Source organism: Gorillibacterium timonense (assembly GCF_001457415.1).
GTDB classification, from domain to species: Bacteria; Bacillota; Bacilli; order Paenibacillales; family NBRC-103111; genus Gorillibacterium; species Gorillibacterium timonense.
The window spans coordinates 1-57,671 of record NZ_LN881721.1 but is presented as its reverse complement, the minus strand read 5'-3'; the positions used below and the strand labels follow the sequence as shown (position 1 = coordinate 57,671).

Sequence of the window (57,671 nt, the reverse complement as noted above, 5' to 3'; positions counted from 1 at the left end):
TCTCCACCTTGCTCACCATGAATATGACAAACATTCTCTGCTTCATACAACATCTCTAATGTATCAGTATAGTTAAAGGTTAAGAAAAAATCGTTTTTCTTATCAATAAGCTTTACGAAGTCCGCTATTGGCAAGCTATCGGTTGGTTCAATTTCATTAATCCAATCAGCAAAATACTCTGTAATTTCTAGAATTGCTCCAACAAGATTATCTGCTAGGTCTTGATTTCTATATACTTTATGCCAAGGATTATCGTCATCATCTTCATCCCAATCAGAAAAGTAGTCATCCAATTCTAAATAACCCACTGATGTTTCAAGGTCAGACCATTTATCTCCATATGGTTCAGCATTTGAAATAACTTCGAATAATAATCCTACTACTTCAACATCATTATAACTTTCACCGCCATCAGGCATTGTTATGGATTCGGGAACATATCCACCAAATGAAGCTTTAGCATCAGGATGATTTTCTTTGAGATAGTCATGAAAATTTTCATATGATGTTTTCATTCCATGTGCAAGATCAAATCCATTACCTATTAGAAATAAACTGTTCATTTTAATCTCACGCCCCTTTACAGTTAAATATACAGACTGTATTTAACTGTGTCAATATGACTAAGTTAAATAAACTATATTTATTTTCTGCGGAAGGCGTATTGACATTAAAATGAATTATAAATTGATAGGATTGGCTCGTTCCCCTCCTGTCTGAACTTATATAATTGCGCTTTAGGTCCCGCATATCTTTGCTCTTTTTCATTGAGTACCAGCAAAATTCCCTCCCTCCCCTTAGTTGCTAAAAGTTTTTTAGAAAAATTAGTTTCATCCACCTGAAATTCAGGCACTGTATCTTTTAATAATCGATGCAATTCACGAAGGGTAAATCCCTTTTTGTTTAAAAAATGTCTAGCAATTGTCGTTGATAACAACTCTGTTTTCATACGCTCCGTAGCATATTTAATAACTTCTCTATGATCGAATGCTAATTCGAGTTTAAGTGCTTCATCTATAGTAAAAAGCTTTGCCTCTAAAGCATCTGTATTCGCTTCAAGTTCTTTAAATACTATTTCTTTGAATACATCTCTTCCATCTTGAACAGTTATAAAAATTTCAGGTCTTACTAATGAAAAATATGCAACAGAAGGAATCCATCCTCTAGGATCTCGACCTTTGTAGTAGAACGTCTTAAGTTGATTAAGTGTAAAATCCTTCTCTATTCCAGTTTCTTCTTTCAACTCCCTTTCTGCCGCTTCATCCAGTGTCTCATCCACCTTAGAAAATCCTCCCGGTAATGCCCAGTGCCCCTCATAGACCTCATCTTTTCGACGAATTAAAAGAACATAAGGTTTAAACGAGGGCATATGTGGGCGTTTTTTACACTCAAACTCAGGAAGGACCGTTAGAATACAAATATCTACCGGTAATCCATCAGGTGTATGAAAAGCCCAAATAGATTCTTCAGACCCAGGCAATAAGTGTTTCTCACCTTCTAAATACTGAACATAAACAGCGATGTTATTCTGAGCTCCAGCTATTAAATCACCAATAACACATGAAGTTTGATCTGAATTCAATTTTGTATAAAATTGTCCATTCAAGTGAACCTCATATGATAAAGCTTGCGAATCTGCTAAAGTAGTCCAATCTATACGTACAGCTTTTGTTAATAATCGTTCAAAATTCAACTTACTCAATAATATACATCTCCTCTTATTATAAAGTCATTTTGACTAAGTCATCATAACATAAATATAGCAATCTACAAAAAAGGTTGCCCATCAGTTAATGGCCAACCTTCATTTCATTCTATAAATTGAACTTTGTCAAAAGAATCTATAACCGTTCTTGCATTATGAAATAAATATTCCTTCTCTTTTCTCTTTCTATTTGCTGAATATTGAAGCTGATACACTTTAGTGGGTATATTTTCATATATTTCAGCAATGCTACTAACATAGTCATAGGTTGTAATCCAATGGCTATCAATTATGCCTCTTATTGCTTCGGAAAGTTCTCTATGATCATCAGCGTCCTCCCGCTAACTTTAAGGATACCGCTAACTCCCTTGAACGGCGCAGCTTTGACACCAAGGATTCCCTACTGCTGATCGACGATTATCATCCGACAAGTACCCCTCAAGAAGCGAAGGCTATGGCTCAACTCGCTCAGCAAATCTTGAGAGGTTACGGAGATCGGGTGGGCCGGGGACGCATGAAGCAAGACACCACGCTAAGAGCCGATTACCCGCCGCGCGGGATGGCGATTGTTACGGCTGAGGACTTGCTGGAAGGAGGTTCTAGCGTTGCCCGGTTGTTCCCTGTAGAGCTAAAACCCAGTGATGTGAATCTTCTGAAGCTAACGGAGGCTCAAGGTCAGACCCCATGCCTTCGTGAAGCAATGTCAGGGTACTTAAGCTGGCTTGCGGAAGCAATGAACAGTGGAGATTACGACGATAAGCTATCTCAGATGTTCTCCGATAAACGAAAGGAAGCTAACCTTCTACGCGTTCATGGCAGACTGATCGAAGCAGCCGTGTGGCTTCATCTCGGTCTGCAAATGGGCTTAAAGTACGCGGTCAGTGTAAGAGCGATAGATGAGCAGACAAGTCAGCATCTTCTGCATGAGGCCTGGACGGGTTTTCTCAACACCGCCAGCGAACAAGGTGAGCAGGTGACTGAGGTTAAGGCTACGACTCGCTTTGTCAACATCGTTACTGAACTAATAGCTAACGGAACCATCTACACGACGGCTGCAAAACCACTGACGGGTGAGGACATTCCGAAGAATGGAACGCATGTGGGATGGAGTGACCGAGAGTACTCTACTTCCTGCCAGATGTTCTCTACAATGCCGTTTTCCGTTTCTTGAGTGCTCAAGGAACACAGTTTCCCATTACAGCATCCATGCTCTGGCGGCAGTTAGGGGATGAAGGGTTGACCTTGACCGAAACATCGAAGGAAAACGGGAAGGAACGAAGTCACTACACGGTTAAAAAAATGGTCGGAGGATCACGCTCACGCAAGCTCTGCATCCGAGCAGAGGTCATCAGAGGTGTTGATGAAGACGCTGAAGTAAGAATGCGACCAGAACCTGTTTCGGTTCATTCTGAGCTGCCCGATGTGTTCGCCCCGGAAAACGGGGCATTGCCCCCTGAGCACAGCTAAAGCGGGGCGTGAGCCAATCCATGACGGGTAAGCAATTAGGGCATCCATGCCCCCTTTGCCCCCGTAAGAAAAAGAAATAAAATAAAAAATCAATCCCCCCCTGACAATAGGAGTAATCCCCTCTCTGCCCCAAACCTAGGGGCGGCGGGGGCAGCCTCCAGAATGTCATGCGCGGCAAGGCACCTTTGGGCCTTAATGCGGGGGATTTCACTGCACTCTGGGGGCAATGGGAGGGGCTCTCGTCACCCGTAAGAAATACATTCTCAAATATATATTATTTCCTTGGAATACTGGAGTTCATCACCATTGTCCAAGGAGAGGAAGATCAATAATGAGTAATCTCAAGCCTCAACCTGCCAAACGAGTCGAGATCATTACCCTTCGTATGGTACGGGAAAAGGCTTCCCTGCTGTACCCTAATCGGGTCATTCGTTCGCCTAAAGATGCGGCCGATCTGTTCCGTCCTTTCATCGGTGATTGTGATAGGGAGACCTTCTGCATCGTTTGTTTAAATACCAAAAATGAGCCTACGGCGCTACATCAGGTATCCTGTGGAACCTTGAGCACTGCTCTGGTGCATCCACGAGAAACGTTCAAGCTCGCTGTACTTGCTAACTCAGCATCTATTATTTGTTGTCATAACCATCCTTCGGGTAAGGCCGAACCTAGCCCGGAGGATGTGGATATGACCAAACGACTGAGAGATGCTGGTGATCTGCTAGGCATCTGGGCTATGATGTCGTCGAGGTTCCCATTCCTAAAGGAAAGGATTCCTCACTGCAAATCAACCCCGTTGAAGCTGAATTGGTGAGGAAAATATTTCATATGTATGCCGGAGGACAGGGACTGCGCAGCATTGCTAACGAACTGAACCACAACGGCTACAAAACGAAGCCTAACAAACCATTCAGCGCCGTTTCGATCAAGACGATCATCAACAATCCCGTCTACATCGGTAAGATTCGCTACAACGTGAGAGAAAACTGGAGTGAGCAACGGCGTAAGGGCATTAATCATGAGCCTATCATTGTTGATGGTGAACACGAACGTATTATCACACAGGATGTGTGGGATACCGTACAAAGCTCTACGCTAAAAAGTCCGTCACCTCGCCGCGTGTCTTCAACGGAACCTATTTGCTGACCGGAATGATGCGTTGCCCCGACTGTGGAGCAACACTTGTCGCCCATCGGATTCATGATACGCTCAAGGATGGTACCAAGGTTGTGCGGCGATACTACATTTGCAGCAACTTCCGTGCCAAAGGTAGCCGGGTTTGTACTTCAAATAGTGTGAAGGCTGACATGGCTGAACAATATGTAACCGACCGAATCGCTGCCGTGGTGGGGAAGCCTAAGATTTTGGAGGACATTGTGGCACGAATCAATAATAACCGTACCGTGAATGTCGTTCCTCTCCAAAAAGAAATAGCTTCCGTTGACAAGGAGCTTGGAACGCTGGATGCCCAAAAGAAGAAATACTTCAAGCTTTACGAAGCCGATGTTGTTGATAATGAATTTCTAATCCAACGTATGAATGAACTCAAGCAGCAGCATGAAGCACTGACCCGAAGAAGGCATGAGGCCTTAAGACAGCTTGAACGAAGCTCCGCCGACCCGGTTCCGCTGCATCAAGTAAAGCAGGTGCTGTCTCAATTCCATGAGTTGTTATCGTCAGCAGCGATTGAAACACAAAAGAACCTGCTTCAGATCATCGTGAAGCAGATTCATGTGAAGAAAGGCCAGAAAATCGAAGGCATCGAATTGGAGTTCGATGATAAGATCAATGCGTGTTTTTTAGGATATGCCCCTTCCACCCAAACGGTGGCAGGGGCTTTTGCTTTTTCTAAGCAAAAGTCCAATACTTCATACACCATCGTCATCTGATGCCAAATAGGAATAAGTCATGGGCATGGGCATCTCCATGCCCTCAAATCACAGCATATCGCCTCTGTAGCAGGCTTTTTCACAGAAAGTGACTTAGGGTAAACCCTCGCCATACTAATCCTTTTCCACGTCTTTTACGCAGTTCCCCAACAAAAAACATGCCGTTATTTGTGGTACGGTTCCCCTCGAATAATCTTCACCGCCCGGTACACCTGCTCCGTCAACACAAGCCGCATCAACTGATGCGGCAGGGTCATCCGCCCGAAGCACAGCTTCTGCTGGGCGCGACGAAGAACGGCATCCGCGATGCCGTGGCTGCCGCCAATGACAAACACCACGTGGCTGGAGCCGTAGGTGGCGAGGCGGTCGAGCTCGGCCGCGAGCTCTTCGGAGCTCCAGAGCTTGCCGTCCAGCGTGAGGGCGATGACATGGGCATCGGGCTTCACATGGGCGAGGATGCGCTCGCCCTCGCGATCCTTGACGATCTCCACTTCGGCGTCGCTCAACGTGTCGGGGGCTTTCTCATCGGACACCTCGATGATCTGGAACTTGATGTATGGCCCGAGCCGCTTCGCGTATTCGGCGATGCCTTGGACGAGGTATTTTTCCTTCAATTTGCCGACACCGATGATCTGAATAAACATGCCTCTACTCCTCCACCTTCATGCTTAACCCTACTTTGCCTCATCGTACAAAAAAATGGCGGCAGACGCCGGAGAACACGACCGCCACATCTAGTCGTCTCCCCGACACCCTGCCGCCGCTGATTTGTTACCGGCTTCCCTTCATCTTGCGGTTCACGAGCCGCACCAGATCGACCGTGAGGATCGGCAGCGATACCGTCACCGGATACGCCAGGAAACGCGGCTCCCAGTCCGGTGAGAACTTGCCCTTGTAGCGGCGCAAACCCTGGAAGCCGTACCAATGGCCGCCGTAGCGGAACACGAGCGATGCGAGCCGCTCCTCGCGCATGGCGCTTTTGCTCTGGCCGACGCTCGCGAGCGGAGCATTGCCGAGGTTGAAGCGGGCGTAGCCCTGCTCCTTGCACCCCTGCAGGAGACGGATGAACATCCAGTCCATCGTGCCGTTCGGTGTATCCTTCCGGTGCCGCATCAGGTCGATGGACATCGTCCGGCCGCCGTCGTAGACCGGGGCAAGTGAAGCGAAAGCGAGAGCCCGCCCCTCCGAGGACCGCAAAACCGCAAGTGGAGCGCGCTGGAGATACGGCTCATCGAACCAGCCGAGGGAGTAGCCCATTTCCTTTTTGCCGTCGAGCCATTCCGTGGAGACCTCCCGCAGCTCCGAGAGCAGGTCCGCGTTATGCGGCGGCTGTGCGATCTCGAACGCATACCCCTCCCGCTCGAAGCGGTTGTTGACGGCGCGCAGGTCCGTGTTCTTTTTACCGCTCAGGGTGAACGCGTCCAGATCGACCAAAGCCTCCTCTCCCAGCTTGAAGAAGCGATAACCATTGTCGTGATAGATCGACAGATACTCCGGCCCCACCTGGTAAAAGACCACCGATAGAGCATACCGGTCCGCATACTGCTGGAACTCCACAATCGCCTCCGAGATCAGCTCACGGGGACCGAGCGGATCTCCCAGCACGGCCAGCTTGTCCCGCGTTTTGGCATAGACGAATAACACCTTGCCGCCCTTGGCCCAGTAGAAGCCTTTGTCTCCGGTGAAGTACATATGTGTAAGGTAATTGCCCTTATTCGTCTTGAGAAAAGCCTCCAGCCGGGCCATTTCCTCCACACCCGCCCCAATCTCCGTATGACGGAACGGTCGCAGGAGCAGGATCACCGTGAGGAACAGCCAGGAGCTGACAAGCCCGACTGCGGCAGTTATCGCATAATAGTGAGGAGGCTGCAGCGCGTGCGCTGCATGATGCCTCGGCTTCATCGGCAGATGCTTGATGAACCCATCCAGCATGTGACTGCCAAGCAGATAATAGCTGACCGCGATCAACGTTGTCGTCAGGAACCAAAACCCGAGCAAGCGTCCAGAGAGCGGCGCTCCTTCCCGGTAAAACCGGTCTCGCGAGATCCACAACATGAGGGCAACGATGAGCAGGTAGATCGCTTCCTCGAAATCGAACGCTTTGGTAAAGCTGAACACCGCCCCGGCCCAGAGCAGGAGACTGGTCAACCGGTAGGCCCGCTTCACCCTTAGCGAGATGCCCCTCGACAAGAGGATGAGCAGGAAGCCGATGATGACCGTGAGCTGATGCGAGAGCTGCATGACGGGCAGGCTGAGCAGTTCCTTCGTGAACCTCAGCCGGTGCATCAGTCCGGGGGTCGCCGCCGACAGGAGCAGCACGAAGCCGCCGATCAGCACCAGCTTGCCGAGCGCCCATGCTCCGAAGTCCGTCAGGAAACCGAGCTGCTCGGGCAGCCGCCAGAATTTCTGCCAGGCGTTCAGCGCCCCGTTCAATCGGTTGGCAAGCGCGGCTGCCGATCCACTTACGCTCTCGCTCTCTTGAAACAGTTCGCCGGATTCGGGGTCCTTCACCGGCTGCCGATCCGCCTTGCGCCGCCCTCCGGTTGCGAATTCGAAGGCGCCGAGAAGCAGCCCCACCAGCCAGGGAACCACGTAATAGAACAAGCGGAACATGACGAGCACGGCCATCGCCTGATCGGACGAATAATCCATGATTTGCAGCCCCATCAGCACCGTGAGGTCAAACGCCCCGATACCGCCGGGAGCCATACTAAGAATCCCCGCCACCGCCGACACCACATAGAGCCCGATGATTCCGCAGAAGGGAACCGGACCGAGCAGCTCCCGGGTGATCAGGAAGAAGGTCATCGCAGCGAAGCTCCATTCCAGAAAAGAAGCGCCGAGCGATGCTCCGACCGTGACAAACGGAATCCGCCCCCCATCACGGTTAAACCATTTTGCGAAGAGAGATGACCGCTGAACGCCGATGAAGAACACCAAATACAGCCCCACGCCATAGACGGCAATCTGCAGCCAAGGATGAACCTCAAACAGCGTCCACGCCGGAAAAACCCCCGTCACCACAAACCAGGACAGCACCGAAAGCCCGGTTATCACCATCGGAGAAAGGAACAGCACGGCCTGCCCCATTTTGGCGGCGGGTACTCCGCTTCTCTTGTAGAGGAGCGTACGTACTCCTGCTCCGGTCAAACCAGCGAAGCCGAGAATGTTGTTGAAGGTGTTGGCAATCCACGAATAGCGAAATGTCGTGCCGCGGCTCACGTTCAGCCGGAAATGATGCCGGATCAGAAAATCGTACCCGCTCATCACCGCCACCGAGAAGAGCGCCGTACCGAGAATCGCCAATACCGACAGCCGGGGCATTCCCCTCAGCTGCCGGATCGTCTGGCCGATGTGAATCTGCTTCAGCTCATTCGAGCCTTCTATGTACACGAGGGCGATGACCGCAATGGGAATGAGCAGCCGGATCGCCCGCGTTCGGCTCAATCCGACCAACAAGCGGAATATCGCAAACCGTTCGAGCTTCTCTTTCACAACCCACGATTCCTTTCCATGCGCTATCTTCTCGATTTCAGGAAGACGTCTACGTCCTTGTCTGCCTTATGGCGGTTGCACAAGCTGCACGCGCATACGCAGTTGTCCGGCGTACTGTGGCCGCCCTTGGCCCGGGGCACGAGATGGTCGATCGTATCCCCGTATTCCCCGCAGAAGTAGCAGGTATAATGATCCCGAGTCAAAATATACCGGCGAAAGTCCTTATTGCTGTACAACCGCCGGATCGTATGCGGATTGATGAGCACCGCCGCATGCTCGCTTACGAGGGTGGCCGCCATCTCCAGGTCGATCTCCTGGTACCAGCCCCGCCCCTTGTCCGTGCGTCCGCGCATGCGGATGATGCCCTGCCGGGTCGGCCGGAGCGCCGCCGGGTCATGGATATTGAGTCGACCGCCGGTCGTATGCGGGCGGCTCTTCAGATAGGGCTCGGCCTTGGCGCGCGGCTCGGGCTGCAATTCGGCCAAGCGCGCGGCTCCCGCTAGGACCGCGCCGGTCGGCTTCTTCTTGCGCCGCGAGCGCTTGCGCTTCTTCGGCGCAGGTCCCGCCGCCTCGCCCGGCTCCCCGGCAGCAGCCACCGAGTCTGCCGCAGCCACCTGCGAGGTGGCCTGCGCCTTCGCGGCGCCCTGCCTCGCCGAAGCTGAAGCCGGGGCCGCTGCTGCCGTAGCTTTCCCACCGACCGTAGGGCTATCCTCGGATGTTCTCGCCTCGGCTGCGACTCCCGCCGCTTGCCCGGCCTGTCCGCCGCTCGCCGTGTCCATCGCGGGCTTCCGCTTCCGTCTCCTTGGCCTGCGCTTCTTCTTGGGCTTGTCCACCGGGAGAAGCACGGCTCCTTCCGGCAGATCGCTGCCCAGCAATTCCTCGCCCGGAGAGCTCTGCACTTCCGCACGGACTACTGAACGATCCGCACGATTCGAAGCCGCCGTAGATGCCGTAGACGCAACTGCAGCCGAATCCACTCCGGTCGCCGCCAAGTGTGCCTCTTCACGTACGGCCGTTTCCTTACCGGCGGCGGATTTCCGGCCTTTCCTCTTCCTCGCCGGTTTCGCATTCGCGCCGACCGTCTCATCGCCGTACGCCTCATTCATAGCCGCCCGGTCCGCAGCACTCTTATCCGAAGGGGCCTGCCCCTCATTCGCCTCAGCCGGTTCTGGCTTCCGCTCCACCGGCAGGCTTCCAACTGCCATCGGAGCATGGCTCTTCCGCCTCCGCCGTTTCCGCGAGCGCCGCTTCTTGCCGCCGGCTCCCGATCCTCCGGCAGCGATTGCAACGGCATCAGCATCCACTGCTGAAGGAGCCACGGCCGCGGGGTTGCCATCGGTCGCCATGTTCCCCGCTGCATCGGTCTCTTTTTCAGATGGCACCGCTTTGGTTGGCTTTACGTCCGTTTCATTCTTTGATCCTTTGGTTGATCCTTTGGTTGGCGCTTTGTTTGATTTTATGTTTGGCGCTTTGCTCGATACTTCAACTGTTGCTTTATCTACCGCATTATCCGACGCATTAACTGCTGCTTTGTCTGCTGCTTTAACTGCTACTTTGCTTGGAGTTTCATGCGACACTTTGTTAGACGCACTAGTAAGCCCCGACTCCTGCACACCTTCGCCTCTCGCCGCACGGCAGCTTCGGCACATGCCGCGCCGACCCGCCGCGCCGCCTTTGCCGCTCCGGCGCTTAAATTCGCTCAGCCGCTTTTGCTCACCGCAATAGCTGCATTTTTTATGATCATGTGGAGTAGATTCTGTCATGTATCGCCCAGAGGGATGCGTTCATCCCCGTCCGGTTCACCTCATCTCTCGCCAACCCGCCGCAAGTCATCTTCTTCATCTTACCTCAAAGCACAAGGAAAGGGAAAATAAACCAAAACAGCACCCGCCCCGGTCGCTCGTTCGGCCGTATGCGGATGCTGTTTCGGAAGAAGGGAAGCTCGGTTACACCACGAGAAACTCCGCATGATGCGGACAATCCTTTTCCTCGCAATGAGGGGGTGGGTCCCATTTGGCGAATTTCGTCTCCTGCAGGTTCACCACATCGGGAGCTTCCTCATATTCATCCAGGAACCGGTCGATTGCCAGCTCCACATGCTCTTTGCATACCACATACATACCTTTGCCTGCCTCCATGCTGTTCGCGTTCACTGCCGCTAATGCGTTACCCTGAGTGAATCTCTTCCACCACTGGCTTCTATACACTTGGTCTTCTCTTTGTATTATACATCGTTTGCCTATTCACCGTTATGCTTTTAGCCACTTGTTGCGGCACTTCCGCTCATGTGTCTGCCAGTGGGGGTAAGCGCCGTCCGCTTCGAATCAGACCCTGGCTCGTCGGTCCGCTCAACGTGGGGGAACCCGTTCTCCTTCGAGCCCCGGACATCCACCTGCCGGATTCAGTCCAGCTCTCCCAACGTGAGCGACACCTTCTCCTTCTTCCCACCCCGGTAAAAGGTAACCTCCAGCTTGTCGCCGATCTTCTTCTTGCCGAACAGATACTTGCGCAGCTCCATCGTCGAGCCGACGTCCTTGCCATCCAGCGCAACGATCACATCGCGGGTCTCCAGGCCGGCCCCCTTGGCTGGGTCCGCCACATCGGTGACGATGACCCCGCTCTTCACGCCGTCCGGCAGCTTCAGGATATCGAGCCCGCTTGAGAACGCCTGCAGGTCTTCGGAGAAGATGCCCATCTTAGGCCGTTTCACCTTGTGGTCGCTGATAAGAGCCTCCAACACCGGCTTGGCGCTGTTGACCGGAATCGCAAAGCCGAGTCCCTCGACGCCGGTGTCGGAGATCTTCATGCTGTTGATGCCGATGACTTGCCCGGCGAGGTTGATCAGCGCCCCGCCGCTGTTGCCTTGGTTGATCGGCGCATCCGTCTGGATGACCTCCATCTCCCACTGCAGGTCTCCGTCCTTGCCGAGGAATACGGGAATCGTCTGCAGGGGCGAGCTGATAACGCCCTTGGTAATCGTATGGGAAAAGCTTAACCCGAGCGGGTTGCCGATGGCAATCGCCGTTTCCCCCGGGCGGAGCTTGTCGGAATCGCCGAACTCGGCGACGGTCTTGATCCCGTCGTCCTTCATTGACAGAACCGCGAGGTCCGTGTATTCATCCTTGCCGACCAAGGTCCCGTCGCGTCGGGTGCCGTCGGCGAGCACGATTTCGTAGGTGTTGCCGGTATCGATCACGTGGTTGTTGGTGACGATGAGCGCCTTGCCGTCCATCTTGCGGAAAATAACCCCGGACCCCATGCCGCCGCCTTGAATCTTGTCGTCCTTCACATCCGTCGTGATCACACTGACGACCGCGGCCTGCACTTGGCTCACGGCCTCCACCACCGGATCAGTGGAGCTGTCGGACCGATCGACGGGCGCATTCACGGCGATCGCAGGCTGAGCGGCTGGAGTGGATGAAGGGAAAGCCCGTGTTACAAGGAGGGTGAGCCCGCTTCCGGTAAGCAGCGAAGCCGCAATCACAACCGCCAGGAACTTGCCGCCCGTACCTGTTCCCTGTCGAAGACGCACGGTCCCTCGACTCGGCTTTGTGCTGTAAAAATCGTCCTGAAACAGTCCCACAGCGGTCCCCTCCTAAACGGGATAACTCTTTTTTCTCTGATGAGGAATCTTTTCTCCTCGCTATGACTACACTAATAATAACAGATTGCTAGAAAAGGAGAATGACCAATGAATGCCTGGGAACAAGTGGCGTGGGTCGGACAACTCGCCGATCTCAAAGAACAGCATTACCGCACGATCCTTCTCGCCAGCGCCCTCGCGGAGCTCCTGATCGAGAAAGGGCTGGTCACTCCTGAAGAGATCGCTGCCCGGGCTTCCCTCCTGGAGCAGGCCGACCTCGCCGCTTGCCGGGAACCGGCGGATGGCTTCCTGAAACGGAACCCGCAGAGCTAATCTAGAGAGTACCTTCTTACACGGCAACGAGTGCCTGAACCTGTGTAACCAGTGAAGGCTGCGAGACCGACTCTTCTTTTTCCCCAGTCACGCCGTTCGCTGCACCTCATCGGGTATGCTCCGATCCTTAGGCCATCCCGCTCGCCCGTTGACATTCCCTTCCTCTCGAACTCTCGCGCCTATTCTTCCTCAAGCGCATCCCATTCCGTAGGCCGGTCGAAATAGGTGTCCTTCAGCTTCACGGGAAGGTTGTCGAAGATACCGTTCTCTTCCATGATATTCCCCACTGTAAGCCGCGCCAAATCCGTCATGTTATGATTACGGCTCAAATGAGCCAAATATACCCGTTTTGTTTGCCCGCTGACGAGCTCGCACAGCCCTTCTCCTGCCGCGTCATTGGACAAATGCCCCAGATCGCTCAGAATCCGTCGCTTGATGTTCCACGGATAGCTTCCCATGCGCAGCATGCCGACGTCATGGTTCGACTCCAGCACGAGCACATCGGCGTCCTTGACGCTCTCCTTGACCTTGCCGCTCAAGTACCCGAGGTCGGTCGCCACGCTCAGCTTCTCGTCCTCGCTGTAGAAGTTGTACGCCACTGGCTCAGCCGCGTCATGCGAGATGCCGAACGATTCCACCTTGAGCGATCCAAAGTCGACCGCCGATCCCGTGTCCATCACCTGCCGATTGTCCTCGGGAATCTGCCCGCAGAGCCGGTCCAATTCCTCCCACGTCTTCTCATTCGCGTAGACCGGAAGATTGTGCTTACGCGCAATCGCCCCAAGCCCTTTGATGTGATCGGAATGCTCATGCGTGATGAAGACCGCATCCAGGTCGGAAAAGGCAAGCCCCCGCTCCGTCATCAGCTGCTCCAGCTTTTTGCCGCTGAATCCCGCATCGAGCAGCACCTTCGCTTCCCCGTTATCCACCACCGTAGCATTTCCAGTCGATCCGCTCGACAGGATGGTAAAACGCAGTCCCATGTTGTTCCCCTTCTCTTCACCCATTCGTGATTCTCGTACGCTGTCAGCTTAAAAACCGTGGTTTCCGCACAACTTCCCATACCAATTGATGCCGATTCATATCCACACGATTAGGGCTGACAGCGTACTATTGCTGTTTGCGTTGGTCTTGAGCCTCTTGCTATTCATCCTTCTCCGTCGGCTGTTCCACCGCACCGGTATAGGCTTGCACGTAATAGATGTCGCCATTGTCCCGAATGATGCGCCAGCTGGGCAGCATGTATTGGGTTTCGGTGTTAAACTTCTGCCCGTGATACCCGAGCTGGATGTCCACTATGGCATAATTCGTCTCCTGGGTATTCTCGGCCAGGCTACGAAGCGCTGTATAGGCGGAGATAACCTCTTGCTCCTGAACGTCCACTCCTGATTGTACTTCAACGTACGCTTGTTTGTAACCCGTAATTTTGCCGTTTTCCTCAAGCAAAACAAGCGGCATATCGAACATCGGCAGGCCCTCGTACATCTGATAATAAACTCGTTTCTCGCCCTTGACGCTCGTGGCCGGATCGCTTTCGTAATCGCCCGGCTTCTCGATTCCCGCTGCTTCCATCGCCTTCTTGCTCGGGGAATGGCGCAGGAGCGTCGAGGCGTTGAAGGGAGACTCCACCTGCACAGGATCGTCGTGATTGATCTTCTCACGAGAGTAGACCGACCGCAGCTTCGGGGTATCCTTCGGCACCTTCTTCACTTCGATGCGGATGTTCCGGCTGTCCAGAAGCTTGAGCGTCTCCTCCTGGATCACGGCGGAGTTCTGGGAGGCGGTCTTGTCCCAGCGGCTGTTGTAGAGCTGGTAGCCGAGCACAATATTCAGCAGTAAAAAAGAGACGATCAGCACCGACTTCGCGCGTCCCCAATCCATTTTATCCGCACCTCCTTTTACAGAAAATCATAGGTCCCGTCGCGAAGCTCTACCGCCCATCGGGGGATCAGCTCGACGCTCTTGTCGGAAATCTTGGCCGAGTAGGCCGGGAAGACATCGACGATATCGCCGGCATGCTTGCTGCTCTGAACGAGCTTCCACAATGCTTCTCCCCCCGGCAGCTCCATCTCGTGGCGTGCGGTCGCTTCCCCGTTCAGCTTGATCAGCGAGCGCTCAAAGCTCGTCACCGCACCTTGGACAAGCTGGAGCTTGATCGCTCCGAGATCCTCCTCCGCTCCTCCCAGAATGGGCAGGAAATCGCGGTACTGCCGGAAGACGAGCTGATTCGGTTCCTCCTCGGAGCTGCGGAAGAGCCGTTCCATCAGGAAGGTGCTGTTCCAGCCGCCATGCTGGTTGATGAACTGGATCGCCGTATCGAGGTCGGCGGCGGAACCCGTGCGGCCGGTTGACGGACCGGTCACCGGGTCGGTGAAGATCAGCCAATGCCGCTCATTCTGAAGCTGCAGGCCGCGCTTCGCATCGGTGTAAATCTGCGAGCCGTCCTTTTCCTGCAGGTTCTTGACGATATTCGGATCGACGAACAAGCTTCGCTTCAGCTCGTCTGCCGTGAATTGCTCGTACCCCACGGTATACCGGACGACTGGAACGGACTTCTCCGGCAGATAGTAATCGGAGTAATGCGGCTCATAGGGGGTGAGGTACTGCCCGAAGGCGACGTTTTTCCGCACCTCGCTGATGTCCATATCCGTTCGGGCTGCATAAACAGTCGTTGCTTGGTCCGTGAAGAAATAAGCCTCCGGTTCGCCGGACCCCGTATTCGCATAAATGAGAATCCGATCGATCCGAGCCTCATCGAGCGAGTCTCCATCGGTCTTGATGTCGAGAATGCGCTGGAGAGCCTTCATGGGTACCGCTTCGCGAAAGCGGATCTCGATCCCTTCATTCTCATTCTTGATGGTGTTCCAGTTGAGATCGCTCAAATTTTCCGGGGTCAGCTTGCGCAGGCTTTCAAAGCGACGCTTTTGCAAAAAATCGCGGTACACCATCTTATAGAACTGCTGCTGTGGAGAAAACGGCGTGAGCAGCGTGTGCTTGCGCTCTCCGAGATGCAGCACGATTTGGTACGGATACAGCAGATCCTTCAGCTCCGCTTGTGTCCCTCCAAGCTCGGAGGGCACATAGTTCGTCGGAGCGAGCAGATCGAGCTTCGGCCGACCATACGCCAGCACATAGCTCTGTACGAGACTCGCCGTCACGAGGATCGCCAAGACCAAGGTTTTGAGCCGTTCCTTCATGCCGGTTCACTTCCTTCCCCGTACGGAACGGTAAAGGTAACTTTGGTGCCCTTGTTGTATTCGGACTCCAAATCGATAGATCCTCCGTGCGCCCTTACAATTTCCCGGGCAATAGCAAGGCCGAGTCCGGTACCGCCCATATTGCGGGAGCGAGCCTTGTCCACGCGGTAAAACCGCTCAAAAATGTGATCGAGATCCTTCTTCGGAATGCCGATCCCGTCATCCGCCACCGATATCTCGGCATACTCTCCGCCTCGGTCGCGGCAGGACAATACAATCTGCCCGTGATCCGGCGTATATTTGACGGCATTGGATACGAGATTGTCCAGCACCTGATCGATCTTGTCGCGGTCGATCCGCGCCATACGGACATCTCCGATGTCGAGGCGGGAGCGAATGCTCTTCTGCTTGAATTGGAAGGAGAACCGGTCCGCCACTTCCTCCAGCATCTCGGGAATGGCGGCCGGGATTTTCTTGATCTGGGCTTGCTTCGAATCGAAGCGCGACAAATTCAGCAGGTCCGTTACCAAGCGGATCATCCGTTCCGTCTCGTTGCGGGTGACGTCCAGGAATCGCTTCGCCAGCTCCGGCTCGTTGATCGCGCCATCCTCCAGCGCCTCGAGGTAGCTCTTCATCGTCGTCAGCGGCGTGCGCAACTCATGGGAGACGTTCGCGACGAATTCGCGACGGGAGCGTTCCATCTCGACCTGCTCGGTGACGTCCTGGAAGACGAGGACCGCTCCGGTGATGCCGATCTCTCTGCGGTGAATCGGGGTGAGCGTCACGTGCACCTGCCTCGGCTCCTGCTCGCTCTTCGCCGCAAGCTCCATGACCGTGCGCAGCTCCTCGTCCCGCGTCTCCTCGCCATGCCACTCCTCCGGCAGCGGAACGAGCTCAACGAGCTTCCGCCCCTCCGCCTGCGTCGGATCGGTGCCCAGCATCTGGGCCGCCCGGTGGTTCAAGAGGATGATCCGGTTCTGCTCGTCCGTTGCGATCACGCCGTCGCTCATGTTGCTCAGGATCGACGCAAGCTTCTCCTTCTCCTCCTCGTTGGAGGAGAGGGCTTCCTGCAGCCGCTCCGTCATGTAGTTGAACGCCTTGCCGAGCTGACCGATCTCGTCCTCCCCGTGGATGCGCACCCGCTGGCGGAAACGTCCCTCCGCCACCGAGGTCACCTGCCGGGTGATCTCCTTGATCGGGCTTGTGATCGTATGCGACAGGAACACGCCGAGGAGCGCCGTTAGCGCCAGCGCCATGATCGTGCCGGACAGGAAGATGCCGTTGATCCTCCGGATCGTCGCGTACGTCTCCTTCATCGATTTCTTAATATAGACGGCGCCGAGCACCTTGCCGTCCTTCACCACAGGCACCGCCAGCACCTTGATGCGGTTGCCCATATCGTCCATCAGCGTCTGCTCGTTGTCCTTCGTATTCTGTAGAGCTCGGCTGATCAAGATGTTGTTGTTCTTGTGTCCGAGCACCGCCGCCGCATTCTGGTCGGTCGTGCTGACGACATTCCCGTCCGCGTCTACGATCTGCAGGGTATCGGCACTGGAAAATTTGGCGATGTCCTTCAGGTCGTCGTACGCCTTTAGAATCTCCTCCTGAGTTTGCCCGCCTTCGCGCGCTCCCTCCGGCAGCTTCTCCGCAGCGAAGGTCGCAAGCAGCGAGGCTTCGTATTCCAGCGAGTTGGAGAAGCTCTTCAGCGAAGAGCTCTCCATCACCTGCATGAAATAGACGCCGATCAGCTGCATGGCGAACAAGATCAGGAGCACATAGATAATGCTCATCTTCATCTGAATCGTGCGGAAGAAGCGGACTCCCTTCATGCTAGAAGCCTCCGCTTAGAGCAGGGTTGCGCAGCATGTAGCCAAGTCCCCGACGGGTCGTGATGTACGACGGCTGGCTGGGATCGTCCTCGATCTTCTCCCTCAACCGCCGGATCGTGACGTCCACCGTACGCACGTCGCCAAAGTAATCGTAGCCCCACACCGCCTGGAGCAGATGCTCGCGGGTCATGACGCGTCCGGCGTTCTTCGCCAGGTACTGCAGAAGCTCGAATTCGCGATGCGTCAAATCGAGCGGGGTTCCGTCCTTGTAGACCACGTAAGTGTCGCTGTCGATCAACAGCTTGTGGATGCGCAGGCCCTCCTTGCCGGGGGCCGGTTCCGTCCGCGCCGACTGCTGATTGTTCGACTGCCGCCTGAGATGCGCCTTCACCCGCGCCAGCAGCTCGCGGTTGCCGAACGGCTTCGTCACGTAATCGTCGGCGCCCATCTCCAGGCCGAGCACCTTGTCGATCTCCGAATCCTTGGCTGTCAGCATGATGATCGGCGTATTGGAGCGTGCGCGGATTTCCCGACAGGCGTCCATCCCGTCCTTGAGCGGCAGCATCAGATCGAGCAGGATCAAATCGGGGTCCTCTCCGAGCGCCAGCTCCACTGCGCGAATGCCGTCATACGCGCAGATGACCTCGTAGCCTTCTTTTTCTAAATTGAATTTCAGAATGTCCGCAATCGGCTGTTCATCGTCCACAACCAGTATCTTTCCTTGCAAAGCCATCCCTCCGTATCCTCTTCTGACAGCTGCCTCTATGGATGAAGGACAGGCGCTCTAGAAGTGCTCCGGCTTGTCCTTAAATGACCGACAGTGTTGATAATGTAATTGTACCATACTTGGCGAGCCCCTGCCCCGGACGGTGGAATCATTTGGTATTTCCGAGAGCACAAAAGAGCTATCCCCCGGGCTTTGCTTTAGCCCAAGGAATAGCTCGGAATCATTCAGGAACTATTCGCCGCTTACCAGTTCAGATACCGGAGCGGATTTTGCACAGTGCCGCTTTTGATCACTTCAAAATGAAGGTGAACGCCGGTCGAATCGCCTGTACTTCCCATATAGCCGATCTTCTCGCCCTTCTCGACGATTTGGCCTTGGGATACGTTGATTTTGCTCAAATGGCCGTACATGGTTTTGTAGCCATTCTTATGATTGAGGAGAACATAATTGCCGTAATCGTATCGATAGCCGGAGCTCTCTACAACACCATTGTCAGAAGCAAGGATGTTGCGGTTGGAGGAGGTCAAGTCTACGCCCTTGTGAAGCTTGCCCCAGCGATAGCCAAAGCCGCTGCTGAGCGAAGCGCCGATGACCGGCCAGGCAAAGTTCCCGGTGCCTTCTCCGCGGATAACCTTGGTCCCGCGCTTGATCACCTCATTGACCGGCTTGACGAGCACCTCTTCCTGAAGCAGCTCTTCCTTGACGACTTCCCCGTTTTCCTTGGTCAAGGAGAAGGTTACCTTCTTCTTGCCTTCCTTGCCGGGGCTGATCTTCTTGACGATGCCTTCCTTCAAGTCCGGATCGCGGATGACCTCGGTGCCGTAGGCGATCTCCTCGGTTTCCACAACCTTCTCTACTGTACGGACGGTGACGGAGGGCTGCAAAACGGTCAGGTTAAGCTCCTGTCCCTCGCGGATGAAATCTTCCTTGATCTCCGGGTTCTTCTTCTGGATATCCTTCGTGGTGATGTCAAATTTCTGGGCGATGAAGCTGAGCGTATCCCCGCTCACCACCTTATAGGTTCGGGGACGGACATCCCCGGTCTGGAGCGTCTTCACCAAAGTCGTCGCGTCGCTGAAGCTTCCCGGCTGGGTATCGATGGTCTTCATCTCTACCTTCTCGACGAATTCCACTTTCTCCAAGACGTTGTTGCCCGGCGTCGCCGTCTTCACGGGAGCCGACAGCATTGCCACCTTCGCTTGAGCCTTTTCCTTCTCCGGAATGTAATCGTCCTTGATCACTTCCAGAATGTGTTCGGCTTCCTCTTCGTTCTTCAGAACGCCTACCCTCTTGCCGTCCACGAGCAGCTCAACGCCAACAGCATGAGAGCTCATCAGGGGGGATAACTTCAACAGTGTGCCCGCATCGTCGGAGACCGGCTTGAAAGCCTTTTCAGCCTTGACTGTGATCCCTTCTGTATTAAGCACCATTTGGGTATCGGGGTATTTGTCCGCCAGCTTGCGGTATTCGGCAAGCTTGAAATCGTCGACAACCTGGGGATCGCTGACGATGCCGACTTCCTTGTCGTTCATGTAGACGTGATACACTTCAAACGTATTGACTTTCACATAGTGATTGCCGCCGATGGTGATCGCTCCGACAAGCAGAAGCGTACTGGCGACGAGACCGGCGGAGATCATCCGGCGGCGGCGCGTCCTCTTCAGTGCGGGTTGAAGCGGCAGCGTCATGAGCTTCGGACGGGCTGTAGGTTCAACGTGCTCCGCAACAGTTAGCGGCTCGGCAGCGGGTTCGATGGCGGGAAGGACCTCCTCCGCTAGAACGGCGGACCCTTCAACAGACTCCTCGAGAAGCACCTGCTCCTCTTCGACCGCCTTGGGAGTGAGCTTCACCGGTGCCACAAGCTTCGCGCTGCTCGCTGCCGCTTCGGCCACACGGCCCGGCTTGCTTCCGCCAGCTGCAGGCTTCACACCAGGAGCGAGCATCGGCCCAGAATTTTTGCGCTGGCCCTTGCTTCCGGTTTTGCCATTTGCAGCGGCCTTGCCAGTGCCAGCTTTGCCAGTAGCGCTGTTCTTGCCTTTTTTGCCGCTAGCGACTTCCGGCTTCGAGCTTTTGGCTGCGGTCGTCTTGCTTTTGCCTGAAGATGCTTGGGACTTCGCTGCCTTCGGCTGCTTCATATTCGATTCAGTGGGTATTTGGGTAGCGGGGGAATCTGCGCGTTTCGCTGCCCGCACATTATGGATTTCCGCTTTGGGTTCGCTCGCTCGATCATTATTGCCTTGTGCCGTGGCAGTCAAGCTTTGACATTGGCTCTTCCGTTCTCTCTCTTCTCGTGAGAGGAGACGCCGGAACCAATCTATGCTCTTGAAAGCTGTCATGACTCTCTCCTCTTAAAACGTTGTCCGCCTGAATAGTCCGGCCCCTTGAAAGGTCCCCGTTCACCGGATAATTCTTGGAATATGTACGAATAAGTCCATTCCTCGACAAATTACGACGAAATTCAGCGGCTGGATGCGTCCCGGGTAGGACACGTGAGGGATGTCCCCTGCTAAAAGGCACATCCCTACAAAGCTTAATCTAATTTATCACACCTATCAGCTTTCTTTCAACCATTTCGCTCACAAATTGTTTGATTATTCGTATTTGTTTAAGATATGCAACAATTGGTCAAACTCTTCCGCACTTAGATCCTGCTTGGCCCGATTCTTCATTTCTGCAAGCTCCGCTTCGGTCAGTCCCCCCTCCAATAGAGCGGTCAGCTCCTGCAGCCTCGCTTCCGGTATCTTCATGAGCAGCGCCATCATCGCGGCTTTATCGGGCTCGGTCATTTTCTCCTTGAGGGCGATAAGCTCCTTGCTCGACAGAGCGAGAGACGCTCCGCTGCCGCTTGCCCCTTGGCTGCTCAGGCTCTGAACGCGATCCTTCTTGTCTTCGGTGCTCCCCTCGCCTCCCGTCCCAGCTTCGCTCCCATTAGCAGGCAGCTCCGCTTGTTTTGCCGGAATGTCCGCTTTCTTCGAGTCTCCAAAGCCAAATAAATCGCCGACTCCGGTATCCGGCACTTCTATGTTATAGCTCGCGAGCAGCTTATCGATGTAGGTGTGAAGGGTCAGCCAGGTGACAGATAGGGTAAGTCCGCTTACGAAAATCGTTCCGATGATCAGCTTCGCCAATCCTTGCAGCAGCTTGGTCATATTCGTATCTCCTTCCGTGATGCCGATATGGAATTGCGACTTGTCCGGCCTACCCCCAGTATTGACTTGAACCCGCTGGAATTAACCCCCTCCGGAAAATATCCCATTCAAAAGCAACAGGACCGGCCTGTAGCGGCCGATCCTGTCCCCGTTCCTCTCTGTTCTTCCTATTTGATTCTGCCGAGTCGCCACTTGTAGGCGATATACATCATCAGACTGGGCACCCCGATGATGAGGCAGAGAGCTGCACCCACAAAGGTTACCCCGTCGAGCAGTTGATCCCTCAAGTGATTTCCTCCAATAGCGAACGGATCCCGTACCACAATCACGAAGATGGCGAAAAGCAGCAGCGCGATGAGAGCGCTCCATCCGGTGACTCGGCTCATGCGCTTATATTTCTCACGATGTGTCGTCCGCTCCGAATAGATGGGCTTAGTCCCGGGCGCTGCCGAGAAAATGTGCATTCCACTTGACGAACAAATCGGCTTCCAGCCTGCGGAACGAAAGGTTTCCCAGTATTCCTCCAGATCTCCTTTGTCGACTGAATGCATATCCAGACAATACTCCAGCATCTGCGGCTCTCCGCGCCTCAAGCGGAATCCGAGGAAGGCGAAGGACTCGAACAGCCAGCCCTGAGCGGCCAACTGACTCAGCTTGCGCATTTCCGATTCCTCCGCGAATGCCAAGCCCATGGAAGGTATGTAACGGGTTTCTTCCTTTTTCATTCGTAATCCCCCTCTTTCGTCTGTTCGATGGCGATTCGGCCGTGCTCGGCCATGCGCGCTCTCCGTTCGATTTCGTTCTCGATCATGGAGCGCCCTTTTTCAGTGAGTGAATAGGTTTTGCGCCGCTCATCCTCATCCTCGTTCAAAACCAGGTAACCCGCCTTCTGCATCTTCTTGATCAGCGTGTAGAGAGTTGCCGGCCCCATGGTCACTTCTTCCTCTGTCAATTCCGAGATGTACTTCATGATTCCGTAGCCGTGCCGCGGTGTCAGCAGCGAAATCAGGATGTAATACGCCGGATCGGTCAATTGCTCCAGCTCATAGCTACTGCTCCTGGACATAAGGTTCCTCCTTGCGATTGAGTTGTTTTGTATCATTCTTTGATGTATCCACTATGGATATGTCTTATATGGATATAGTATCATCGCTTGTTTTCCTTGTCAACGATTTCCTCCGCCAAAACGTGGTGTGCCTTCGCTTCCACTCAACCCCCATGCCACGGATGATCCCGCCTCTTTTCCCACCATTTGCCGCCGAATTTATCCTCATGAAAGGGTTGAACGTGTACGGGGCAGCAAAAAACGCCATGCTCTCCGGTATCCCGGACAACATGGCGTCATTGAAATTAATATGAAAAGGGCTCCCGACTGAATTACAAGTAGATCGGGCGAACCTGGTTGGTCTGCTCCCGGTTGCGGCCGACGGAGAAGATGGAGATCGGGATGCCGGTAAGCTCCGATACGCGGCTTACATAGCGGCGAGTATTCTCCGGAAGCTCCTCCATCGAGCGCACGCCCGTGATGTCCTCGCTCCAGCCTGGCAGCTCCTCATAGACGGCTTCGCATTCGTTCAGCATATCGAGGCTTGCCGGATAGTGCTCGATGAGCTCGCCGCGGTACCGGTAGCTGGTGCAAATCTTCACGGTCTCCAGGCCCGTCAGCACGTCGAGCGAATTGAGCGAGAGGCCCGTGATGCCGCTGACGCGGCGCGCATGGCGAACGACCACGCTGTCGAACCAGCCTACCCGGCGAGGACGTCCGGTCACCGTGCCATACTCATGGCCGGTCTCGCGGATTTGGTCGCCGATGGCGTTGTTCAGCTCGGTCGGGAAAGGACCGTCGCCTACGCGGGTCGTGTAAGCCTTCGCCACCCCGATGATTTGATGGATCTTCGTCGGACCGACTCCGGACCCGATGCAGACGGCTCCGGCGGAAGGATTCGAAGACGTGACGAACGGATAGGTGCCATGGTCGATGTCCAGCATCACGCCTTGCGCCCCTTCGAACAGAACGCGCTTGCCTTGATCAATCATGTCGTTTAAGACGACGGAAGTGTCGGTCACAAAGCCGCGCAGCTTCTCGGCATAGCCCAGGTAGGTGGCGAGAATCTCTTCAACGTCGACTCCTTGGCCCTCATAGACCTGTTCAATCAGCGAGTTCTTTTCTTTGACGTTATGGCGCAGCTTGCGTTCGAATTCCTTCGCGTCGAGCAGGTCGGCCATGCGGATGCCGCTGCGAGCGGCTTTGTCCATGTAGCAGGGTCCGATCCCCTTGCCGGTCGTGCCGATCTTGTTCGCACCCTTGCGCTCTTCCTCCAGCTTATCGAGCAGGAGGTGATACGGCAGGATGACATGAGCGCGATCGCTGATCTTCAGGTTGGCGGTGGAAAAACCATTCTCCTGAATGTAAGCGATTTCCTCAATCAGCGCTCCCGGATTGATTACCGTGCCGTTGCCGATAACGCAGAGCTTTTCGTTATAAAAGATCCCGGACGGAATCAAGGTGAGTTTGTATTTTTTATTATCGATCAGAATGGTATGTCCGGCATTATTCCCGCCTTGGTAGCGAGCGACTACCTCCGCCGATTCAGCCAGAAAATCCGTGATTTTGCCTTTTCCTTCGTCTCCCCATTGGGTTCCGACGACTACTACGGTTGGCATGAACATTCCCCCGTTGGCCGCGCCTTCGGGCGCGCCGATTTTTGCCGCTTCGGGTCCGCACCAGCCGGTGCCGGACACAACAAATGAGCCCATGACCGCATCCTTCCGTGCAGGACATAAGGCCTTGCACTTCAGTGACGCATCAAAGCGGCATTACCAGTGTAACAGCCACCTCAGGCAAAGTCAATTTCGAAAGGCGAACATTCGAAATATATAAATATAAAATGTTCGTGAATAAGCAGGCCGCTATGAGCTTCTTCCTCGTTCTATCAAACCTGCGGTCGGTAGTGCCGAACAGATTCTCCATTGGGTCTCTACTTCGCTCAATAAAGCAGCCGTCCCTTGGGACGGCTGCTCCACGATCACCCCGCCGCGCTCGCCTGCTGTTGGCTGCGGTCGAGGCTGACGAATTTGTTGTAGTTTTTGAGAAAAGCCAGCTCCACGGTGCCGACAGGACCGTTACGCTGCTTGGCAATGATGATTTCGATGATGTTCTTCTTCTCCGACTCCTGATTGTAGTAATCATCCCGGTACAGGAACGCGACGATATCGGCGTCCTGCTCGATCGAGCCCGATTCCCGCAAGTCCGACATCATCGGACGCTTGTCCTGCCGCTGCTCTACGCCCCGGCTGAGCTGAGACAAGGCGATAACCGGAACCTCCAGCTCACGAGCGATCTGCTTGAGCGTCCGTGAGATCTCCGAGACCTCCTGCTGGCGGTTCTCGCCATTCTTGCTGCGGCCGTGAATGAGCTGCAGGTAGTCGATGAGGATCATGCCGAGGCCGCGTTCCTTCTTCAGCCGCCGGCACTTGGCGCGGATGTCGCTGACCGTGACCGAAGGGGAATCATCGATGTAGATGTTGGCCTCGGACAACGATCCGATCGCCATCGTCATCTTCTCCCAATCGTCCGGCTCCAGGAATCCGGTTCTCAGCCGCGTCGCGTCTACGTTCGCTTCCGCGCAAATCATACGCTGAACGAGCTGAGCCGCGCCCATTTCCAGACTGAAGATTGCGACGGTCTCCTTCTCGCGGACGCCGACATTCTGGGCGATGTTGAGCGCGAAGGCGGTTTTCCCGACGGAAGGCCGCGCCGCTACGATGATGAGGTCGGAACGCTGAAACCCGGAGGTCATCTTGTCGAGATCGCGGAACCCGGAAGCGATGCCGGTCGTTCCTCCCTTGTTCTGCGAGAGAAATTCCACCTTCTCGAAGACCTCCATCAGCACATCCCGTATCGAGATGAAGCCGTTGCCGCCGCGGCGGTTGGAGATTTCGAGAATGCGCGCCTCCGCTTCGCTGAGCAGCCCGCCTACATCGTCTTCACTCGCGTATCCGTTGGTGACAATCTGCGTGGCCGCCCGGATCAGGCGGCGCAGCATCGACTTCTCTTCTACGATCTGTGCGTAGTAATCGATATTGGCAGCCGTCGGAACGGCATTGGCAAGCTCCGAGAGGTACGTGACGCCGCCCACCTCGTCCAGCTGCCCGCGCGCCTGAAGCTTGGCGGTCAGCGTGACCAGATCGACCGGCTCGTCCCCTTCGGAGAGAGAGATCATTCCGTCAAAGATATAGCGGTGACTCGTCCGGTAGAAATCGTCGCCGGTCAGCCGTTCCATCGCCGTGACGAGCGATTCTCCGTCCAGCAAGATGGCGCCGAGCACCGCCTGCTCCGCCTCCAGGTTTTGCGGCGGAACCCGCTCGAGCAGCAGTTCGCCTTCCATTCCCTCTTATTCCTCCGTCACGTGAACCTTCAAGGTTCCGGTGATTTCGGGGTACAGCTTGATGGGAATATCCGTCGTTCCGATTGTGCGGATCGGATCCTCGAGCACCATTTTGCGCTTGTCGATGGTGATTTTGTGCGTCTTCTCCAGCTCTTCGGCAATTTGCTTCGTCGTGATGGAGCCGAACAGCCGGCCGCCTTCGCCTGCTTTATGCTTGATCGTCAAGGACAGGCTGCCGAGGCGATCGGCGAGCGCTTTGGCCTCTTCCTTTTCGCGTTCCTTCTTCTTCACTTCGGATTGCTTCTGCAGATCCAGGGTCTTGATATTGCCATCGGTAGCCGGCTTCGCTACTCCTTGCTTGAACAGAAAATTTTTGGCGTAGCCCTCCGAAACCTCTTTGACTTCGCCCTTCTTGCCTTGCCCTTTAACATCCTTCAAAAAGATAACCTTCATTCTGCTAACCCCTCTTCCATCATCATTTTCGCTAAAATCCGCTTGAGCCGGTCGGTCACTTCCCCGATCTCCCCTTCCACCTGCGTTGCCGCATTGGACAAGTGACCGCCGCCGCCCATTTGCTCCATGACCAGTTGAACGTTAATGTCGCCCGTGGAACGGGCGCTGATGCCGATAAGCCCATCCGTCCGCTCCCCGATGACGAAGGAACCGATGATACCGGACATGTTTAGGAGAGTATCGGCGACTTGAGCGAACAGCACTTGATTGTACCGTTTGCCTTTCTCCGCCGCGGCAATGGCAATCCGGTCATAGAGGATTTCGGCATGCTTGATAATATCCGCCTTGCTGACAAAGGTGGTCAAGTCTTCCTTCTGCCATTGTTGGATCATTCCGAGGTCCGCCCCGCTGCGGCGCAGATAAGAGGCCGCGTCGAAGGTGCGAGAGCCGGTCCGGAGGCTGAAATTCTTCGTATCCATCATCATGCCGGCAAGAAGCGCCGTCGCTTCGAGGGCCCCTAGCGTGAGCCGCTCATGAATATACTGCAAGAGCTCCGTCACCAGCTCGCAGGTGGATGAGGCGTAAGGTTCCATGTAGATGAGCATGGCGTCCTGCAAGTAATCCTCTCCACGCCGGTGATGGTCGATCACCACCACCCGGTTGGTCTGATTCAGCACACGCGGCTCCGAAACCATCGACGACTTATGCGTATCGACGACGACCGCGAGGGTTCTCGCCGTCGTAATTTGCGTAGCTTGGTCAGGAGTAATGAACCGGCTCGCCTGATTCTCCTCCTTCAGCTCATTCATCAGCATCTGAATCGAAGGGCCAACGCTGTCGACGATAATGAAGCCTTCCTTCTTATGCGCTTGGACGGCCTTCAGGACGCCGATCGCCGCCCCGATCGAATCGAGATCGGGAAGCTTGTGGCCCATGATGACCACATTGTCGCTCTCCTTAATTAAATCCCGCAGCGCGTGAGCGATGACCCGCGCACGGACCCGCGTCCTCTTCTCGACGGCGTTGGTTCTTCCGCCGTAGAAGGAGGTTTTGTCCCCCACCTTCACGGCCACCTGATCGCCTCCGCGGCCGAGTGCCATGTCGAGACTTGACTGCGCCAGCTGGCCGAGCTCGGTGATGCTCTCCGTTCCTGAAGCGATCCCGATGCTCAGTGTAATCGGGACCTTCTGCTCCGCGGTCATGTCGCGAACATCGTCCAGCAGGCTGAACCGATCCTGCTCCAGCTCCTGCAGCGAGCGCTGATTCATCAGGAGAAGATGGCGTTCCGAGGACAAGCGGCGAAGATAAATCCCGTTCTGCTGTGCCCATTCGTTCATCACGCTGGTGACCTTGGCCAGGAGGATGCTGCGGGTCTGGTCATCCATTCCTTGGGTGGCTTCCTCCAGATTGTCCAGCAGCACGATGCCGATCGCCAGCTTCTCGTCCTCATACCGCTGGCGCAATTCCGTCTGCTCGGTGATGTTCCGGAGGAAGATCAGGCGCTCGGTCTCCTTGATGAGTCCCTGATAAATTTTGCCTTCGATCAGAAAATCGACCAGCGAATCCCGGTCTTTCTTCTTCATAGCGGGAATCACTTCGCCGAGCGGATCGCCGATCACCGATTCCTTGCCGAGGATTTGCCCGACGAACGGGTTGTGCCATTCGATCCGCTTCTCCTCGTCATAGAGGATGATGCCGATCGGCATCTCCTGCAAAACTACGTTGCCGACCTTCTTGATCCGGTTGGACAAGGTGGCCGCATAGCGGTTCAAATCCTTGCGAAATGCCTTTTCCGCTTGAACCGTATAGAACGCGAGAACCGCCGTCAGGACAAGTCCGGCCGCTGTGAGCCGCCAGTCCAGGCGAAGCAGCACAAGGGACAGCAGGACGAGGCCCGCCAGAGCCGCGATCATATGGCGGCCATGCCAGCGATTCAGCAGTTTCTTCGGCATTGCAGTACGCCTCCGCTTGTCATGGTTTATCCGTCAGCCTTTCCTTCAACGAGAACAACAGATCCAACAGTCCGATGAACACCGCCATATACATACCCGCGTTCCAGACCACGATCAGGACAAGCGCAATCCAAGGAATCGCTCGCGGCCACTTGTATTTGCGGCAGAGAAAGGCGAGGAACGACAGAGCTTGAATACAGAGCAGAATGGACAAGAGCGGCAGCAGATTCAGCACGATCATTGCCAACGCGGAGCCGTTTGTCTGGTTTACGAACAGGCTGACCACCATGACCACGATAAAATAGATAGCCGTCACGCGCGGGACTTTCCACTTACTGAGCGGCGGCAAAGGCGGAATACTTCCATCTCCTTTACCAAACAGCCAGCGGGAGAGGCCATGGGTGACGAAGGCATAATAGAACCCGATCATCAGCATCATCAGCGGCGAAACCATCTGCAGGGTATACATCGTAACTTCAAGCATCGATAAGTCCACCATGCCGCTTGGAAGGGTAGACAGGCTGTCATGCAGCATGGTCTTCATCGCTTCAAACGGGTCCTGGCCAGCAAGCCGTACGGCGATAAGGCTGAGGACGATTTCCACGACGAGAGTGAGAGCCCCGGCTACAACGGTCTTAAAGGCTGACCACTTGCGCTTGTATAAAATGCCCATAATGACAGCGCCGGGCAGGAAAATGAGCGGAAACAACAGCATCAAGGGCCCGATTCGCCCACCGACGAGCACGACTAGCAGCACATTCAAGCCATAGACCGGAATAAACCATTTCAGATCCAGTTTCACATACAGATAGAGGATGACCGCCATCATAAAGTGGATCGAGAGGAAATTGATTCCGGGTACAATCAACGAGAAAAATAAAAGAAAATGGACGACGCTCCAAACAAGCGGCATCCGTAGGCTCGAAAGCTTACGGTTCACCCGGTTTCACTCAACCTCTCTTTGATCAGACTTACCCCTCATTATAGCATAACAACTCGTCGTCGGGATAGAAACGCCCTCGCGGGTAATGCCAATTGGGCTGCGCCAATGACGAGCAGAATCACTGATTTCGTGAGAAAAAAGCACGCATCGGATCAAATAAATACCAACAAAGGCGCTCATCCCGGTTATTCCTTAAGAAAAGAAAATCAGCCGGGCTTGGCCCGGCTGATGGTTTGTTGTTCCCGATCTTACTCGGTGGTGTAAGGAAGCAGAGCGATTTGACGGGAGCGCTTGATCGCGGTCGTCAACATCCGTTGGTACTTAGCGGACGTACCGGTTACACGACGGGGAAGAATCTTCCCGCGCTCGCTGATGAACTTGCGGAGCGTGTCGGTGTCCTTGTAATCGATATATTTGATCTTATTGACGGTGAAGTAGCACACTTTGCGGCGCTTGTTGCGGCCCTTGCGGCCTCCGAACTTGCGTTCGCCGCGCTCTTCTCCATCGCGTTTGTTGATGCTCATCCTTGTTTCATTCCTTCCGGTTTAAAATGGCAAATCATCATCCGATATATCAATCGGCTTGCCGTCGTCTGCGAAGGGGTCCTGGTGCTCCCGTCCTCCTCCGCCGTATCGGTTGCCGGCCGGTTCCTCACGGTATCCCCCGTTTCCTTCCGACCGACCTCCGCCTTCGCGGTTCGCGGATTCCAGGAATCGCACATTGTCGGCGACCACTTCGGTGACGTACACCTTGCGGCCTTCGTTGTTGTCATAGTTCCGCACTTGAATACGGCCTTCGACGGCGCACAGGCGGCCCTTACGCAAATAGTTTGCGCAGGTCTCTGCGAGCTGTCTCCAGGTGACAACCGGTATGAAATCGGCTTCGCGTTCCTTCTGCTGATTCGTAAAGGGACGGTCCACCGCCAGGGTAAACTGGGTTACGGCGACACCGGCAGGCGTATAGCGAAGCTCCGGGTCACGGGTCAATCTTCCGATCAGAATCACACGATTTAACATCGGATTCCTCCTAACGGCAATAAAAACAGTGGTCTTAACGAAACGATTAAGCTACGTCGTTGATGATCAGGTAACGAATGACTTCGTCGGAAATCTTCATTACGCGTTCCAATTCAGCAACAACCTGAGGGGTTGCGTTGAAGTTGACGAGAACATAGTACCCGTCGCGGAACTTCTTGATCTCATACGCGAGACGGCGTTTGCCCATGACATCGCTTTTCGTTACTTCTCCACCGTTGTTAATGATGGCTTGGAATTTTTCCACCGCTGCTTGAAAAGCTTGTTCTTCCACATCCGGACGAACAATGTACATTACTTCGTACTTGCGCATTATCGATTCACCTCCTTATGGACTTGGCGGCTCCTTCTTGGACATGAGGGCATCCGAAGATGCCGAAGGAGCAAGGAGCGAGATAAGGGTAAACAAACTCGCACTTTCTAACTATAGCACTTTGACCAAGCAAACACAAGCAGCACCTTCCACGCCAACGGCTGGAGCTATGCCAACCCCCTCGGCTTTCTGGTCCCGGGTTTCCCGCTGCATTCCTCTTATTTCGATCCACTGTACCCTCGTATCACTGCTGATCCGCCGCGCCGGTTTCCCTCCGCTTTCCGTCCTTTGACTCCTAAGAAGACTGAAGGAGACCAACCTCGACATTCCTTTACTTTCCACACTATTGGTTCCTAAGAAGTCCAAGGGACCGACTCCGACATTCCTTCACTTTCCACCTCAGCAGCCCTCATGGAAACCATTGCGCCTGAGAACTCTAAATAGGAAACGGGAGGTGACCCTCATGGGCGAAAAAACTGAATTCCGCGCTGGAGACCAGGTGCCAAATACCGGTATCTATATGGAGATCGGCGAGAACGACCGGATCATGGGCATCCAGAATCCGCAGACGATCCACCTGGAGGCCGGAGACAAATTTCCGGAGCCGTCGAATCACAACCGCAAGTGGAGCCGCAAGCACCGCAATTCCGAGAATTAAACACGGTAGCTGGCGGTAACTTGTGCTTTCCCGCATACCCAAAAGACCGTAACCGGCACAAGTGACCTGCTGCCGAATACGGTCCTCTTTCTAATCCCCTGGTTCCCGCATAATAACCATCGCCGCTTCATCACGCTTAGCGGTTCTCGGCAATCAGGGTGAAGGTCTTCGGAATTCCTTTGTCATAGATGTCGGAGGACTGATTCGGCAGCTCTTCTAGCTTCCGAATGAAGAGTCCTTCCTGCGCGGCCCCGGTCACGATTTCCCCCAAGGTCCAATTCCGCAGCTTGACTGTCGGAACCTCCCCCTGCTTCTCGCTATCGGGCAGAAACTTCGTGAAGGCGGCTTCTTTCACTTCCAACGTTTCATCGAAATAATCGCCGGTCACCTTGTGCTTGCGGATCGCCGCGGTCGTACCGCGAGAGGAGATCAGCTTCGTGGACACCGGATGGAAATCTTGCAGGATCAAGATTCCCCCTTTGGTCAGAAGCTGGCGGACCGTTCGGAACAGCGGTTCGAGATCGGTAAAGTAATGAAGGATTCCGAACTCCATGAACACGATATCGTAAGGAGCGGCGAACTCCGCTTCGGGAAGATCGAGTACATCGGCCTGCACATAGCGCAGCGGCACCTGAGCCGAAAGCGCCAATTCACGGGCGTATCGCTCGTTCCCCTCCGAGAAATCGATCACCGTCACCTCCGCACCAAGCAGAGCGAGCGCAACGGCCTTGTTGCCGTTGGAACCGAGGAGATTGACGATTCTTTTACCCGTCAGCGGCTCCCCCATCTCTGCAAGCACGGACCCAATCCGTTTGTTCGGATCCTGCGCAATCTTCTCCGCCGCCTCCTGCGGAGTTCCGAAGCGCTCTAGCCATGCCGCATAGGTTCCGCTGTTCCATGCCTTGCGGTTTTGTTCTTCCCGGTCCACGCTGCTCATCTCCATTTCGATCCTGAATGATATAGAAAAAGCCTCCTGCCCGAAACCGGGAGAAGACTTCACGTTTATTACGAGCGGAGAGGGTGGGATTCGAACCCACGCACGCTTTGACACGCCTAACTGATTTCGAGTCAGCCCCCTTGGGCCTCTTGGGTACCTCTCCATATGGACGACACAAACGTTATTGTATCATAGATTCTTCTCGAAATGCAACAACTGATTAACCGCTTAGCGCTAGCCCATAAAGGCGTTCAGGTGCACGCGCAAGCCATGGCGGCGCACCCATCTCTCACCGACGCTCTTCAGAAGTCCAGTCCGTAAACCGGTCGATCCCTTCCCCCCGTTCTGCCTGGCTTCGTCCGGTTACTTCCTTCTCCCTGGCATCGATCAGTCCCCTCTCTCTTGCGGACTCTCGCCTGCCCGCCGCTCCTCTTCCTGGGCTGCCAATATTGGGTTTGAGCGCAGCACCTTTTTCATCTTGCTCTCGAATTTGGCCCGTGGAATCAGCACGCTGTGCTTGCAACCGGTACAGCGGACCCGGATGTCCATGCCCATCCGGATGATCTCCATCTCGTTGACTCCACAAGGATGGGGCTTTTTCATCATGACGACATCGCCTAGTTGGAATTGCTTCCGTTCCATCTCCTCACCCCTTCTCTTCCGGCAGATAGGTTGCTCCCAAGACCCGAGGCAGCTCTTCGTCCTTCCATTTGCGTTCAAGCTCCAGATTCAGCTCCCGGACAATGCTCTGACGGGTGTTCGGCTGGCACTCGAGGCTGATCCGCACAGCTGCATTGCTCTCGCCGAGCGTCTGAATCCCATGCACAACGGGCTCGCTCACCACATACGGATTGGTTTCATAGAGCTTTTGCAGAATCGGCTTGAGTCCTTCGATCGCCTTCTCTACATCATCTTGGTAGTTGAACGACAGATCGATTACGGCCACCGAATTGCTCATCGAATAGTTCGTAACCGCCTGAATGGTGCTGTTCGGAAGAATGTAGATTTCACCGGTCCATGCCCGGATCGTCGTCACCCTCAGACCGATGGATTCCACCGTTCCGCGATAGGTCCCCGTCTGAATCACATCACCGACGGCGAACTGGTCCTCAAAGATAATAAAGAAACCTGTAATAATATCTTTGACAATGCTTTGAGCGCCAAACCCGATAGCCAATCCAACCACCCCAGCCCCTGCCAAAAGAGGTGCCAAATCAAAGTTGAACTGACTCAAGATAAGAAGAATAGCCAAAAAATTTACCGCATAGGTGATGACGTTCTCGACCAAAACCCCAATGGTTTTTGACCGGCGTGCATTGATCCGAAGCCTGCTCGAATCCTTTTCGACGATCATTTTGGCAATCGCAGTCCGGGCAAAGCGGTTGATCAGCCTCGCAGCAACCAGGATCAACAGTACTTTGAGCAGGACGGAGAGAAGCCCCCACCACATATCTGGGTTCATGAAAAAATCGCGGATGTCATCGAGATAAGTTCGCGCCTCCTGTATATCATCCACGAGCAGTGCCAAGATCACGTCTCATTCTCCCCCTTCTTCCTCTATCTCTTGCCTTCCTCTTTCTTGCCTTAGCCCACCTGCACATAGCCTTCGTTCTGCTGTTTGAAAATCCCGCGAATCTCCACCTGCTCGGCAGCCATGATCTCCTTCACCTTCGGGAGCTCTTCCTCGGGAAATCCGATGGACAGTGCGCAGCCGGCCGTTATGCTCTTCGGAGTCGGCTGGGTGTCGCTTTCGACCCCCGCATAATCAAGCAGCATTTCCATACGCAAAGCCTGCTGGGTGGAATCAAATGCGATCAAGAGCATAGCCTTCTCTCTCCCTACGTATAAAACTACCAAGTCCTTCATATACTAGTAAAAAAACAACGAGTCGGAGGAATCCTATGAAGCTCCAGCCCGAAACATCCGTTCCGCTTTCCTTCCCCCCCGTCCTCCTATCGAAAGACGAAGGCCGCGTCGCCGAACGCGTCGCCGATCACTTATCCGACTGCATTCGTTCGGTTCCTTCGGAACGGCCGGTCGTGTTCGTTTGTGTCGGAACGGATCGCTCGACCGGCGATTCTCTCGGCCCCTTGGTCGGCTCCCGGCTTCGCCGCTATAGCTTCAGCGACATTCATCTGTACGGAACCCTGGACCAACCAGTCCACGCGATGAATCTGAATGAAACCATGTGCTCCGTTCACCGCGACTTCAACAATCCGTTTATCATCGGCATTGACGCCTGCCTCGGTCAGCTTGCTCATATCGGAAGCATCAAGCTATCTCCTGGACCTCTCAAGCCGGGTGCTGGGGTCAACAAGGAGCTCCCCCATGTTGGAGACATGCACATCACAGGGATCGTCAACGTCGGCGGCTTCATGGAATATTTCGTTCTGCAAAATACACGGCTCAGCCTCGTCATGGACTTAGCCGAGCTCATTGCCAAGGGGATCTACATCTCCCTCATCAACTGCGGCAGGATCACTCTCTTCTCTTCCACCCTGTACCGGGAGCAAGCTTCATCCAGCATTGAATAAGAAATCTGTCATTACCACTTCATACGCTGTAGTCTCTAAATCGTTGTTTCCGCACCCTTTTCCATGCCCATTGACGCCGACTCACATCTGCACGATTAAGGGTGACAGTGTACTAGAGCGCACCTTCAAACCGGGGGGTATGCCGGGAGCACGAATAAGAATTGTCGGATGCGGCCCGGCTTATGCCTTCATCAAGCCATCCCCTACGAGTTGAATCAGCCTAAATTCGGGTTTGAAGAAACGTCACAACCTGTCCCAACGGTTTTAAAGCCAACGAGGACAGGTGTTTCTTTTGGACGTCGGTCGTTACTTGCTCGCCCCTCCGGCCGCCAGTTCGATGACTTGCTTTTCCTCTGGCGACAAAGCGTACGTCGATTCACCCTTATTCAACGGCTTCGCATACATGAAGGTTTGCTCACGGCTGTGTATTCCCGTCAGCACTACCCCATCGCGATAATCGTTCAGAATGGCCATCGAGAAGCTGAGGTCGCTTCCGTGTTGATCAAAAGCATGGTAACGAATCATCTCTACCTTTGTTTTATGGAGCTTGAGCGTCTCCTTCAATTCCCGCAAGGCCATTTCGTTAGCTTCCGTAGCTCTCCCCCAGGTTTTCACTCTCTCTTGGACATCAATGAGCAATTCTTCGTAGTCCGCCCCCGATTTCCCGTTCAACATCGCTTTATATCGTTTATTCATCCGACCAAGCCGAACCAATACGATGATAAATAAGATCAAGGACAATACAAATAAACCAAGTCCAAGAGCAAAAAACAATTCCGGCTGCCCAAGCGTCTCCCCGCTGAGATCCATAGTCTTTCCATCCCCTTTTTCTCTACTCCATCATTTTGCCGGCATGGTCCGGATAGCCTCCAGAAAGGTATCGACTTGTTCGGTAGTCGTCGCATACCCGACACTCGACCGAACCGCCCCCGTTTCGGTCGTACCCGCCGTTTGATGCCCAAGCGGACTGCAGTGATAGCCTGCCCGTACCGCGATCCCGTATTCCCGATCCAACCGGTGGGCCGTTACTGCCGGATCTTCCCCTTTACGGACAAAGGCAAGCAACGACGCTCGCTCCTCCCCCCGATTCGGACCCAGGCAGCAGATGCCGGGAATCGCCTCCAGCCCCTCCTGCATTCGCCTGATCAATTTGCTTTCATGGGCTCGAATGGAGGCAACGGTCTCGGTGTTCACGAACCTTACTCCCTCTTTTAACCCCACCAATCCCGGCGTATTGCGCGTACCCGCTTCATATCGTTCCGGACGAACCGTTGGCTGCCCAACCTCTTCGGAGTTACTGCCGGTTCCTCCATGGAGCAGCGGTTCAAGCTCAATCTCGGGATGGATATACAAACCGCCGGTTCCTTGAGGACCAAGCAGCCCTTTATGCCCCGGAAAAGCAAGCATGTCGATACCCATCGCATTCACATCGATCGGAAAACTACCGGCTGTCTGTGCCGCATCAACCAACAGCTTTACCCCACGCTCCGAACACATCTCTGCGATTTTTGCGATCGGCACGACACTCCCAAGCAGATTCGACGCATGGCTGCATGCAAACAGCTTCGTAGTTGGCCGGAACGCTTTTGACACCTCTTGGAGATCGATCGTTCCGTTACGAGAGGCACCAACGTACGTCACCTCTACCTGCTGATTTACACGAACCCACTCCAGCGGACGACGTACCGAATTGTGCTCCAGCTCCGTTGAGATCACATGATCACCCGGCTTCAGAAAACCTTTTATCGCCAAGTTCAACGCCTCTGTCGCGCTTGACAGCAGAGCGATATCCGTCGGCCGGTCAACATGGAATAACTTAGCCAATTCCACTCTACATTCGTAGATGGCACGCGACGCCGTCATCGCCTGCCTGTGCCCGCCTCTCCCCGGGTTGGCTCCATTCGCTCCCATGAAGTCCACCATCGCTTGTGCGACCCCTGTCGGCTTGGGCCAGGAGGAAGCCGCCCAATCGAGATACACCTGTTCCAAAGAAGGCCCCTCCTTCATTTGACTCCTATTCATTGCCACCTGATTGCAGCAGATCAAACGAAAAAGCATACCGGTGGTCCCCAAGGAATCACGCCGGTATGCTTAAGACGATCCGGTTATGATGGTGACCCTTGTAGCATATCCAACAAGCGCTGCAGGTCATCTTCGGAATAGTAGGAAAATTCAATTTTCCCTTTCTGTTTGCCGTGCTTGATCTTCACCGTCGTATGGAACTGCTCGCGCAACGTTTCTTCCGCTTGTAGGATGAAGGGATTCCCCTTCGCCTTTCTCGCAGGCTCCGCTTCTTTTTCCTTCCGCTGCTCCTGCTTTTTGATCGCTTCCTCCAGCTCCCGCACACTCCACTGTTCCCGAATGCAGATCTCGGCGAGCTGTTTCTTCGTCTTATCGCTCTTCACTCCGGCAATTGCACGAGCATGGCCCATCGATAATGTTCCACGTGAAACATGTTGTTTGATCTCTTCCGGCAGCTGCAGTAGGCGAAGAAAGTTGGCGACATGCGAGCGGCTCTTCCCAACCTTGACCGACAACTCTTCCTGAGTGAGCTGCAAGGAATCGGCTAGCGATTGATAAGCGACTGCTAATTCAATAGCGTTGAGATCCTCACGCTGAATGTTCTCAATAAGGGCGATTTCCATGACTTGTCTATCTGTGAAGGATTTGACAACGGCAGGTATGGTTTCGAGGCCACATTCCTGAGCCGCGCGAAATCTTCGTTCACCAGCAATGATCTCATAACCGCGGAGCACGCTGCGCACGATGATCGGCTGAATCACGCCATGTTCCTTGATGGATGAGGCCAATTCTTTGATCGTTTCCTCGTGGAACGTCTTTCGAGGCTGATAAGGATTGGCGCGGAGCTGTGTCAGTGGAATCTCCACAACCTTATCGTCATCGTTGATGTTTAAGGAAGGAATCAGAGCATCAAGCCCTCTACCCAAACGTTTATTCATACTGGATCACTTCCTTGGCAAGTTCCATATAAACTTCCGCTCCCTTGGAGCGAGGATCATAGGTAATAATGGATTGTCCGTGACTGGGGGCTTCGCTAAGTCGAACATTTCGCGGAATAATCGTTTGGTAAACCTTTTGCTGGAAATATTTCTTCACTTCTTCTATGACTTGAATACCCAGATTGGTGCGCGCATCAAACATCGTGAGCAGCACGCCTTCAATCTGTAAGCTCGTGTTCAGATGTTTTTGCACAAGTCTTACGGTATTCAGCAATTGACTGAGTCCTTCAAGCGCATAATATTCGCATTGGATTGGGATGATGACCGAATCCGCTGCCGTCAAGGAATTGACGGTTAGAATGCCAAGGGAAGGAGGACAGTCGATGAGGATGTAATCGAACAGATGCTTGATGAGTTGGAGCGATTTCTTCAAGCGCACCTCACGGGAGATGGTGGAGACAAGCTCAATTTCCGCACCGGCTAATTGAATCGTCGCCGGGATGATCTTGAGATTGGGAACGGACGTCTCCATGATCGCATCCTTCGGATGCACATCATTGATCAGAACGTCGTAGATACAGTTACTTACATCTGCTTTGTTTATTCCAATTCCGCTTGTCGTATTTCCTTGGGGATCAATATCAACCAACAGAACTTTTTTTCCGAGATAGGCCAGCGACGCACCTAGATTGACTGAAGTTGTGGTTTTCCCTACCCCGCCTTTTTGATTCGTCACAGCAATAATCTTGGACAAAGTGTTCACCCCAGAATTAGAAATACCGAAATCAGGCGGTTCTTCTGTGTTGGTGGGCTCTTCTTCCATGAGAGGCAAGGAAAAACCCATTCCTTTAGGTCGCCTGCCCGCGGGTTGATTTTTCTCCGTAAACGATATATCCAACTGCTTGTCCTTCCTATCCAGTGCATGATCCACTCGTTCAAAATAGATTGCTTGGAATCTATTCTCGTACTCGCAAATCATGAACTCTTTGTTGGGTTCTCTTGATGAATGATCCGGAATGATCGTATTCTATGAACGCAATCGACACGCTCATAGAAAGAAAACAGGCGCATGAAATACCTCTTCCGATCAGGCTTAGTCATTCTCATGCGTCACCCGTACACAATCAACCTTGCTCGTATGAATACGATCGGCTGCGATGAAGAAACAACAGAGTTAGATAGCGCCGTTATCGAGTTGATCCCGTACGAATAAAAAGGAGCCGAGAAAGAAAAAGGCTGCCTGGTTCGGCCAACAAGCCGGACAAGTCTGCCATGGGTTACGGCTTCCCTTCTATGAACGTTCACGCTACTTCTTCGGAATCGTGATGATGATTTCGTACCGATCGTCGTAATTCTGCTCCTTCGTATTGACCGTCATTCCCGAGTTGGAGATCATCTCTACGGATTGACGGATCGTATTCAGAGCCAACCGGACATCCTTTGTATAAGATAGCCTCTTTTGCTTCTTCAGCTTGTTCGCTTCCTTATAAAAAGCGATGCGAGCCTCCGTTTGTTTCACGTTTAACTCTTTAGTAATAATATCGCTTAATACTTTTAATTGCAATTCTTCATTATCCAAGGATAAAAGCGCGCGCGCATGTCTTTCCGTTATCTTTCTCTCGGCTAAAGCCTGCTTGATTCCATCTGGAAGCTGTATTAGCCGGATCTTATTTGCGATAGTTGATTGACTCTTCCCAAGCCGTTGAGCCAAGCTTTCTTGGGTGAGTTGATGAATTTCCATTAATTGCTGATAAGCCAGCGCCTCTTCCAATGCGGTGAGACCTTCCCGCTGCAAGTTTTCAATTAGAGCAATCGATGCGGCTTGCGAATCGTTAAATTCACGGACAATGGCCGGAATCGAATCTAAGCCAAGCTTCCGGACGGCCCGATACCGCCTCTCTCCCGCGATGATTTCAAAGCTTCCGTTGCGATACCGCACCACGATCGGTTGAATGACGCCATGCGTCTTGATCGTTTGGCATAGCTCATCAATGCGCTCCTCATCGAAGATGGTTCGCGGTTGATAAGGGCTTGGCACGATTTCATCAAGCGGAATTTGCTTTACTTCATCTGAAGGAACTCGCTCACCCAGGCCAAACAGCTTGGACAGATGCTCTTTCATCAGGCACAATCACCTACTCGTCTACATTAAAGGATAAACGCTAATCAGAGTCCTTTTTTGCCGATCCGTCCGCTGCGCAAGAGTCTGCTTTCAACCACAGTAAGCATTCGTTATGCCAGACTTAGAAAAGGATTCGAGCATCCTCTTCTCCACTTTTATGATAAGCGACTCGTGCACCAGAAGATCGAAATCCGATTGACTCCCGTCTACTTAATTCTCCATGGAGGCTGTTAATTCCTCCCTGATCGGGGCAACATTTCGCACTTGATTGTTTCACGTGGAACATGCGGGCATGAAATTGACTTTTCTCTCTTACTTGAGGGGCGTTTTTAGGGGGACGCCTGCCTTACGCGGATATTTCTTGGGTGTCGGCTTGGCTTTATTGAGCACAACCATGTACCGTGCTGCTTCTTCAAGAGGAAGAACAAAGGAGTAAAGATCGGCTAGCTCCGCGCCAAGCTCACGGATGGAAGCAGTTGCTTCCTCCACTTCCTCAGAAACAGCCGCTCCTTTCATGGCTGCAAACCATCCGTTTACCTTTACAAAAGGAAGACAAAGCTCATTGAGTACAGAAAGCCTGGCAACTGCTCTTGCGGTAACCGCATCGTATTGATCCCGATGCTCGGGAAGCCTGGCGACATCCTCCGCTCTCCCGTGAACAAGCTGAACGCCTTCAAGCTCCAGTTTCTCTGTCAGATGGCGGAGAAAGCCGATCCTCTTGTTGAGGGAGTCAACGATCGTCAGCTTCAGATGGGGGAAGACGATTTTCAAGGGAATTCCGGGAAAGCCCGCGCCCGATCCAATATCCGCCAAACTGCCGATTCCACTGAAATCCTTAAAGAAAGCAAGGGAAATTGAATCATAAAAATGCTTGATGTACACCTGCTCACGATCGGTTATCCCGGTCAGGTTCATCTTCTCATTCCACTCGACAAGCTCGCGGTAATAGAGGTCGAACTGCTCCAGTTGACGAGGAGATAGCGTAATCCCCTTCTCCTCCAACAGCCCGATCAACATCGCCTCGCTCGCATCATGACGGTTAAAAATTTGTTCACTCATCCGTTTCGAGCCGCCTTCACTTTGTTATAGTGCTCTAAATGGATCAACAAGATCGAGATGTCTGCCGGAGTCACACCTGCAATGCGCGAGGCTTGTCCGATGGATACCGGGCGAATCTTTTGCAGCTTCTGCTTCGCTTCAGAGGCGAGGCCGTGGATTTCCTCGTAGCGGATATCATCGGGGATTTTCTTCTTCTCCATCTTCTTCAGCCTCTCCACCTGAGCAAGCTGCTTCTCGATGTATCCCGCATACTTGATCTGAATCTCCACCTGCTCCTTCATGTCATCCGAAAGCTCATGCGGAGATGGGACAAGCGTGCTTACTTGCTCGTAGGAGACTTCCGGCCTTCGCAGAAGAGAAATTCCGTCGACCGCTTGGCTGATCGGAGCTGTGCCGATCTTCTCGAGGAACTGAGCCGTATCCTCATCCGGGCGGATTCGTGCTTCCTTCAATCTGCCGATTTCGGCTGCCACCATCTCTTTCTTAAGAAGGAAAGCGTCGTACCGATGTTGCGAAATGAGTCCGATCTCGTAGCCGATTGGAGTAAGGCGCAGGTCCGCGTTGTCATGGCGAAGCAGCAAGCGGTATTCAGCGCGAGAGGTTAGAAGGCGGTACGGTTCGTTCGTCCCCTTCGTAACCAAGTCATCGATGAGAACCCCAATGTAGCCTTCCGAGCGATCTAAGATAACCGGTTCTTTCCCTTGCACCTTGCGCGCTGCGTTGATACCAGCCATGATTCCTTGGCCGGCCGCTTCCTCATAGCCGGAAGTTCCGTTAATTTGTCCGGCTGTAAACAACCCACTGACGGCTTTCGTCTCTAAGGAAGGCAGCAGTTGAGTCGGAACGACCGCATCATATTCGATCGCGTATCCGGTCCGCATCATTTCCACCTGTTCCAGGCCTGGAATGGAGCGGAGAATTTGCAGCTGCACATCCTCCGGCATACTCGTAGATAGGCCTTGGACGTAGTATTCCGCCGTATTTCTTCCTTCCGGCTCCAGGAAGATCTGATGCTTCGGCTTGTCGGCAAATCGGACAATTTTGTCTTCAATAGACGGACAGTAGCGAGGTCCGGTCCCTTCGATCTGCCCGGTGAACATCGGAGCCCGGTGCAGGTTGCGGTTGATCACCTCATGAGTCTCGCTGGAGGTATAGGTGAGCCAGCACGGAAGCTGATTCGGAACTGGCTCGGTCGTCTCGTAAGAGAAAAACTTCGGATTCTCATCGCCCGGCTGAATCTCCGTCTTGCTGAAATCGATGGTGTCCTTGTGCACCCGTGGTGGAGTCCCCGTTTTGAAGCGGATGAGTTCAAGACCGAGCTCTTTGAGCGATTGCGAGAGCTTAACGGAAGGCTGTTGGTTATTCGGGCCGCTCTCGTACATCAATTCCCCGATGATGACCTTGCCGCGGAGATACGTGCCCGTCGTCAAGACGACCGCTTGACCATAGTAACGAGCTCCCGTCTTGGTGACGACGCCTCGAATGACACCGTCTTCTACGATCAGCTCCTCCGCCATTCCTTGCCGCAGCGTCAAATTCGGCTGCTTCTCGATGGTCTCCTTCATGGAGTGCTGGTATAGAAATTTATCCGCTTGTGCGCGTAGAGCATGGACCGCCGGCCCTTTTCCCGTGTTCAGCATGCGCATTTGAATGTAGGTCTTGTCGATGTTCCGTCCCATTTCACCGCCCAGCGCATCGATCTCCCTGACCACATGCCCTTTGGCAGGTCCGCCCACCGAAGGATTGCAGGGCATGAACGCCACCATGTCCAGATTGATGGTAAGAAGCAGCGTACGGCATCCCATCCGAGCTGCGGCGAGCGCTGATTCACAGCCCGCGTGGCCCGCTCCAATCACGATGACTTCATAATCGCCTGCGTCATAACCCATGGCTTGCCAACCTCCTCTATATCGAATGTTGCTTACTTGCCGAGACAAAATTGCGAGAAAATCTGATCGACGAGCGAATCAGCCATCTGATCGCCGACGATCTCACCGAGAAATTCCCATGCCCGGCGAAAGTCGATTTGAATCATATCGATCGGCACATACTGATCCGCCGCAGCCACTGCGTCCTGCAGTGCTTCGTTCGCCTGCCTCAGCAGTTGAATGTGCCGTACATTGCTGACATAAGTAAAATCGCTGCCCTCCACATCACCTAAGAAGAACAGATCGGTAACCGCCTTTTCCAGACGATCAAGTCCTTCCTCTTCAAGTACAGACATGCGAACGATCCGCTCCGCTGGGTACCACTCGGATACCACCTGCATGTCCACCTGTTCCGGCAGATCGGTTTTGTTCAGGATCACAAGGGTCGGACGAGAATGAAGCTCCTTAAGAAGCCGTCTCTCATCATCGTTCAAGGATTCGTTGGCATTCAGCACGAACAGGATCAGATCAGCTTCATCCAGGGCACCGAGAGAACGTTCTACCCCGATCTTCTCCACCACATCCTCCGTCTCGCGAATGCCGGCTGTATCGAGCAGCTTCAGGGGAATCCCGTTCATCGTAACATATTCCTCGATCACATCTCTAGTTGTCCCAGGGATGTCTGTTACAATCGCGCGGTTCTCCTGGGCAAGCGCGTTCAAGAGTGAAGATTTGCCGACATTCGGTCTCCCGACGATCGCAGTCGTGATCCCTTCGCGGATGAGCTTTCCTTCCCCGGCCGACTTGAGGAGAGCTCCCACCTGGCGAATCGCATCGGTTCCCTTATCCCGAATGAACGCGGTCGTCAGTTCCTCCACATCATGCTCGGGATAGTCGATATTGACCTCCAGATGCGCCATGACTTCGACAAGCTGCTGTCTCAGCTTCTTCACTTTTTGGGATAGCGAGCCTTCCACCTGCTTGAGAGCGACCTTATGCGCTTTGTCCGATTTGGCGCGGATCACATCGATGACCGCCTCCGCTTGAGTCAAATCGATCCGCCCGTTCAGGAAGGCGCGTTTCGTAAATTCGCCCGGTTCCGCTAACCTCACTCCACCTGCGAGAAGCAGGTCCAGCACCCTCTTCACCGAGACAAGCCCGCCGTGACAGCCGATCTCCACCACATTCTCCATCGTAAAAGAACGCGGAGCAAGCATCACTGTAACGAGCACTTCCTCCACGGTTTCTCCCGTCAGCGGATCTGCGATATGACCGTAATGAACGGTATGGCTTGCGGCATTCTTCAGCTTGTCCGCCGGGCGAAACAGGCGATCGGCTTGTTCCACCGCTTCAGGCCCGCTAACGCGAATAACCGCGATGCCCCCTTCTCCAAGCGGAGTCGAAATCGCTGCTATCGTATCCTCCATCATGTTGAATTCCACCATCCTTTCGAACAATTCGATGCAATCTATCCTATCGCAAGAAGAAACGGCCAATCCGCTCCCTAAAGAGGCGGCGTCCGTTTCTTTCCAGTCGTTTAAAAAAGGAGCAATGACCCGTGAAAACCCTAGAGCGTGTTCGCAAACCCATGAAACGGTCGGGTTTGCAAACACGCTCTAAGTCATTGCGCCTCGTATCCACTCTTTTGCTTATTCAGGCAATCGCCCGATGATGAGTCCGTAACCTTACTGGGAACGCAAAGCGATGATGATACGCCGGTTCGGTTCCTCTCCCTTGCTGAACGTCTTCACGCCGGAGTAATTCTGCAGATAGGAATGAATGATCTTCCGCTCTTGAGGCGGCATCGGTTCAAGCACAACCTCTTTGCGTGTCTTGATGACCCGCTGGGCGAGGCGGCGAGCCAAATCCTCCAGCGTTTTCTTCCGGCGTTCCCGGAATTTCTCCGCATCCAACACGATGCGGATGTGGGAATTCGAATATCGGTTCCCCACGATGTTCGTCAGGTACTGAAGAGCATCCAGTGTTTGGCCACGGCGTCCGATCAGGATGCCGAGCTCGGGACCGGTCAGGTTGAGAAGCGTTCCTTCTTCATCCTCCTGCCGTTCCACCTGCACCTCAAGCTCCATCGTTTTGAAGACCTCGGCCAGAAAGAGCTCCGCTTCTTCGATGGGGTCTGGAATCTTCTCCAGCTCCACCTTCGCATCCTTCGTGCCGATCAATCCGAACAGCCCCTTGCTCGGCTGCTCAAGTACCGTTACCTTGACTCGCTCGGCCGGCAGATTCCACTGCTTCAGTCCGGCGTTAACCGCTTCATCAATCGTTTTCCCCGTAAAAACGGCCTTCTTCATAATATCGGGACCACCCCTATTATTTAGATGGTTTCTTCGCGGATTTGCCGGCAGGCTTGTTGCTCTTGCTGGCCTTATTTGCTGCGCCTGCGGAAGTGTTGCTTTTCTTCTTCGCCGAGGCTCCGGCGCTTGAACCTTCACCAGCGGTAACCACAGCGGTACCGCCGGATTTGTCCCGATAAATGACCAAGTTTTGAATGATCGTAAAGACATTGGAGTAAATCCAGTACAACGGCAGAGCGGCCGGGAAGCTGCGCGACATGAAGAAGATCATGACCGGGAAAATCAGCATGATGGTCTGCATAGCACCCATCTGAGCCGTCTGCTGCTTCGGCATCAGCTTCTGCTGCAGGAACGTGGTCAGCGCTGCTATGATCGGCAGGATCCAGTGGTCAGGAGTACCGAGCTGCAGCCACAGAAATGTGTGATCGCGGATTTCCGGCGTCCGGAAGATCGCATGGTAGAGAGCGATCAGCACGGGCATCTGAATGAAGATCGGGAAACAGCCGGCCATCGGATTGACGTTGTTCTGGGTGAACAGCTTCATCGTCTCTTCCTGCTGCTTTTGCGGTTCATCCTTGTACTTCTCTTTGATCTTGGCGAGCTCCGGCTGGAGAGCCTGCATCGCCTTGCTGCTCTTGTACTGCTTGAGCGTGAGCGGCAACACTACAAAACGGACAATGATGGTGACGATCAGGATCGAGATCCCGTAGGCACCACCCGTGAGATGAGCGATGTATTTGAGAAATTCCGATAAAGGTCCGACAAAAAAGCGGTCCCAAATCCCGTTGCTGGGACTGATTATACGAATGGACCCGTCCTTATTCGTTGTCGAACAGCCGGCCAGAAGCAAGATGAGGGCCAGCGGCCACAGTTTATACAAGCGTCGTACCAAAAGAGTTCCTCCCGAAGCCATTGTCAATTGCATGTACAACCCCAAATATAACATAAGTACAGAAACAAATAAACAAGCCGTCTCCAAGGATTTCCGGACGGCAACCTCCTCCGTATGGAGTTACGGACGAGCGCTGCTCTGGTTCCGCTTTTTCTCCTTCAAAACACCGGAACGCTTCATTACATGGTAGAGGCTTTTTTTCATTTCCTCATAGTCCATCTCCGCGACAGGCTTGCGCGCGATGATGACGATATCGAGTCCGGGCAGAAGATCCTCCCCACCAAGCCGGATGATCTCCTTCATTCTTCTGCGGATTCCATTGCGGACAACCGCGTTGCCCAGCTTTTTGCTGACCGATACTCCGAGGCGAAAGGGTCCCGATTCTTTTTGCGGCAAATAATAGAGAACAAATTGAAGGTTGGCTGCCGACTTCCCCCTCCGGTACACCCGGTTGAAATCTTCTCGTTTGGCTAGGCGATGCTCTTTTTGCACAGGAGGCTCCTTCCCGTCGATTCTCGCTACAGCTTTGACGTCTTCGGACCAAAATATAAGCTCAGGAACTTATTGAAAAAGAAAAAAGACCACGCTCGTGGTCTTCCGGTTATGCGGACAGTTGCTTTCTGCCTTTGAGCCGGCGAGCCGCCAAAACCTTGCGACCGTTCTTCGTGCTCATCCGTTTACGGAATCCGTGCACTTTCTTGTGCTTCCGCGTATTCGGTTGGTAAGTCGGTTTCATCTATTTGCACCTCCTGAGGATATCCATCCTTAAAAATACCTTTCACCATTAAACCATTTTCGATCTCTAAAGTCAACACGAGGAAACCGGTTTGTCCCTCTTTTCGAATGGCCGGCAGCACCCTGTGGAAAAGGTAAAAATCCCGCTTGTGCACAACCTGACAGCGCGTTTTGCACAGATTGTCGATTTGCGAACAGCTTATTCACAATATGTAGTACTGTGCACAATTGCGTAACACTATCTATGGAATTTGTGGATAAAAGATAAATTTCGTTGAAACAAAAGGCTTTGTTTGATATATTATTATTACTTTGGCTTGTGGATAGTACGTGAAATCGAGGATAATTATTCACACCCTGTGGATAACTCTGTTAACAATTCTCCATTCTTCTTTGTATCTTTGCCCACAAACGGGTTATTATGTGGATAACCTTCATCTTTGTCAAACGGCTCATGTCCCTATTCCTTTGTCGGGCAAGAGCCGTTTGCGTCGTTCCTGCCGGGATGCTGTCGAACCTTCTGCCGCCTCCCGTTTCAAGGAGCTCTTTTTTTCTCAACGCGGTTTTTGCCGTTGCACTTTTTAAAGGAGTGAATTTCGTAGTGGATCGTCAAGTCAATGATCGGTGGCAGCAGGTGCTCTCCGCCATTCAGACCCGACTCAGCAAACCCAGCTTCGATACTTGGCTCAAATCGACGAAAGCCAGCGTATTTACGGACCGGTCGCTCGTCATTTGCGCTCCCAATAACTTTGCCCGGGAATGGCTGGAGTCCCGCTATGCGAAGCTGATTACCTCAACTGTGTATGAAACCCTCGGGATCCAGGTGGAGGTCCAATTCGTGTTGGAAGAGGAAGCCCAGACGCTTGCTGCCGCGCAAGCAGCCGTCCCGGCTCCTGTCGCTGCGAAGCCGGTCGTTCAAGCCGAGGAGAACTTCGCCAGCATGCTAAATCCGCGCTACACCTTTGACACTTTCGTCATCGGCTCCGGCAACCGGTTTGCTCATGCGGCTTCTCTCGCTGTTGCGGAGGATCCCGCAAACTCCTACAACCCGCTGTTCCTCTATGGCGGGGTCGGACTGGGCAAAACCCACTTGATGCATGCCATCGGACACTACGTCCTCCAGCACAATCCAACGGCTAAGGTGCTTTACATCTCCAGCGAGAAGTTCACCAACGAGTTCATCAACGCCATCCGCGACAACCGCGGCGAGAGCTTCCGCAACAAATACCGCAGCATCGATGTCCTCCTCATCGACGACATCCAATTTTTGGCTGGTAAGGAGCAGACCCAGGAGGAATTTTTCCACACCTTCAACGCTCTTCAGGAGGAGCGCAAGCAGATCATCATCTCGAGCGACCGCCAGCCGAAGGAGATCCCCACCCTGGAGGAGCGGCTGCGCTCCCGCTTCGAGTGGGGCCTCATCACAGATATCCAGCCGCCCGATCTCGAGACGCGGATTGCCATTCTGCGCAAAAAAGCGCGTTCCGAGAACCTGGAAATTCCTAATGAAGCGATGGTCTACATCGCCAATCAGATCGACACCAACATCCGCGAGCTGGAAGGCGCGCTCATTCGCGTCGTCGCTTATTCGTCGATGATGAATCAGGACGTCACGGTAGCGCTTGCCGCCGATGCGCTGAAGGATATCATTCCGTCCAGCCGGCCGCGCGTGATCACCATTCAAGACATTCAACAGAAAGTCGGCGAATTTTACGGCCTGCGCATGGAGGACTTCAAGGCCCGCAAACGGACGAAGGCCGTGGCGTTCCCTCGCCAAGTGGCCATGTACCTGTCCCGCGAGTTGACCGATTATTCTCTGCCGAAGATCGGCGAAGCGTTCGGCGGACGCGACCATACGACCGTCATTCACGCCCATGAGAAAATCGCGATGAGCCTGCAGGAGGATCAAGAGCTTTCCCGCATCCTGCAGAACATCACAGAGAAAATCAAACAGGCCGGTCTCTAGGCTTGTCCTTCTGTGGATACGCCAATTCTCTGTGCACATTCTATTCACATGTGGATATCCATGCGCGTACTCGTCTTTTCCCACATATCCACATATTCAGTGCCCCTACTACGAATTCTATCTTTTAAAAGACATTTAGTAATAAGACGAAGAGTCAAGATTCCACCCCTCTTTACAGCCTATGCTCCAGGCTGCGAATTCAGAACCGGAGGTCTTCCCAGTGAAATTGTCCATCTTGAAAGAACACTTGAATGAATCCATCGGCAACGTATCCAAAGCGATCACCAGCCGTACGCCGATTCCGATCTTGAGCGGCATTAAGTTCGATGCGACGGAAGAAGGGGTAAGGCTGACCGCAAGCGACGCTGATATTACGATTCAATCCTTTATTCCGGCAGAGAAGGACGGAGTCCAAATCATCCGGCTCGACCAAACAGGCAGCGTTGTGCTTCCCGCCAAATTTTTCGGAGAGATCATCAAGAAGCTCCCTTCCCACGAAATCGAAATTGAAATCCGTCCGCCGTTCCTCGCGACCATTCGTTCCGGAGGTTCGGAGGTTCAGGTCGTCGGTCTTGATCCGGAGGAATATCCACAGCTTCCGTTAATCGAGGAGAAAAAGGTCGTCTCCGTTCCGAGCGATCTGCTCAAGACGATGATCCGTCAAACCTCCTACGCTGTGTCCACCAGCGAAACGACTCCGATTCTAACCGGCGTATTGTGGAATCTGGACGAGCAAGGGCTCAAGTTCATCTCTTGCGACCGTCACCGACTCGCCCAACGGGAAACTCCGCTTGCAGCTGATGCGGAGCAATTCTTCCGCGGTGTCGTCATCTCCGGCAAAACGCTGAACGAGTTGTCCAAGGTTCTCCCGGATGAGAATTCGCTGACCGATATCGTCGTGTCCGACAATCAAGTGCTGTTTCGCATGAACAATCTGCTCTTCTACAGCCGCATGCTGGAAGGAACCTATCCCGATACCTCCAAGCTGATCCCGAATCAGTTCCAAACGGAAATCGTGGTCAGCGGCAAGCTGCTCACGGAAGCGATCGACCGGGCTTATCTGCTGTCGCGTGAAGAGAAGACGAATATCGTCAAGCTCGTCATGAACGAAGACCACACTCTGGAGATTTCGTCCAGCTCGAGTGAGATTGGCAAGGTCACCGAGACCATTCCGGTGGAGCAGCTCACCGGCAATTTGCTCCGAATTTCGTTTAACTCCAAGTACATGCTCGACGCGCTGCGCGTCATCGACAGTGAAACGGTCCGGCTCGGCTTCACGGGCGCCATGAGCCCGATCATCATTGAGCCGCTCGGCGACACGAAGGTGCTGCAGTTGATTCTCCCCTATCGGACGACGAATTGAGGATGCTTATGAAAACCGTTGAAATCAACACGGACTATATTGCGCTGGGGCAATTTTTGAAGCTGACGGACTGCATCTCCTCTGGAGGACAGGCGAAAGCCTTTTTGCAGGAGGCGGTTATTCGTGTGAACGGAGAAGCCGAGAACCGGCGCGGACGCAAGCTGGTGGATGGGGACAAGATTGAAGTGGCCGGCTTTGGAGAGTTTCGGATTGCGAGGAAAGCCTGATCATGTTCCTGAAAAAGCTGTCGCTTTCTCATTACCGGAATTATGAACAGCTGACGCTTGAGGTGAAATCGGGGGTCAACCTCTTCGTCGGGCCGAACGCCCAAGGGAAAACGAACCTGCTCGAGGCCATCTATGTCCTCGCCCTCACCAAATCCCACCGGACGCATCAAGATCGGGAGCTCATCGGTTGGAACCGGGAAGAGGCTTCTCTCTACGGAGAGGTGGACAAGAAATACGGTCCGGTGAACCTTTCCCTCACCTTGTCCAAGCAGGGCAAGAAGGCGCGTGTGAACGGGCTCGAGCAGCGCCGCTTAAGTGAATTTATCGGCTCCTTCAACGTGGTGATGTTCGCGCCGGAGGATCTCGAGATCGTCAAGGGCGCCCCGGGGATCCGGCGGCGTTTTCTCGATATGGAGATCGGCCAAGTCTACCCCTCCTACCTCTATGAATCGATGCAGTACCAGAAGGTGCTTGCGCAGCGGAACAACTTCCTGAAGCAGGTCGAATTCGGAAAAGGCGTGGATGAAGCCTTGCTCAGCATCTGGGATGAGCAGCTTGCCCGCCACGGTACTAAAATCATGAAAAAACGTCAAAGCTTTATAGAGAAGCTGCAAGTTTGGGCGGAGCGGATTCATTCGGGAATCACTGCGGGACTTGAGGAGCTCAAGATCCAGTACAAGCCCTCTTTTGCCGGGGCGGAAGAAGAAGAATCTATTCTATTTGACAACTTTATGGTACAGTTAAACAAGGTGAGAAATCAGGATTTGCGCAGGGGCACGACCTTGATCGGACCGCATCGGGACGACATGGTCTTTTCTATAAACGGCAAAGAGGCGCATGTCTTCGGCTCTCAGGGGCAGCAAAGGACCACCGCGTTGTCGCTGAAACTTGCAGAGCTCGAGCTCATCCGCGAGGAGGCGGGAGAGTACCCGATCCTGCTCCTGGATGATGTCTTGTCCGAGCTTGACCAGAACCGGCAAACCCAGTTGATCGAGACTTTTCAGGACAAGGTGCAGACGTTTATCACCACGACCGGCACCGAGAGCATTGATGTGTCCAAATTGCGGGATGCCGCTGTTTTTCGTGTGAAGAACGGCGGGTTCCAGATGGGCCACGAGGCCTAAAATTCGCTCGAGAGGCAGAGGGGGACGTCAAGGTGTATATCCATTTGGGCGGTGAACGCATCATCCGTTCGTCGGAGCTCATCGCCATTTTTGACTTGTCCATCGAGAAGAATTCGAAGATCTCGAAGCAGTTCATCACGGAAGCGGTCAAGGAAAAGAAAATCGAGATCATCGGCGAAGAAGAATGCAAATCGCTCGTGGTGACTGTCGATAAGGTGTATTATTCCCCGATCTCCTCCGCTACGCTCAAGAAGCGAGCGGTCAGCCTTTCGATGAATTAATCCGAATCCGACCGAGGCTGAAGAAGCCATCACTCGATAAAAAGTAGGTGAAAGTCCAGTGAACGAGCATCAAAATTCGTATGACGCCAGTAAGATCCAGGTGCTGGAAGGACTTGAAGCGGTCCGCAAGCGCCCGGGGATGTATATCGGTTCGACCAGCTCAAGGGGCTTGCACCATCTGGTCTGGGAAGTCGTCGACAACAGCATCGACGAAGCTTTGGCCGGCGTATGCGACAAGATCGACGTTGTGATTCACGAAGACAACAGCATCACCGTTACGGACAACGGTCGGGGTATCCCGGTCGGCGTTCAGGAGAAAATGCAGAAATCCGCACTTGAAGTTGTTCTGACGGTCCTTCACGCCGGAGGCAAATTCGGCGGCGAGGATTCCGGCTATAAGGTGTCAGGTGGGCTTCACGGGGTCGGGATTTCTGTCGTCAATGCTTTGTCCGAACAGCTGATCGCTCAGGTTAGACAGAACGGCAAGGTTTATCAACAGGAATACCGCCGCGGCATTCCGCAGTATGACGTGAAGGTTGTCGGGGAATCGGAGGAGACGGGGACGAAGATCACCTTCAAGCCCGATCAAGAGATCTTCCAGGAAACCACCGAGTATGAGTACGAAGTGCTTCAGTCCCGGCTTCGGGAGCTGGCCTATTTGAATAAAGGCATTGAGATCAACCTGATTGACGAGCGGACGGATGTCAGCCATTCCTACCGGTATGAAGGCGGGATCGTCTCCTTCGTCGAGCATCTGAACCAGAACCGGGAGCCTCTGCATCCGGCTATCTATGTGAGCGGAAGCAAGGACGCCATACAGGTGGAGATCTCCATCCAGTACAACAACAGCTACAACGAGAACATCTACTCGTTCTGTAACAACATCCACACTCATGAAGGCGGAACCCATGAATCCGGCTTCAAGAGCGCGCTTACGCGGATCTTGAACGACTATGCCCGGCGCATCGGCGTCCTCAAGGAAAACGACGGCAACTTAAGCGGCGAGGATGTCCGGGAAGGCATGACGGCGATCATCTCGGTGAAGGTGCCGGAGCCGCAGTTCGAAGGGCAGACGAAGACGAAACTCGGTAACAGTGAGGTGCGAGGTATCGTCGAATCGATGTTCGCCGACAAGCTCGATACATTCCTCGGCGAGCATCCGGCCGTTGCCCGGCGCATTGTGGAGAAGGGAATCCAGGCTTCCCGCGCCCGCGAAGCGGCCCGCAAAGCCCGCGAGCTCACCCGCCGCAAGAGCGCTCTCGAAGTCAGCTCTCTGCCGGGCAAGCTGGCGGATTGCTCCTCCCGCGACGCCACGATCAGCGAGATGTTCATCGTCGAAGGTGACTCTGCCGGCGGCTCGGCCAAGCAAGGTCGGGACCGGCATTTCCAAGCGATTTTGCCGCTTCGGGGCAAAATTCTCAACGTGGAGAAGGCCCGTCTCGACCGAATTCTGTCCAACGCCGAAATTCGCGCGATGATTACGGCGATCGGCACCGGGATCGGCGACGACTTCGACATCGCCAAAGCCCGGTACCACAAAGTCATCATCATGACGGACGCCGACGTGGACGGAGCCCATATCCGGACGCTCATGCTGACGTTCTTCTACCGGTACATGCGCAAGCTGATCGAAGCCGGCTATATCTACATCGCACAGCCTCCGCTCTACAAGCTGGAGCGAAACAAGGTGGTCCGGTATGCTTACAACGACAAGCAAAAAGAACGGATCATGCAGGAAGATTTCGGCGGCGCCGATTCCAAGGTTGCGGTTCAGCGCTATAAAGGTCTCGGGGAAATGAACCCGGAGCAGCTGTGGGACACCACCATGGATCCGGATACCCGCTCCATGATGCAGGTCAGCATCCACGATGCCATCGACGCCGATCAGATTTTTGACACCTTGATGGGCGATAATGTTGAGCCACGCCGCGATTTCATCCAGGACCATGCGAAGCACGTGAGAAACCTGGACTTCTAAACGGAGTAAACGGACACCGTTCGAATAAGAAGACCTGCGGCAGGGTCCCGATATCGGGACCCCCGCGCGTTTATTCGCCCCATACATTTTGTCTTCAAATTTGAGAAACGCGCGCGTCCCTTGTTCAAATGGACGGGCTGCCGTTTCTTCTTACCTGAGGAGGGTACACCACCATGGCGGAAGAAATGCATCCGCAAATCAGTGAAAGGGACATCGGTTCGGAAATGCGCGAATCCTTTATGGAGTATGCGATGAGCATCATCGTTCAGCGCGCCCTTCCCGATGTTCGCGACGGCCTTAAGCCGGTGCATCGACGTATCCTGTACGCCATGTCAGAGCTCGGCATGTCTCCCGACAAGCCGCATAAGAAGTCGGCGAGAATCGTCGGGGAAGTCATCGGGAAATACCATCCCCATGGCGATTCCGCGGTTTACGAGACCATGGTCCGTATGGCGCAGGATTTCTCTCTGCGTTATCCGTTAGTTGACGGCCACGGTAACTTCGGCTCTATTGACGGAGACTCGGCGGCGGCGATGCGGTATACGGAAGCGAGGCTCTCCAAGATTGCCATGGAGCTTCTCCGCGATATCAACAAGGAAACCGTCGATTTCATTCCGAACTATGACGGTGAGGAAATTCAACCGGATGTTCTTCCTTCTCGTTTCCCCAATCTGCTCGTGAACGGCTCCTCCGGGATCGCCGTCGGGATGGCGACGAACATTCCACCGCATAACCTCGGCGAAGTCATCGACGGCCTGAAAGCCCTCATCGACAATCCTGAGATTACGCCGCTTGAGCTGATGCAGTATATCAAAGGACCCGACTTTCCGACCGGCGGTTTTATCCTGGGACGCGAAGGCATCAAGCAGGCCTACACCACGGGACGCGGCTCCGTTACGATGCGCGCGCGGGCGGAGATCGAAGAAGTTGGCGGCAAGGCGCGGATCATCGTCAACGAGCTGCCGTATCAGGTCATCAAGGCTCGCCTCATCTCCACGATTGCTGAGATGGTCCGCGATAAGCGGATCGACGGCATCACCGATCTGCGCGACGAATCGGACCGCAACGGCATGCGCATCGTCATCGAGCTGCGCCGCGATGTCAACCCGAGCGTCGTTCTGAATAACCTGTACAAGCATACGGCCATGCAGTCCAATTTCGGGATTATCCTGCTGTCGCTCGTCAATAAAGAGCCGCGTATCCTGAACATCAAGGATATGCTGTATTATTACCTGGAGCATCAGAAGGAAGTCATCCGCCGCCGCACCGCTTTCGATCTGAAGAAAGCAGAAGCGCGCGCTCATATCCTGCTCGGCTTGCGGATTGCGCTCGACCATCTGGATGAGGTCATTCAGTTGATCCGTACGTCCCCGACCACCGATGTGGCACGGGACGGCTTGATGAGCCGGTTCGAGCTGAGCTATGAGCAAGCCCAAGCGATTCTCGACATGCGATTGGCCCGGCTCACCGGACTGGAACGCGAGAAGCTGGAAGCGGAGTATGCCGAATTAATGGAGCGGATTGCCGAATACAAAGCGATCCTCGGCAACGAAGGCTTGGTTCTCGATATCATCATGGATGAACTCGGTGAAATCCGCGCCAAGTACAACGATGAACGCCGCAGCGAAATCACGATCGGCGACGACTCCATCCTGGACGAGGATCTCATTCCCCAAGAGGATGTCATCGTCACGCTCAGCCATACCGGCTACGTGAAGCGCCTGCCGGTGAACACCTATCGCTCTCAGAAGCGGGGCGGCCGCGGAGTCATCGGCATGGATACGAAGGAAGATGATTTTGTCGAGCATCTCTTCGTCTCCAATACGCACCAATACCTGATGTTCTTCACAGACAAAGGGAAAGCGTATCGGTTGAAGGCCTATGAAATCCCCGTGATGAGCCGCACGGCGCGGGGAACGCCGATCATCAACCTGCTGCAGATCGAGCAGGGAGAGAAGATTTCGGCGGTCATTCCGATTCCCGACGACGAGAACGAGAGCTACTTGTTCTTCGCTACCCGGGAAGGGATCGTCAAGAAAACGCCTCTCGATGATTACAAATACATCCGCAAAGGCGGTTTGATTGCGGTACACCTGCGCGAGGAAGATCGACTGATCAGCGTCAAGCTGACGGATGGTAAGCAGGAGATCATCATGGGAACGAAGCAGGGCATGTCGATCCGCTTCCCCGAACAAGATGTCCGCTCCATGGGCCGGGCAGCCACAGGGGTCAAAGGGATCAGCATCGGTGAGGACGATGCCGTCATCTCGATGGACATCGCCAATGACGAGGACAGCGTGCTGATCGTCACCTCGAAGGGCTTCGGCAAGCGCACCCCGATGACCGATTACCGGATTCAATCGCGCGGCGGTAAGGGCATCAAGACGCTCAATATCACGCCGAAGAACGGGCCGGTCGTGGGCTTGAATGTCGTCAAAGAGGACGAGGACCTCATGATCATTACGACGCAGGGCACCATCATCCGGATGAGCATGGACGGCATCAACCTGATGGGACGGAATACGCAGGGCGTCCGTCTGATCAACATCAAGGAAGATGATGAGGTCGCGACGGTCTCCCGAGTGGAGAAAAGCGAGGAGATCGACGAACAGACGGAAGAAGATAGCGAAAGCTGATTGCATATCGTTCAGAAGGAGGGGGTTTTCTCCCCCTTCTTTTTGTTTTACAATAAAACCGAAGCAAATCAGTGCTATTTCACATAATGACAAAGGGGCTTATATCATGCAGAATGTTGGCGTTTCCCATCTGAAGCCGGGAAGCAAGCTTTCCGAACATGTCATCACCCGCCGGGGAACGCTGCTGTTCGAAAAAGGCAGGGCGATAACGGAAACCGACAAAGAGATTTTGGAGGCTTTTTTGATTCCATCCGTTATGATTTTCGATTCCTCGGATCAAGAAAAAGAATGGGATCAATCCGAATCGGAGGAAGCGGCTGTCACCTTTCAGGGAAAAACGGACTTTGATCTGGCTTTCAAGGAAATGCGAAGCCTACTCCGCAAAGTATTCCCGCTGCCTGCGGCAGGACAATCCATTCCGATCCTCGATATCCGCAACAAGCTCATTTCGCTGATTGAGGCGGCGGAGGACTATCATCCGTTGTTCTGCGACCCGGAGGCTGTGCGCGACGAAGATTATCTCTTCAATAACAGCGTCTATGTCGGTCTCAGTTCATATCTGCTTGCCAAATGGCATGGCCTCTCCGAAAAGGAGCACTTGCAGGTGGCTTTGGCCGGCCTGCTGCATGATATAGGGAAGACCAAGATCGATCCGGCCATTCTGGAGAAGAAAGCCCCTCTGACGTCCCATGAGCGGGAAGAAATCCAGCGTCATCCTACATACGGTTATGTTCTGCTAAAGAATGTTGCTGCCATTAATGAAGGGGTCAAGCTTGCCGCTCTGCAGCATCATGAAAGGGAAGACGGCAGCGGTTATCCGATGCGGGTCAAGGGGGACAAGATCCATCCATACGCCAAAATCGTAGCGATCACCGATATCTTCCATGCTATGACCAGCAATCGGGGCTACAAGCGTGCGGATTCTCCTTATCTGGTGTTGGATGATCTTCACCAAGAATCGTTCGGCAAGCTGGATCCGGCTCTTGTGCGGACGTTTATTGAGAAGATGACACAGTTCAGCAACGGAACGCTGGTCAAAATCAGCGACGGACGAATCGGCGAGATCATCTTTACCGACCGCTCTAATCCAACACGTCCCATGGTGAAGATCGGAGACATCATCGTCAATCTCGCTCAGGAAAGGCAGTTCTATATTCGTGAAGTCGTGGCTGGATCGTAATGATCCAGCAATTGGCTTTGACAGGGATAGATGAGCCGTGCTATAGTAAGACTCTGCTCTCGAGACGGCGATTCGCAAGAATAGAAACGACGATTCGAAAGCGGAAAAAATAATTAAAAAAAAGCTTGCTTTCTCGCCTAGACCTGTGATATATTATAAAGGTCGCCGCAAGAAAGCGACGAAAGAAAATGGTCCTTTGAAAACTGAACAACGAGTGGTAAGGACGCGACTTTCGGACTTCGGTTCGGGAGACGCACGAACAAACACGCAAGTGTTAAAGAATGAGCTTAATGAAACGATCTATAAACTTTTATGGAGAGTTTGATCCTGGCTCAGGACGAACGCTGGCGGCGTGCCTAATACATGCAAGTCGAGCGGAGTTTAC

The 57,671-nt window shown here is 53.8% G+C and carries 55 protein-coding genes, 1 tRNA gene, 1 rRNA gene and 2 pseudogenes (1 of these 59 running past the window's edge); 18 read left to right on the top strand and 41 right to left on the bottom strand.

What is annotated here, in order from left to right:
* A protein-coding gene (locus BN2684_RS02415; RefSeq protein WP_058300589.1) for a bacteriophage abortive infection AbiH family protein crosses the window boundary here: on the bottom strand, positions 1-563 show its 5' portion. Its footprint begins 364 nt before the window's first position; 563 of the gene's 927 nt are visible here — the first part of the coding sequence; it begins with the start codon at positions 561-563; the stop codon falls past the left edge of the window.
* A gap of 107 nt (positions 564-670) precedes the next feature.
* Positions 671-1,702, bottom strand: coding sequence for an NUDIX hydrolase (locus BN2684_RS02410; RefSeq protein ID WP_058300588.1), 1,032 nt, complete (start codon positions 1,700-1,702; stop codon positions 671-673).
* A 517-nt stretch (positions 1,703-2,219) separates the two neighbouring features.
* On the opposite strand from BN2684_RS02410, the gene BN2684_RS02405 reads away from it, so the two are divergent.
* The 6 genes and pseudogenes from BN2684_RS02405 (at position 2,220) to BN2684_RS02390 (ending at position 5,058) form a co-directional block, all read left to right on the top strand.
* On the top strand, positions 2,220-2,876 hold the full coding sequence (locus BN2684_RS02405; protein ID WP_148449855.1) for a hypothetical protein: 657 nt from the start codon (positions 2,220-2,222) through the stop codon (positions 2,874-2,876).
* 65 nt (positions 2,877-2,941) lie between these two features.
* A complete protein-coding gene (locus BN2684_RS24395) occupies positions 2,942-3,172 on the top strand; it encodes a hypothetical protein (protein ID WP_148449853.1) in 231 nt (76 codons plus the stop codon).
* 331 nt (positions 3,173-3,503) lie between these two features.
* The gene (locus tag BN2684_RS02400; RefSeq protein ID WP_058300586.1) at positions 3,504-3,983 is read left to right on the top strand and encodes a JAB domain-containing protein; all 480 of its coding nucleotides are present in this window, start codon (positions 3,504-3,506) and stop codon (positions 3,981-3,983) included.
* Between the two features lie 14 nt (positions 3,984-3,997).
* Entirely contained in the window at positions 3,998-4,315 is a 318-nt protein-coding gene (locus BN2684_RS02395; RefSeq protein ID WP_058300585.1) for a recombinase family protein, read from the top strand.
* A gap of 5 nt (positions 4,316-4,320) precedes the next feature.
* A pseudogene (locus BN2684_RS25320) lies at positions 4,321-4,446 on the top strand (recombinase zinc beta ribbon domain-containing protein); the annotation flags it as partial.
* Between the two features lie 30 nt (positions 4,447-4,476).
* Positions 4,477-5,058: a hypothetical protein gene (locus BN2684_RS02390; RefSeq protein WP_058300584.1), complete on the top strand. Its 582-nt coding sequence runs from the start codon at positions 4,477-4,479 to the stop codon at positions 5,056-5,058.
* A gap of 164 nt (positions 5,059-5,222) precedes the next feature.
* Here BN2684_RS02390 and rlmH read toward each other — a convergent pair whose 3' ends face one another.
* The 5 genes and pseudogenes from rlmH to BN2684_RS02370 form a co-directional block, all read right to left on the bottom strand.
* Entirely contained in the window at positions 5,223-5,702 is a 480-nt protein-coding gene (rlmH, locus tag BN2684_RS02385; protein ID WP_058300583.1) for a 23S rRNA (pseudouridine(1915)-N(3))-methyltransferase RlmH, read from the bottom strand.
* A 127-nt stretch (positions 5,703-5,829) separates the two neighbouring features.
* Positions 5,830-8,553 carry a bifunctional lysylphosphatidylglycerol flippase/synthetase MprF gene (gene mprF / locus BN2684_RS02380; RefSeq protein ID WP_058300582.1) on the bottom strand — a complete coding sequence of 908 codons (2,724 nt, stop codon included), beginning with the start codon at positions 8,551-8,553 and terminating at the stop codon, positions 5,830-5,832.
* A gap of 23 nt (positions 8,554-8,576) precedes the next feature.
* Positions 8,577-8,948, bottom strand: a pseudogene (locus BN2684_RS25470) (HNH endonuclease); the annotation flags it as partial.
* 1,551 nt (positions 8,949-10,499) lie between these two features.
* Entirely contained in the window at positions 10,500-10,673 is a 174-nt protein-coding gene (locus BN2684_RS23765) for a CxxH/CxxC protein (protein WP_082651699.1), read from the bottom strand.
* Between the two features lie 281 nt (positions 10,674-10,954).
* Complete coding sequence (locus BN2684_RS02370; RefSeq protein WP_058300581.1) at positions 10,955-12,136, bottom strand: S1C family serine protease; 1,182 nt, start codon at positions 12,134-12,136, stop codon at positions 10,955-10,957.
* Positions 12,137-12,244: 108 nt separating this feature from the next.
* On the opposite strand from BN2684_RS02370, the gene BN2684_RS02365 reads away from it, so the two are divergent.
* A complete protein-coding gene (locus tag BN2684_RS02365) occupies positions 12,245-12,469 on the top strand; it encodes a hypothetical protein (protein WP_058300580.1) in 225 nt (74 codons plus the stop codon).
* 179 nt (positions 12,470-12,648) lie between these two features.
* Here BN2684_RS02365 and BN2684_RS02360 read toward each other — a convergent pair whose 3' ends face one another.
* The 17 genes from BN2684_RS02360 to rpsF form a co-directional block, all read right to left on the bottom strand.
* On the bottom strand, positions 12,649-13,452 hold the full coding sequence (locus tag BN2684_RS02360) for an MBL fold metallo-hydrolase (RefSeq protein WP_058300579.1): 804 nt from the start codon (positions 13,450-13,452) through the stop codon (positions 12,649-12,651).
* A gap of 160 nt (positions 13,453-13,612) precedes the next feature.
* Positions 13,613-14,350 (bottom strand): two-component system regulatory protein YycI, encoded by a 738-nt coding sequence (gene yycI / locus BN2684_RS02355; RefSeq protein ID WP_058300578.1) that lies wholly within the window; start codon positions 14,348-14,350, stop codon positions 13,613-13,615.
* Between the two features lie 17 nt (positions 14,351-14,367).
* Entirely contained in the window at positions 14,368-15,666 is a 1,299-nt protein-coding gene (locus BN2684_RS02350) for a YycH family regulatory protein (protein WP_058300577.1), read from the bottom strand.
* Positions 15,663-17,495, bottom strand: a complete 1,833-nt coding sequence (walK, locus tag BN2684_RS02345) for a cell wall metabolism sensor histidine kinase WalK (protein ID WP_058300576.1) — start codon at positions 17,493-17,495, stop codon at positions 15,663-15,665. Before walK ends, BN2684_RS02350 begins: the two co-directional genes overlap by 4 nt.
* A 1-nt stretch (position 17,496) precedes the next feature.
* Positions 17,497-18,222 carry a response regulator YycF gene (yycF, locus tag BN2684_RS02340; protein ID WP_058300985.1) on the bottom strand — a complete coding sequence of 242 codons (726 nt, stop codon included), beginning with the start codon at positions 18,220-18,222 and terminating at the stop codon, positions 17,497-17,499.
* Positions 18,223-18,464: 242 nt separating this feature from the next.
* Positions 18,465-20,558 (bottom strand): peptidoglycan DD-metalloendopeptidase family protein, encoded by a 2,094-nt coding sequence (locus tag BN2684_RS02335; RefSeq protein ID WP_058300575.1) that lies wholly within the window; start codon positions 20,556-20,558, stop codon positions 18,465-18,467.
* Between the two features lie 255 nt (positions 20,559-20,813).
* Positions 20,814-21,371 (bottom strand): hypothetical protein, encoded by a 558-nt coding sequence (locus tag BN2684_RS02330; protein ID WP_058300574.1) that lies wholly within the window; start codon positions 21,369-21,371, stop codon positions 20,814-20,816.
* Positions 21,372-21,538: 167 nt separating this feature from the next.
* Positions 21,539-22,096 carry a DUF2812 domain-containing protein gene (locus tag BN2684_RS02325; protein WP_058300573.1) on the bottom strand — a complete coding sequence of 186 codons (558 nt, stop codon included), beginning with the start codon at positions 22,094-22,096 and terminating at the stop codon, positions 21,539-21,541.
* The gene (locus BN2684_RS02320) at positions 22,093-22,437 is read right to left on the bottom strand and encodes a PadR family transcriptional regulator (RefSeq protein ID WP_058300572.1); all 345 of its coding nucleotides are present in this window, start codon (positions 22,435-22,437) and stop codon (positions 22,093-22,095) included. The genes BN2684_RS02325 and BN2684_RS02320 overlap by 4 nt, the downstream gene beginning before the upstream one ends.
* Positions 22,438-22,748: 311 nt before the next feature.
* Positions 22,749-24,035, bottom strand: a complete 1,287-nt coding sequence (locus BN2684_RS02310; protein ID WP_058300984.1) for an adenylosuccinate synthase — start codon at positions 24,033-24,035, stop codon at positions 22,749-22,751.
* A gap of 362 nt (positions 24,036-24,397) precedes the next feature.
* Positions 24,398-25,759 (bottom strand): replicative DNA helicase, encoded by a 1,362-nt coding sequence (gene dnaB, locus BN2684_RS02305; protein WP_058300570.1) that lies wholly within the window; start codon positions 25,757-25,759, stop codon positions 24,398-24,400.
* A gap of 6 nt (positions 25,760-25,765) precedes the next feature.
* On the bottom strand, positions 25,766-26,212 hold the full coding sequence (gene rplI, locus BN2684_RS02300; protein WP_058300569.1) for a 50S ribosomal protein L9: 447 nt from the start codon (positions 26,210-26,212) through the stop codon (positions 25,766-25,768).
* Positions 26,209-28,164, bottom strand: a complete 1,956-nt coding sequence (locus BN2684_RS02295; protein ID WP_058300568.1) for a DHH family phosphoesterase — start codon at positions 28,162-28,164, stop codon at positions 26,209-26,211. Before BN2684_RS02295 ends, rplI begins: the two co-directional genes overlap by 4 nt.
* Before the next feature lie 19 nt (positions 28,165-28,183).
* Complete coding sequence (locus BN2684_RS02290; RefSeq protein ID WP_058300567.1) at positions 28,184-29,104, bottom strand: DUF2232 domain-containing protein; 921 nt, start codon at positions 29,102-29,104, stop codon at positions 28,184-28,186.
* Positions 29,105-29,355: 251 nt separating this feature from the next.
* Positions 29,356-29,631, bottom strand: a complete 276-nt coding sequence (rpsR, locus tag BN2684_RS02285; RefSeq protein WP_058300566.1) for a 30S ribosomal protein S18 — start codon at positions 29,629-29,631, stop codon at positions 29,356-29,358.
* Positions 29,632-29,652: 21 nt separating this feature from the next.
* Positions 29,653-30,123, bottom strand: a complete 471-nt coding sequence (ssb, locus tag BN2684_RS02280; RefSeq protein WP_058300565.1) for a single-stranded DNA-binding protein — start codon at positions 30,121-30,123, stop codon at positions 29,653-29,655.
* A gap of 46 nt (positions 30,124-30,169) precedes the next feature.
* Positions 30,170-30,454 (bottom strand): 30S ribosomal protein S6, encoded by a 285-nt coding sequence (gene rpsF / locus BN2684_RS02275; protein WP_058300564.1) that lies wholly within the window; start codon positions 30,452-30,454, stop codon positions 30,170-30,172.
* A gap of 463 nt (positions 30,455-30,917) precedes the next feature.
* Between rpsF and BN2684_RS02265 the strand changes: the two genes are divergently transcribed.
* Complete coding sequence (locus BN2684_RS02265; protein ID WP_058300562.1) at positions 30,918-31,112, top strand: YjzC family protein; 195 nt, start codon at positions 30,918-30,920, stop codon at positions 31,110-31,112.
* 136 nt (positions 31,113-31,248) lie between these two features.
* On the opposite strand, the gene BN2684_RS02260 is transcribed toward BN2684_RS02265, so the two are convergent.
* The 5 genes from BN2684_RS02260 to BN2684_RS02240 form a co-directional block, all read right to left on the bottom strand.
* The gene (locus tag BN2684_RS02260; RefSeq protein WP_199825297.1) at positions 31,249-32,040 is read right to left on the bottom strand and encodes a class I SAM-dependent methyltransferase; all 792 of its coding nucleotides are present in this window, start codon (positions 32,038-32,040) and stop codon (positions 31,249-31,251) included.
* Between the two features lie 84 nt (positions 32,041-32,124).
* A tRNA-Ser gene (locus BN2684_RS02255) sits at positions 32,125-32,212 on the bottom strand.
* A 224-nt stretch (positions 32,213-32,436) separates the two neighbouring features.
* A complete protein-coding gene (locus BN2684_RS02250) occupies positions 32,437-32,691 on the bottom strand; it encodes a DUF951 domain-containing protein (RefSeq protein WP_058300561.1) in 255 nt (84 codons plus the stop codon).
* A gap of 4 nt (positions 32,692-32,695) precedes the next feature.
* On the bottom strand, positions 32,696-33,583 hold the full coding sequence (locus tag BN2684_RS02245) for a mechanosensitive ion channel family protein (RefSeq protein ID WP_058300560.1): 888 nt from the start codon (positions 33,581-33,583) through the stop codon (positions 32,696-32,698).
* Between the two features lie 50 nt (positions 33,584-33,633).
* On the bottom strand, positions 33,634-33,873 hold the full coding sequence (locus BN2684_RS02240) for a putative Se/S carrier protein (RefSeq protein ID WP_058300559.1): 240 nt from the start codon (positions 33,871-33,873) through the stop codon (positions 33,634-33,636).
* Positions 33,874-33,950: 77 nt separating this feature from the next.
* Between BN2684_RS02240 and yyaC the strand changes: the two genes are divergently transcribed.
* A complete protein-coding gene (gene yyaC / locus BN2684_RS02235) occupies positions 33,951-34,583 on the top strand; it encodes a spore protease YyaC (protein WP_058300558.1) in 633 nt (210 codons plus the stop codon).
* Between the two features lie 306 nt (positions 34,584-34,889).
* Here the strand turns inward: yyaC and BN2684_RS02230 are convergent, their stop codons facing one another.
* The 12 genes from BN2684_RS02230 to rpmH form a co-directional block, all read right to left on the bottom strand.
* The gene (locus BN2684_RS02230; protein WP_058300557.1) at positions 34,890-35,393 is read right to left on the bottom strand and encodes a DUF4446 family protein; all 504 of its coding nucleotides are present in this window, start codon (positions 35,391-35,393) and stop codon (positions 34,890-34,892) included.
* A 30-nt stretch (positions 35,394-35,423) separates the two neighbouring features.
* Positions 35,424-36,563 carry an aminotransferase class V-fold PLP-dependent enzyme gene (locus tag BN2684_RS02225; RefSeq protein ID WP_316245501.1) on the bottom strand — a complete coding sequence of 380 codons (1,140 nt, stop codon included), beginning with the start codon at positions 36,561-36,563 and terminating at the stop codon, positions 35,424-35,426.
* Between the two features lie 125 nt (positions 36,564-36,688).
* Positions 36,689-37,543, bottom strand: coding sequence for a ParB/RepB/Spo0J family partition protein (locus BN2684_RS02220; protein ID WP_058300555.1), 855 nt, complete (start codon positions 37,541-37,543; stop codon positions 36,689-36,691).
* Entirely contained in the window at positions 37,536-38,297 is a 762-nt protein-coding gene (locus BN2684_RS02215; RefSeq protein ID WP_058300982.1) for a ParA family protein, read from the bottom strand. Before BN2684_RS02215 ends, BN2684_RS02220 begins: the two co-directional genes overlap by 8 nt.
* Positions 38,298-38,849: 552 nt before the next feature.
* Positions 38,850-39,665 carry a nucleoid occlusion protein gene (gene noc / locus BN2684_RS02210; RefSeq protein ID WP_058300554.1) on the bottom strand — a complete coding sequence of 272 codons (816 nt, stop codon included), beginning with the start codon at positions 39,663-39,665 and terminating at the stop codon, positions 38,850-38,852.
* Positions 39,666-39,977: 312 nt separating this feature from the next.
* Complete coding sequence (gene rsmG / locus BN2684_RS02205; RefSeq protein WP_392388988.1) at positions 39,978-40,724, bottom strand: 16S rRNA (guanine(527)-N(7))-methyltransferase RsmG; 747 nt, start codon at positions 40,722-40,724, stop codon at positions 39,978-39,980.
* Positions 40,721-42,613 carry a tRNA uridine-5-carboxymethylaminomethyl(34) synthesis enzyme MnmG gene (gene mnmG / locus BN2684_RS02200; RefSeq protein WP_058300553.1) on the bottom strand — a complete coding sequence of 631 codons (1,893 nt, stop codon included), beginning with the start codon at positions 42,611-42,613 and terminating at the stop codon, positions 40,721-40,723. Before mnmG ends, rsmG begins: the two co-directional genes overlap by 4 nt.
* A 32-nt stretch (positions 42,614-42,645) precedes the next feature.
* Positions 42,646-44,022 carry a tRNA uridine-5-carboxymethylaminomethyl(34) synthesis GTPase MnmE gene (mnmE, locus tag BN2684_RS02195; protein WP_058300980.1) on the bottom strand — a complete coding sequence of 459 codons (1,377 nt, stop codon included), beginning with the start codon at positions 44,020-44,022 and terminating at the stop codon, positions 42,646-42,648.
* Between the two features lie 255 nt (positions 44,023-44,277).
* Positions 44,278-44,901 carry an RNA-binding cell elongation regulator Jag/EloR gene (gene jag, locus BN2684_RS02190; RefSeq protein WP_058300552.1) on the bottom strand — a complete coding sequence of 208 codons (624 nt, stop codon included), beginning with the start codon at positions 44,899-44,901 and terminating at the stop codon, positions 44,278-44,280.
* A gap of 19 nt (positions 44,902-44,920) precedes the next feature.
* Positions 44,921-45,796 (bottom strand): YidC/Oxa1 family membrane protein insertase, encoded by an 876-nt coding sequence (gene yidC, locus BN2684_RS02185; protein ID WP_082651698.1) that lies wholly within the window; start codon positions 45,794-45,796, stop codon positions 44,921-44,923.
* A 120-nt stretch (positions 45,797-45,916) separates the two neighbouring features.
* Positions 45,917-46,288 carry a ribonuclease P protein component gene (rnpA, locus tag BN2684_RS02180; protein WP_058300551.1) on the bottom strand — a complete coding sequence of 124 codons (372 nt, stop codon included), beginning with the start codon at positions 46,286-46,288 and terminating at the stop codon, positions 45,917-45,919.
* A gap of 109 nt (positions 46,289-46,397) precedes the next feature.
* Positions 46,398-46,532, bottom strand: coding sequence for a 50S ribosomal protein L34 (gene rpmH, locus BN2684_RS02175; RefSeq protein WP_058300550.1), 135 nt, complete (start codon positions 46,530-46,532; stop codon positions 46,398-46,400).
* Positions 46,533-47,132: 600 nt separating this feature from the next.
* Between rpmH and dnaA the strand changes: the two genes are divergently transcribed.
* From dnaA to BN2684_RS02130, 9 genes are all read left to right on the top strand, one after another.
* Positions 47,133-48,497: a chromosomal replication initiator protein DnaA gene (gene dnaA / locus BN2684_RS02170; RefSeq protein ID WP_058300549.1), complete on the top strand. Its 1,365-nt coding sequence runs from the start codon at positions 47,133-47,135 to the stop codon at positions 48,495-48,497.
* A 220-nt stretch (positions 48,498-48,717) separates the two neighbouring features.
* Entirely contained in the window at positions 48,718-49,860 is a 1,143-nt protein-coding gene (gene dnaN, locus BN2684_RS02165) for a DNA polymerase III subunit beta (protein ID WP_058300548.1), read from the top strand.
* An 8-nt stretch (positions 49,861-49,868) separates the two neighbouring features.
* On the top strand, positions 49,869-50,087 hold the full coding sequence (gene yaaA, locus BN2684_RS02160) for a S4 domain-containing protein YaaA (RefSeq protein ID WP_058300547.1): 219 nt from the start codon (positions 49,869-49,871) through the stop codon (positions 50,085-50,087).
* 2 nt (positions 50,088-50,089) lie between these two features.
* Positions 50,090-51,211, top strand: a complete 1,122-nt coding sequence (recF, locus tag BN2684_RS02155) for a DNA replication/repair protein RecF (RefSeq protein ID WP_058300546.1) — start codon at positions 50,090-50,092, stop codon at positions 51,209-51,211.
* A 32-nt stretch (positions 51,212-51,243) separates the two neighbouring features.
* Positions 51,244-51,492: an extracellular matrix regulator RemB gene (gene remB, locus BN2684_RS02150; RefSeq protein ID WP_058300545.1), complete on the top strand. Its 249-nt coding sequence runs from the start codon at positions 51,244-51,246 to the stop codon at positions 51,490-51,492.
* Between the two features lie 58 nt (positions 51,493-51,550).
* The gene (gene gyrB / locus BN2684_RS02145; RefSeq protein ID WP_058300544.1) at positions 51,551-53,470 is read left to right on the top strand and encodes a DNA topoisomerase (ATP-hydrolyzing) subunit B; all 1,920 of its coding nucleotides are present in this window, start codon (positions 51,551-51,553) and stop codon (positions 53,468-53,470) included.
* 173 nt (positions 53,471-53,643) lie between these two features.
* Entirely contained in the window at positions 53,644-56,106 is a 2,463-nt protein-coding gene (gyrA, locus tag BN2684_RS02140; protein ID WP_058300543.1) for a DNA gyrase subunit A, read from the top strand.
* 106 nt (positions 56,107-56,212) lie between these two features.
* Positions 56,213-57,286, top strand: coding sequence for an HD-GYP domain-containing protein (locus BN2684_RS02135; protein ID WP_058300542.1), 1,074 nt, complete (start codon positions 56,213-56,215; stop codon positions 57,284-57,286).
* A gap of 309 nt (positions 57,287-57,595) precedes the next feature.
* Positions 57,596-57,671: ribosomal RNA gene (locus tag BN2684_RS02130) — 16S ribosomal RNA — on the top strand; the annotation flags it as partial.

Excerpts from the sequence above, each read along its gene's own strand:
- BN2684_RS02405 (WP_148449855.1), top strand. The coding sequence starts at position 2,220 with ATGAAGCAAGACACCACGCTAAGAGCCGATTACCCGCCGCGCGGGATG.
- BN2684_RS02400 (WP_058300586.1), top strand. The coding sequence starts at position 3,504 with ATGAGTAATCTCAAGCCTCAACCTGCCAAACGAGTCGAGATCATTACC.
- BN2684_RS02395 (WP_058300585.1), top strand. The coding sequence starts at position 3,998 with ATGTATGCCGGAGGACAGGGACTGCGCAGCATTGCTAACGAACTGAAC.
- BN2684_RS02390 (WP_058300584.1), top strand. The coding sequence starts at position 4,477 with ATGGCTGAACAATATGTAACCGACCGAATCGCTGCCGTGGTGGGGAAG.
- rlmH (WP_058300583.1), bottom strand. The coding sequence starts at position 5,702 with ATGTTTATTCAGATCATCGGTGTCGGCAAATTGAAGGAAAAATACCTC.
- BN2684_RS23765 (WP_082651699.1), bottom strand. The coding sequence starts at position 10,673 with ATGTATGTGGTATGCAAAGAGCATGTGGAGCTGGCAATCGACCGGTTC.
- BN2684_RS02365 (WP_058300580.1), top strand. The coding sequence starts at position 12,245 with ATGAATGCCTGGGAACAAGTGGCGTGGGTCGGACAACTCGCCGATCTC.
- BN2684_RS02360 (WP_058300579.1), bottom strand. The coding sequence starts at position 13,452 with ATGGGACTGCGTTTTACCATCCTGTCGAGCGGATCGACTGGAAATGCT.
- yycI (WP_058300578.1), bottom strand. The coding sequence starts at position 14,350 with ATGGATTGGGGACGCGCGAAGTCGGTGCTGATCGTCTCTTTTTTACTG.
- BN2684_RS02350 (WP_058300577.1), bottom strand. The coding sequence starts at position 15,666 with ATGAAGGAACGGCTCAAAACCTTGGTCTTGGCGATCCTCGTGACGGCG.
- walK (WP_058300576.1), bottom strand. The coding sequence starts at position 17,495 with ATGAAGGGAGTCCGCTTCTTCCGCACGATTCAGATGAAGATGAGCATT.
- BN2684_RS02335 (WP_058300575.1), bottom strand. The coding sequence starts at position 20,558 with ATGACAGCTTTCAAGAGCATAGATTGGTTCCGGCGTCTCCTCTCACGA.
- BN2684_RS02330 (WP_058300574.1), bottom strand. The coding sequence starts at position 21,371 with ATGACCAAGCTGCTGCAAGGATTGGCGAAGCTGATCATCGGAACGATT.
- BN2684_RS02325 (WP_058300573.1), bottom strand. The coding sequence starts at position 22,096 with ATGAAAAAGGAAGAAACCCGTTACATACCTTCCATGGGCTTGGCATTC.
- BN2684_RS02320 (WP_058300572.1), bottom strand. The coding sequence starts at position 22,437 with ATGTCCAGGAGCAGTAGCTATGAGCTGGAGCAATTGACCGATCCGGCG.
- BN2684_RS02310 (WP_058300984.1), bottom strand. The coding sequence starts at position 24,035 with ATGCCAACCGTAGTAGTCGTCGGAACCCAATGGGGAGACGAAGGAAAA.
- dnaB (WP_058300570.1), bottom strand. The coding sequence starts at position 25,759 with ATGGAAGGCGAACTGCTGCTCGAGCGGGTTCCGCCGCAAAACCTGGAG.
- rplI (WP_058300569.1), bottom strand. The coding sequence starts at position 26,212 with ATGAAGGTTATCTTTTTGAAGGATGTTAAAGGGCAAGGCAAGAAGGGC.
- BN2684_RS02295 (WP_058300568.1), bottom strand. The coding sequence starts at position 28,164 with ATGCCGAAGAAACTGCTGAATCGCTGGCATGGCCGCCATATGATCGCG.
- rpsR (WP_058300566.1), bottom strand. The coding sequence starts at position 29,631 with ATGAGCATCAACAAACGCGATGGAGAAGAGCGCGGCGAACGCAAGTTC.
- ssb (WP_058300565.1), bottom strand. The coding sequence starts at position 30,123 with ATGTTAAATCGTGTGATTCTGATCGGAAGATTGACCCGTGACCCGGAG.
- rpsF (WP_058300564.1), bottom strand. The coding sequence starts at position 30,454 with ATGCGCAAGTACGAAGTAATGTACATTGTTCGTCCGGATGTGGAAGAA.
- BN2684_RS02265 (WP_058300562.1), top strand. The coding sequence starts at position 30,918 with ATGGGCGAAAAAACTGAATTCCGCGCTGGAGACCAGGTGCCAAATACC.
- BN2684_RS02250 (WP_058300561.1), bottom strand. The coding sequence starts at position 32,691 with ATGGAACGGAAGCAATTCCAACTAGGCGATGTCGTCATGATGAAAAAG.
- BN2684_RS02240 (WP_058300559.1), bottom strand. The coding sequence starts at position 33,873 with ATGCTCTTGATCGCATTTGATTCCACCCAGCAGGCTTTGCGTATGGAA.
- yyaC (WP_058300558.1), top strand. The coding sequence starts at position 33,951 with ATGAAGCTCCAGCCCGAAACATCCGTTCCGCTTTCCTTCCCCCCCGTC.
- BN2684_RS02230 (WP_058300557.1), bottom strand. The coding sequence starts at position 35,393 with ATGGATCTCAGCGGGGAGACGCTTGGGCAGCCGGAATTGTTTTTTGCT.
- BN2684_RS02220 (WP_058300555.1), bottom strand. The coding sequence starts at position 37,543 with ATGAATAAACGTTTGGGTAGAGGGCTTGATGCTCTGATTCCTTCCTTA.
- noc (WP_058300554.1), bottom strand. The coding sequence starts at position 39,665 with ATGAAAGAGCATCTGTCCAAGCTGTTTGGCCTGGGTGAGCGAGTTCCT.
- rsmG (WP_392388988.1), bottom strand. The coding sequence starts at position 40,724 with ATGAGTGAACAAATTTTTAACCGTCATGATGCGAGCGAGGCGATGTTG.
- mnmG (WP_058300553.1), bottom strand. The coding sequence starts at position 42,613 with ATGGGTTATGACGCAGGCGATTATGAAGTCATCGTGATTGGAGCGGGC.
- mnmE (WP_058300980.1), bottom strand. The coding sequence starts at position 44,022 with ATGATGGAGGATACGATAGCAGCGATTTCGACTCCGCTTGGAGAAGGG.
- jag (WP_058300552.1), bottom strand. The coding sequence starts at position 44,901 with ATGAAGAAGGCCGTTTTTACGGGGAAAACGATTGATGAAGCGGTTAAC.
- rpmH (WP_058300550.1), bottom strand. The coding sequence starts at position 46,532 with ATGAAACCGACTTACCAACCGAATACGCGGAAGCACAAGAAAGTGCAC.
- yaaA (WP_058300547.1), top strand. The coding sequence starts at position 49,869 with ATGAAAACCGTTGAAATCAACACGGACTATATTGCGCTGGGGCAATTT.
- recF (WP_058300546.1), top strand. The coding sequence starts at position 50,090 with ATGTTCCTGAAAAAGCTGTCGCTTTCTCATTACCGGAATTATGAACAG.
- gyrA (WP_058300543.1), top strand. The coding sequence starts at position 53,644 with ATGGCGGAAGAAATGCATCCGCAAATCAGTGAAAGGGACATCGGTTCG.
- BN2684_RS02135 (WP_058300542.1), top strand. The coding sequence starts at position 56,213 with ATGCAGAATGTTGGCGTTTCCCATCTGAAGCCGGGAAGCAAGCTTTCC.